The sequence below is a fragment of the Roseovarius azorensis genome, from assembly GCF_900109455.1.
Classification (GTDB): Bacteria; Pseudomonadota; Alphaproteobacteria; order Rhodobacterales; family Rhodobacteraceae; genus Roseovarius; species Roseovarius azorensis.
The window spans coordinates 53042-109026 of record NZ_FOAG01000002.1 but is presented as its reverse complement, the minus strand read 5'-3'; the positions used below and the strand labels follow the sequence as shown (position 1 = coordinate 109026).

The 55985-nt window shown below is 64.7% G+C and carries 52 protein-coding genes (1 of these 52 cut by a window edge); 33 read left to right on the top strand and 19 right to left on the bottom strand.

The features are described 5' to 3' along the window. Together recQ and BSG08_RS03770 are read right to left on the bottom strand one after the other, a co-directional pair. Positions 1-1807, bottom strand: the 5' portion of a protein-coding gene (recQ, locus tag BSG08_RS03775) for a DNA helicase RecQ (protein ID WP_093032312.1). Its footprint begins 230 nt before the window's first position; the window shows 1807 of its 2037 coding nt (coding positions 1-1807); its start codon is at positions 1805-1807; its stop codon lies beyond the left edge, outside the window. Between the two features lie 78 nt (positions 1808-1885). Further along, positions 1886-2173 carry a YggT family protein gene (locus BSG08_RS03770; RefSeq protein WP_093032309.1) on the bottom strand — a complete coding sequence of 96 codons (288 nt, stop codon included), beginning with the start codon at positions 2171-2173 and terminating at the stop codon, positions 1886-1888. A gap of 129 nt (positions 2174-2302) precedes the next feature. Here BSG08_RS03770 and BSG08_RS03765 point away from each other — a divergent pair, with 129 nt between their 5' ends. The 10 genes from BSG08_RS03765 (at position 2303) to BSG08_RS03720 (ending at position 11872) form a co-directional block, all read left to right on the top strand. After that, positions 2303-2839 carry an acyl-CoA thioesterase gene (locus BSG08_RS03765; RefSeq protein ID WP_093032306.1) on the top strand — a complete coding sequence of 179 codons (537 nt, stop codon included), beginning with the start codon at positions 2303-2305 and terminating at the stop codon, positions 2837-2839. 54 nt (positions 2840-2893) lie between these two features. Next, on the top strand, positions 2894-4276 hold the full coding sequence (locus tag BSG08_RS03760) for an MFS transporter (protein ID WP_093032304.1): 1383 nt from the start codon (positions 2894-2896) through the stop codon (positions 4274-4276). After that, a complete protein-coding gene (gene mepA, locus BSG08_RS03755) occupies positions 4258-5178 on the top strand; it encodes a penicillin-insensitive murein endopeptidase (RefSeq protein WP_093032301.1) in 921 nt (306 codons plus the stop codon). The genes BSG08_RS03760 and mepA overlap by 19 nt, the downstream gene beginning before the upstream one ends. Before the next feature lie 347 nt (positions 5179-5525). Further along, the gene (gene arfB, locus BSG08_RS03750; RefSeq protein WP_093032298.1) at positions 5526-5948 is read left to right on the top strand and encodes an alternative ribosome rescue aminoacyl-tRNA hydrolase ArfB; all 423 of its coding nucleotides are present in this window, start codon (positions 5526-5528) and stop codon (positions 5946-5948) included. A 111-nt stretch (positions 5949-6059) separates the two neighbouring features. Continuing rightward, on the top strand, positions 6060-8087 hold the full coding sequence (locus tag BSG08_RS03745) for an NADPH-dependent 2,4-dienoyl-CoA reductase (RefSeq protein WP_093032294.1): 2028 nt from the start codon (positions 6060-6062) through the stop codon (positions 8085-8087). Between the two features lie 240 nt (positions 8088-8327). Further along, on the top strand, positions 8328-9233 hold the full coding sequence (locus BSG08_RS03740; RefSeq protein WP_093032291.1) for a LysR family transcriptional regulator: 906 nt from the start codon (positions 8328-8330) through the stop codon (positions 9231-9233). Positions 9234-9407: 174 nt separating this feature from the next. Then, complete coding sequence (locus BSG08_RS03735; RefSeq protein WP_093032288.1) at positions 9408-9947, top strand: NADPH-dependent FMN reductase; 540 nt, start codon at positions 9408-9410, stop codon at positions 9945-9947. Positions 9948-10224: 277 nt separating this feature from the next. Next, entirely contained in the window at positions 10225-10677 is a 453-nt protein-coding gene (locus BSG08_RS03730) for a hypothetical protein (protein WP_093032285.1), read from the top strand. An 11-nt stretch (positions 10678-10688) separates the two neighbouring features. After that, entirely contained in the window at positions 10689-11261 is a 573-nt protein-coding gene (locus BSG08_RS03725) for a hypothetical protein (RefSeq protein WP_093032282.1), read from the top strand. Beyond that, the gene (locus BSG08_RS03720) at positions 11258-11872 is read left to right on the top strand and encodes an SCO family protein (protein WP_093032279.1); all 615 of its coding nucleotides are present in this window, start codon (positions 11258-11260) and stop codon (positions 11870-11872) included. The genes BSG08_RS03725 and BSG08_RS03720 overlap by 4 nt, the downstream gene beginning before the upstream one ends. 75 nt (positions 11873-11947) lie before the next feature. Here BSG08_RS03720 and BSG08_RS03715 read toward each other — a convergent pair whose 3' ends face one another. Next, positions 11948-13591: an ABC transporter substrate-binding protein gene (locus tag BSG08_RS03715; protein WP_093032276.1), complete on the bottom strand. Its 1644-nt coding sequence runs from the start codon at positions 13589-13591 to the stop codon at positions 11948-11950. Positions 13592-13857: 266 nt separating this feature from the next. Here BSG08_RS03715 and aroC point away from each other — a divergent pair, with 266 nt between their 5' ends. Continuing rightward, positions 13858-14961: a chorismate synthase gene (gene aroC / locus BSG08_RS03710; protein ID WP_093032273.1), complete on the top strand. Its 1104-nt coding sequence runs from the start codon at positions 13858-13860 to the stop codon at positions 14959-14961. Between the two features lie 63 nt (positions 14962-15024). Here the strand turns inward: aroC and BSG08_RS03705 are convergent, their stop codons facing one another. The 3 genes from BSG08_RS03705 to BSG08_RS03695 form a co-directional block, all read right to left on the bottom strand. Next, a complete protein-coding gene (locus tag BSG08_RS03705; protein ID WP_093032269.1) occupies positions 15025-15906 on the bottom strand; it encodes a DMT family transporter in 882 nt (293 codons plus the stop codon). Positions 15907-15978: 72 nt separating this feature from the next. Continuing rightward, on the bottom strand, positions 15979-16266 hold the full coding sequence (locus BSG08_RS03700) for an HU family DNA-binding protein (protein ID WP_093032266.1): 288 nt from the start codon (positions 16264-16266) through the stop codon (positions 15979-15981). Between the two features lie 130 nt (positions 16267-16396). Next, positions 16397-17881, bottom strand: a complete 1485-nt coding sequence (locus BSG08_RS03695) for an AMP nucleosidase (protein WP_093033274.1) — start codon at positions 17879-17881, stop codon at positions 16397-16399. Positions 17882-17963: 82 nt separating this feature from the next. Between BSG08_RS03695 and BSG08_RS03690 the strand changes: the two genes are divergently transcribed. Both BSG08_RS03690 and BSG08_RS03685 read left to right on the top strand, forming a co-directional pair. Next, a complete protein-coding gene (locus tag BSG08_RS03690) occupies positions 17964-18407 on the top strand; it encodes a VOC family protein (RefSeq protein ID WP_093033271.1) in 444 nt (147 codons plus the stop codon). Further along, positions 18404-19159, top strand: coding sequence for a class II aldolase and adducin N-terminal domain-containing protein (locus BSG08_RS03685; RefSeq protein WP_093032263.1), 756 nt, complete (start codon positions 18404-18406; stop codon positions 19157-19159). Before BSG08_RS03690 ends, BSG08_RS03685 begins: the two co-directional genes overlap by 4 nt. Here BSG08_RS03685 and BSG08_RS03680 read toward each other — a convergent pair. After that, the gene (locus BSG08_RS03680) at positions 19156-19641 is read right to left on the bottom strand and encodes a transglycosylase SLT domain-containing protein (protein ID WP_175544701.1); all 486 of its coding nucleotides are present in this window, start codon (positions 19639-19641) and stop codon (positions 19156-19158) included. The two genes, BSG08_RS03685 and BSG08_RS03680, sit on opposite strands and share 4 nt — an antisense overlap. Before the next feature lie 127 nt (positions 19642-19768). Between BSG08_RS03680 and BSG08_RS03675 the strand changes: the two genes are divergently transcribed. Continuing rightward, positions 19769-20623, top strand: a complete 855-nt coding sequence (locus BSG08_RS03675) for an SDR family oxidoreductase (RefSeq protein ID WP_093032261.1) — start codon at positions 19769-19771, stop codon at positions 20621-20623. 126 nt (positions 20624-20749) lie between these two features. Here BSG08_RS03675 and BSG08_RS03670 read toward each other — a convergent pair whose 3' ends face one another. Together BSG08_RS03670 and BSG08_RS03665 are read right to left on the bottom strand one after the other, a co-directional pair. Next, on the bottom strand, positions 20750-21463 hold the full coding sequence (locus tag BSG08_RS03670; protein ID WP_093032257.1) for a histidine utilization transcriptional repressor HutC: 714 nt from the start codon (positions 21461-21463) through the stop codon (positions 20750-20752). Continuing rightward, positions 21460-22824, bottom strand: coding sequence for a formimidoylglutamate deiminase (locus BSG08_RS03665; protein ID WP_093032254.1), 1365 nt, complete (start codon positions 22822-22824; stop codon positions 21460-21462). Before BSG08_RS03665 ends, BSG08_RS03670 begins: the two co-directional genes overlap by 4 nt. 79 nt (positions 22825-22903) lie before the next feature. On the opposite strand from BSG08_RS03665, the gene hutI reads away from it, so the two are divergent. The 12 genes from hutI to BSG08_RS03605 all read left to right on the top strand — a co-directional run bounded on the left by hutI (position 22904) and on the right by BSG08_RS03605 (position 37848). Beyond that, entirely contained in the window at positions 22904-24094 is a 1191-nt protein-coding gene (gene hutI, locus BSG08_RS03660) for an imidazolonepropionase (RefSeq protein WP_093032251.1), read from the top strand. Further along, entirely contained in the window at positions 24091-25632 is a 1542-nt protein-coding gene (hutH, locus tag BSG08_RS03655; protein WP_093032248.1) for a histidine ammonia-lyase, read from the top strand. The genes hutI and hutH overlap by 4 nt, the downstream gene beginning before the upstream one ends. A gap of 49 nt (positions 25633-25681) precedes the next feature. Next, complete coding sequence (hutG, locus tag BSG08_RS03650; protein WP_093032245.1) at positions 25682-26476, top strand: N-formylglutamate deformylase; 795 nt, start codon at positions 25682-25684, stop codon at positions 26474-26476. Beyond that, positions 26473-28140, top strand: a complete 1668-nt coding sequence (gene hutU / locus BSG08_RS03645; protein WP_093032242.1) for a urocanate hydratase — start codon at positions 26473-26475, stop codon at positions 28138-28140. Before hutG ends, hutU begins: the two co-directional genes overlap by 4 nt. Positions 28141-28207: 67 nt before the next feature. Then, on the top strand, positions 28208-29290 hold the full coding sequence (locus tag BSG08_RS03640) for a TRAP transporter substrate-binding protein (RefSeq protein ID WP_093032239.1): 1083 nt from the start codon (positions 28208-28210) through the stop codon (positions 29288-29290). A gap of 59 nt (positions 29291-29349) precedes the next feature. Continuing rightward, positions 29350-29853 (top strand): TRAP transporter small permease subunit, encoded by a 504-nt coding sequence (locus tag BSG08_RS03635; RefSeq protein ID WP_093032236.1) that lies wholly within the window; start codon positions 29350-29352, stop codon positions 29851-29853. Beyond that, a complete protein-coding gene (locus BSG08_RS03630; RefSeq protein ID WP_175544679.1) occupies positions 29853-31403 on the top strand; it encodes a TRAP transporter large permease in 1551 nt (516 codons plus the stop codon). Before BSG08_RS03635 ends, BSG08_RS03630 begins: the two co-directional genes overlap by 1 nt. A 78-nt stretch (positions 31404-31481) precedes the next feature. Continuing rightward, positions 31482-32318, top strand: a complete 837-nt coding sequence (locus BSG08_RS03625; protein ID WP_093033262.1) for an FAD binding domain-containing protein — start codon at positions 31482-31484, stop codon at positions 32316-32318. Further along, on the top strand, positions 32315-35005 hold the full coding sequence (locus BSG08_RS03620; protein ID WP_217649874.1) for a molybdopterin-dependent oxidoreductase: 2691 nt from the start codon (positions 32315-32317) through the stop codon (positions 35003-35005). Before BSG08_RS03625 ends, BSG08_RS03620 begins: the two co-directional genes overlap by 4 nt. Then, entirely contained in the window at positions 35002-36441 is a 1440-nt protein-coding gene (locus BSG08_RS03615; protein ID WP_093032230.1) for a 6-hydroxynicotinate reductase, read from the top strand. The genes BSG08_RS03620 and BSG08_RS03615 overlap by 4 nt, the downstream gene beginning before the upstream one ends. After that, positions 36438-37274, top strand: a complete 837-nt coding sequence (locus BSG08_RS03610) for a UPF0280 family protein (RefSeq protein ID WP_093032227.1) — start codon at positions 36438-36440, stop codon at positions 37272-37274. The genes BSG08_RS03615 and BSG08_RS03610 overlap by 4 nt, the downstream gene beginning before the upstream one ends. Then, positions 37267-37848: an amino acid synthesis family protein gene (locus BSG08_RS03605; protein WP_093032224.1), complete on the top strand. Its 582-nt coding sequence runs from the start codon at positions 37267-37269 to the stop codon at positions 37846-37848. The genes BSG08_RS03610 and BSG08_RS03605 overlap by 8 nt, the downstream gene beginning before the upstream one ends. Here BSG08_RS03605 and BSG08_RS03600 read toward each other — a convergent pair. From BSG08_RS03600 to BSG08_RS03590, 3 genes are all read right to left on the bottom strand, one after another. Beyond that, positions 37845-39629 (bottom strand): ABC transporter ATP-binding protein, encoded by a 1785-nt coding sequence (locus BSG08_RS03600; protein WP_093032221.1) that lies wholly within the window; start codon positions 39627-39629, stop codon positions 37845-37847. The two genes, BSG08_RS03605 and BSG08_RS03600, sit on opposite strands and share 4 nt — an antisense overlap. A 79-nt stretch (positions 39630-39708) precedes the next feature. Continuing rightward, a complete protein-coding gene (locus tag BSG08_RS03595; RefSeq protein WP_093033259.1) occupies positions 39709-40518 on the bottom strand; it encodes a CE1 family esterase in 810 nt (269 codons plus the stop codon). Between the two features lie 136 nt (positions 40519-40654). Next, positions 40655-41458 carry a cyclase family protein gene (locus BSG08_RS03590; RefSeq protein WP_093032218.1) on the bottom strand — a complete coding sequence of 268 codons (804 nt, stop codon included), beginning with the start codon at positions 41456-41458 and terminating at the stop codon, positions 40655-40657. A gap of 178 nt (positions 41459-41636) precedes the next feature. On the opposite strand from BSG08_RS03590, the gene BSG08_RS03585 reads away from it, so the two are divergent. Then, entirely contained in the window at positions 41637-41903 is a 267-nt protein-coding gene (locus BSG08_RS03585; RefSeq protein WP_093032215.1) for a hypothetical protein, read from the top strand. An 11-nt stretch (positions 41904-41914) separates the two neighbouring features. Beyond that, entirely contained in the window at positions 41915-42496 is a 582-nt protein-coding gene (locus tag BSG08_RS03580; protein WP_093032212.1) for a DUF1523 family protein, read from the top strand. A 10-nt stretch (positions 42497-42506) separates the two neighbouring features. On the opposite strand, the gene BSG08_RS03575 is transcribed toward BSG08_RS03580, so the two are convergent. The 7 genes from BSG08_RS03575 to BSG08_RS03545 form a co-directional block, all read right to left on the bottom strand. Continuing rightward, positions 42507-43379: a dimethyl sulfoxide reductase anchor subunit family protein gene (locus BSG08_RS03575; RefSeq protein WP_093032209.1), complete on the bottom strand. Its 873-nt coding sequence runs from the start codon at positions 43377-43379 to the stop codon at positions 42507-42509. Between the two features lies 1 nt (position 43380). Continuing rightward, the gene (locus BSG08_RS03570; protein ID WP_093032206.1) at positions 43381-44163 is read right to left on the bottom strand and encodes a 4Fe-4S dicluster domain-containing protein; all 783 of its coding nucleotides are present in this window, start codon (positions 44161-44163) and stop codon (positions 43381-43383) included. Positions 44164-44247: 84 nt separating this feature from the next. Beyond that, positions 44248-47067, bottom strand: a complete 2820-nt coding sequence (locus BSG08_RS03565) for a molybdopterin oxidoreductase family protein (protein WP_093032203.1) — start codon at positions 47065-47067, stop codon at positions 44248-44250. Positions 47068-47204: 137 nt separating this feature from the next. Further along, the gene (locus BSG08_RS03560) at positions 47205-48365 is read right to left on the bottom strand and encodes an acetate/propionate family kinase (RefSeq protein WP_093032200.1); all 1161 of its coding nucleotides are present in this window, start codon (positions 48363-48365) and stop codon (positions 47205-47207) included. Positions 48366-48368: 3 nt separating this feature from the next. Further along, on the bottom strand, positions 48369-50144 hold the full coding sequence (gene xsc, locus BSG08_RS03555) for a sulfoacetaldehyde acetyltransferase (protein WP_093032197.1): 1776 nt from the start codon (positions 50142-50144) through the stop codon (positions 48369-48371). Between the two features lie 241 nt (positions 50145-50385). Then, a complete protein-coding gene (gene pdxR / locus BSG08_RS03550; protein ID WP_093032194.1) occupies positions 50386-51861 on the bottom strand; it encodes a MocR-like pyridoxine biosynthesis transcription factor PdxR in 1476 nt (491 codons plus the stop codon). Positions 51862-51967: 106 nt separating this feature from the next. Beyond that, positions 51968-52651 (bottom strand): ArsR/SmtB family transcription factor, encoded by a 684-nt coding sequence (locus BSG08_RS03545; RefSeq protein WP_093032191.1) that lies wholly within the window; start codon positions 52649-52651, stop codon positions 51968-51970. Between the two features lie 81 nt (positions 52652-52732). Between BSG08_RS03545 and BSG08_RS03540 the strand changes: the two genes are divergently transcribed. The 5 genes from BSG08_RS03540 (at position 52733) to aroA (ending at position 55905) form a co-directional block, all read left to right on the top strand. After that, positions 52733-53071 (top strand): NIPSNAP family protein, encoded by a 339-nt coding sequence (locus BSG08_RS03540; protein WP_093032188.1) that lies wholly within the window; start codon positions 52733-52735, stop codon positions 53069-53071. After that, positions 53071-53418 (top strand): antibiotic biosynthesis monooxygenase family protein, encoded by a 348-nt coding sequence (locus BSG08_RS03535; protein WP_093032186.1) that lies wholly within the window; start codon positions 53071-53073, stop codon positions 53416-53418. Before BSG08_RS03540 ends, BSG08_RS03535 begins: the two co-directional genes overlap by 1 nt. 81 nt (positions 53419-53499) lie before the next feature. After that, a complete protein-coding gene (locus BSG08_RS03530) occupies positions 53500-53979 on the top strand; it encodes a hypothetical protein (protein WP_093032183.1) in 480 nt (159 codons plus the stop codon). A gap of 72 nt (positions 53980-54051) precedes the next feature. Beyond that, positions 54052-54402, top strand: a complete 351-nt coding sequence (locus BSG08_RS03525) for a RidA family protein (protein ID WP_093032180.1) — start codon at positions 54052-54054, stop codon at positions 54400-54402. Positions 54403-54546: 144 nt separating this feature from the next. Further along, the gene (gene aroA / locus BSG08_RS03520; RefSeq protein WP_093032177.1) at positions 54547-55905 is read left to right on the top strand and encodes a 3-phosphoshikimate 1-carboxyvinyltransferase; all 1359 of its coding nucleotides are present in this window, start codon (positions 54547-54549) and stop codon (positions 55903-55905) included. Positions 55906-55985: the final 80 nt, after the last annotated feature.

The following is a 55985-nucleotide window of genomic DNA, read 5'->3' as shown; positions in this document are numbered from 1 at the left end:
GTTTGCGGCGCGCGGGATGCACCGGCTCTGCCGCACCATTGATCACCTCTAGAAATGCCGCGCCATAGCGTTCCAGCTTGGTCGCGCCGACGCCGCCGATGCGCGCCATCTGATCCAAGGTGGCGGGCCGTGTCTCGGCCATCTCGATCAGCGTGCGGTCGTTGAAGACGATATAGGCGGGCACGCCCGCCGCCTCGGCCAGGGCTCGGCGTCTGGCCTTGAGCGCCGACAGAAGCGGCGCATCCTCGTCCGAGACGAGCGCGCGCACGGCGGGGCGGGGGGCGCTGGCCACCGTGTCGCGGCGCAGCGTGATGTCTTCTTCACCGCGCAGGATCGGGCGCGCCGCTTCTGTCATGACCAGTGCGCCGTGGCGTTCGGGATCGGGGCGGATCAGGTCGCGGCCCATGATCTGACGGAATATCCCCTGCCAGCCGCGCCGGTCTATATCGCGCCCGACGCCGAACGTGGGCAGGCTGTCGTGGCCGCGCGCGCGCAGCTTGTCAGTGGCATTTCCAGTCAGGATGTCGATGAGATGCCCCGCGCCGAACCGCTCGCCGGTGCGCAGGATCGCCGACAACGCCTTGCGCACGGCCTGGGTGGCGTCAAACGTCTCTGGCGGGGTGTCGCAGAGGTCGCAGTTGCCGCAAGGGGATGCCTGCTCGCCGAAATAGCGCAACAGTGTGGCGCGGCGGCAGGTCATCGCCTCTGCCAGACCGAGAAGCGCGTTGAGCCGCCCGTGATCGGCCATGCGCCGTTCGGGCGGGGCAAGCCCCTCGTCGATCTGTGCGCGGCGCAGGCGGATATCGTCGGGGCCAAAGAGGGTGAGGGTTTCGGCGGACGCGCCGTCCCGGCCTGCGCGGCCGATTTCCTGATAATAGCTTTCGATGGATTTGGGCAGGTCGGCATGTGCGACCCAACGGATATCCGGCTTGTCCACGCCCATGCCAAAGGCGACGGTGGCGACGACGATCAGACCGTCCTCGGAATTGAAGCGGTGTTCCACGTTGCGCCGCGCCTCTGCCTCCATGCCGCCGTGGTAGGCGCAGGCACTGTGTCCGGCGTTGCCAAGCGCCTGCGCGAGGCTCTCTGTCTTGGCGCGAGTGCCGCAATAGACTATACCCGACTGTCCCTTGCGCACGGCGGCGAATTCCATGATCTGACGGCGGGGCTGGTCCTTGGCGGCAAAGGCGAGGTGAATGTTGGGCCGGTCGAACCCGTGCAGAAAGACCTGCGGCTGCTGCCCGTCAAACAGCTTTTCTATGATCTCGGCCTGCGTTTCGGTGTCGGCGGTGGCGGTAAAGGCCGCAAGCGGCACGTTGAGCGCACGTCTGAGTTCCCCGATCCGCAGGTAATCAGGCCTGAAGTCATGGCCCCATTGACTGACGCAATGCGCTTCGTCCACGGCGATGAGACTGACGCCGATGCGCCGCAGCATGCCCAGAGAGGCCCCTGCCGCCAGCCGTTCGGGCGCTACATAGAGCAGTTTCAGTCGCCCCTCGTCGAGCGCCCGCCAGACCTCTGCCGTCTCTTCCTCGGTGTTGCCGGAGGTCAGTGCGCCCGCCTCGACGCCTGCCGCGCGCAGGGCGCGGACCTGATCGCGCATCAGCGCGATCAGGGGCGAGATGACCACCGTCACCCCGTCACGCATCAGCGCGGGAAGCTGGAAACACAGGGATTTGCCGCCGCCCGTGGGCATGATCGCCAGCGTGTTGCAGCCCGCGCTTACAGTGTGAATGATCTCTTCCTGACCGGGACGAAAGGCATCGAATCCGAATACATCGCGCAAAAGCGTGGCAGCACCGGGCATGGGAATTTCCTGTAGGATTTTATCTGTCTGCTCTTACAGGAAGTTTTCCATACTAAGATTCGGTGAACAAGCCCTCAATCAGAAAAACGCCGCCGCGTTGTTGATCAGCACGATCCGCAGCGCATAGACCGCGACCAGCACCACCAGCGGCGCCAGGTCGATCCCCGACATCGGCGGCAGGAAGCGGCGCACGCGGCCATAGATCGGCTCAAGCAGGCGGTTCAGCCCATGCCAGACCTGCGCCACGAACTGCTGGCGCAGGTTGAGAACCTGGAAATTGATCAACCAGGACATGATGACATGCGCGATGATCAGAAACCACAGGACATCGAGCAGCAGCATCAGGATCTGGAACAGCGATTGCATGGGCAGGGGATCCTCCGGTCCGAAACGCCTATGACCTATTCAAGCACGCGGCAAAGCGCAAGCCTTACGCGCGGTCGCGGTTGACGCGGTTGTTGGCCGGTATAAACGCGGCGCGCAAAGGAGACGCCGATGTATCCCGTTTTGCGCCTGATGTGGCAACTGTTCCTCTATCGCAGGTCCGCGCGCCTGCCTGTGACCGGCATCCATGTGTCGCATCATTACTGCCTGCCCTGGGATATTGATCTGTGGCGCGAGCTGAACAATGGCCGGACCCTGACACTCTATGATATGGGTCGCATTCCGCTTGCTGGGCGCGTCGGGCTGATCGAGGTGCTCAGGCGCAAAGGCTGGGGGCTGGCGATCGCCGGGGCAAGCGTGCGCTATCGCCGCCGGATCACCATGTTCGAGCGGATCGAGATGCGTTCAAGGGTGCTGACCTGGGACGCGCGTTTCGTCTATGTCGAGCAGTCCATGTGGAAATCGTCGGGCGAATGCGCCAACCATGTGTTGTATCGCACGGCGCTGACCGGGCGTGAGGGGATCATAACGCCGGACCGGATACTGGCGGAACTGGGTCATTTCGAGCCTGCACCCCCCGCGCCCGCCTGGGCGCGCGCCTGGATAGAGGCCGATGCGCAGCGCACCTGGCCGCCGATGCAGGAATAGCTTGCCTCTGGCCTGACGAGCCTGTCATATCGCCCTTGAGGCGAAGGGACAGGCATGGCGGAAATATCGCAGCGCAAGCGCATCTGGGGCTGGTTCTTCTTCGACTGGGCAAGCCAGCCGTATCACACGCTGCTGGTGACTTTCATTTTCGGGCCGTATTTCGCGTCTGTCGCCTCTGACCATTTCATGACCACGGGGCTGAGCGAAGAGATCGCCGATGCGCGCGCGCAGACGATTTGGTCCTGGTGCCTGACGGTAACGGGGCTGATCATCGGATTCGGCGCGCCAGTCATGGGCGCCTTCGCCGATACGACGGGGCGGCGGCTGCCTTGGATCGTCGTGTTTTCCATGATGTATGTTGTCGGCGCCACCGCGATCTGGTGGACAATGCCCGATGGGTCGACCCTGTGGTGGGGGTTGCTGGCCTTTGGTTTTGGTTTCATCGGCGCGGAATATGCGCTGATTTTCATCAACTCGCAACTGCCCTCTCTTGGCACGGCGGAAGAGGTTGGTAATCTCTCGGGGTCCGGGTTCGCCTTTGGCTATATCGGCGGGGTGCTGTCGCTGGCCGTCATGCTGCTACTTTTTGTCGAACAGCCAAGCGGCAAGACACTGGTCGGACTGGACCCGGCATTCGGGTTGGATGCCGGCGCGCGCGAGGGGACACGGTTTGTCGGACCATTCTCGGCGCTGTGGTTTGCGGTGTTCATGATCCCCTATTTCCTGTGGGTGCGCGATACCGGACCAGTGGGGCACGGTCGCGGTGTCAGGGTTGCCCTGGGCACATTGCTCAGGACGATCAAGGGGCTGCGCCACAGGCTGAGTCTGAGCACCTATCTGGGATCGTCGATGTTCTATCGCGATGCGCTGAACGGGCTCTACGGCTTTGGCGGCACCTATGCCATTCTGGTGCTCAACTGGTCGATCGTGTCGGTGGGCATTTTCGGCATCATCGGCGCGATCTCGGCGGCGCTGTTCAGCTGGGTGGGGGGCAAGGCGGACCGGCGGTTCGGACCGAAACCGGTGATCATCGCCGCGATCTGGGGCCTGATCGCGGTCTGTGTCACGGTGGTGGGCATGGATCGCAGCCAGATTTTCGGCATGCCGCTCGCGCCCGGCTCGACCCTGCCGGACGCGGTGTTTTTCGGCTGTGGCGTGCTGATTGGCGGCCTGGGCGGTACGCTTCAGGCGGCCAGCCGTTCACTGATGGTGCGTCATACGGATCCGGCGCTGCCTACTGAAAACTTTGGTCTTTACGGCTTGTCGGGACGTGCGACGGCGTTTCTTGCCCCGGCGCTGATCGGGCTAGTGACGGCATTGAGCGGCTCTGCGCGCATCGGCGTGTCGCCGGTGATTTTCCTTTTCCTGATCGGTCTTGTCCTGTTACGCTGGGTCAACGCGGAAGGGGACAGGGACAGATGGGCCGGAGCGTCGTAGCAATCGCGCTTGTGCTGGGGTTGACGAGCTGTAACCAGACCACACCCGAGCCGGAAAAGACCGGCATCCTGTCGAGCCAGAGCATCCCCGCCGCGATGCAAGGTGTTCACGCAAAACAGCTATTCGGGGTGCAAGGGCGCGGGTCGGAACATTCACCGGCGGTCTATGGCGGCTATGCCCGGGGGTGTCTGGCGGGTGGCGTTGCCCTGCCCGAGACGGGGCCGACATGGCAGGCAATGCGGCTGAGCCGCAACCGCAACTGGGGACACCCGCAAACCATTGATTTTGTGCAGAAGCTGTCGCACGTGGCGGCGCAACAACCGGGCTGGAACGGGCTTTATGTGGGCGATATCAGTCAACCGCGAGGCGGGCCGATGCTGACCGGCCATGCCAGCCATCAGTTGGGTCTGGATGTTGATATCTGGCTGAACCCGGCGGACAATCTGAAACTCAGCCGGGTAGAGCGGGAAAATATCTCTGCAATATCAATGCAGCGCGCGAATGGTGCCTATACCAACAGCCAATGGACGCGCGCCCATCATGAGATCGTCAAGGCCGCCGCAAAGGACCCGCGAACGGCGCGGATTTTCATCTTTGCCGGGGCCAAGGCGCAGATGTGCCGGGACGAAACCGGCGACCGGGCGTGGCTGCGCAAGGTTCGGCCATGGTGGGGGCATCATTACCATTTCCATGTCAGGCTGAATTGCCCTGATAATGCAACTGGTTGCGAACCGCAGGCCGCGCCGCCGCCGGGTGATGGCTGTGCCGAGGCAGAGCAATGGGTGCGCAACATCCTGAACCCGCCACCGCCCGATCCGACCGCACCCAAACCCAAGCCAAAGCGCGAGCTGACCATGGCCGACCTGCCGCGCCAATGCGTAGCGGTGTTGCAAGGCAACTGAATCATCATCCTGCGGGAAAATTTATCTGCACCACATCATTTTGTTTTGACAACGGCAGAATTTGTGGCAACCTGTGGATAAGTTCAACAAGCGAAAGGAGGTGGTCCAGTGTCTGCAGAGGTATTGGAGCGAGGTGTCGGAACAGTTCGGGAGGTCATCGCCTAGGGCAGCCCCGAGGCGGAAGCGAAACCCGAATTGGTGCGCCTAACCGGCCCACCTCCGTAACTTCCAGAGGGCCGTTCCGGGATCGGGGCGGCCCTTCTGATCTGTTATAATCCGTACGGTTCGGGCCGTGAACCGTACGGATCACCCCACCTGGCGCGCGACGCCCTAACCAAACCGGACAGATGCTGAGGATCAACGATCAGATCGCCATCGAGGACTGGGAACTGACGGAACAGTTCATCCGCGCCTCGGGTCCCGGCGGACAAAATGTGAACAAGGTGTCGAGCGCGGTCGAATTGCGGTTCGAGGCCGAACGCTCGCCCAACCTGCCCGCTCCGGTCAAGGTGCGGTTGCGCCGCCTGGCCGGGCGGCGCTGGACCAAGGAGGGGGCGGTCGTCCTGCAGTGTGACGAGACCCGCAGCCAGACCCGCAACCGCGAGATCGTGCGCGAACGGCTGGCCGATCTGATCCGGCAGGCCAGCGTTGCGCCCAAGCGGCGGGTGGCGACGAAACCGACGCTGGGATCGAAGAAGCGGCGGCTCAAGGCCAAGACGCTGCGCGGCGAGGTCAAGGCGCTGCGGGGAAAAGTGGAGGGGGAGGAGTAGGACGGCTGCGTGGCGGGGCGCACCCCGTGACGGCGCATAACGCAGCGTTGTGGGGTGACAATGGCACCCGCCTGCGGCATCAAAGCGGAAGCCAAGGGAGGTCCGTCAGCTATGTCCAACTATCCGCATCTTCTTGCGCCCCTCGATCTGGGTCATGTCACGCTGAAGAACCGCGTGCTGATGGGGTCGATGCATACGGGGCTGGAGGAGACGCGCGACTGGAACAGGGTGGCGGAGTTCTACGCGGCGCGGGCGCGGGGCGATGTGGCGCTGATGGTCACGGGCGGCATGGCGCCCAATCCCGAAGGCGGGGTGTTTCCGGGGGCGGCAGGGCTGTATACGCCCGAGGACATCGCAAATCACCGGGTGGTGACGGACCGTGTGCATGCGGCGGGCGGCCTCATCGCGATGCAGATCCTGCATGCGGGGCGCTATGCCTATGGCAAGGACTGTGTCAGCGCCTCGGCGATCAAGTCGCCGATTTCACCCTTTGCGCCCCGCGAGCTGGACGAGGAGGGGATCGAAAAGCAGATCGGAGATATCGTGACGGCGGCGGTGCGGGCGCGCGAGGCGGGTTATGACGGCGTCGAGATCATGGGCTCCGAGGGCTATTTCCTCAATCAGTTTCTTGTGACGCACACCAACAAGAGAACCGATCGCTGGGGCGGCTCCTATGAGAACCGGATGCGTCTGCCGATCGAGGTGGTGCGGCGCACGCGCGCGGCGGTGGGCAGCGATTTCATCATCATATACCGGCTGAGCATGATCGACCTCATCCCCGAGGGCAGCACGCATGACGAAGTGGTGCAACTGGCGCAGGAGATCGAGCGCGCGGGGGCGTCGATCCTGAACACCGGCATCGGCTGGCACGAGGCGCGGATCCCGACGATCGCGACCAGCGTGCCGCGTGCCGGATTCGCCTGGGTCACGCAAAAGCTGATGGGCAAGGTGGGGGTTCCCGTCATCACCTCGAACCGGATCAATACGCCCGAGGTGGCCGAAGAGGTGCTGGCCGGGGGCTGTGCCGATATGGTCAGCATGGCGCGGCCGTTTCTGGCGGATGCGGAGTTCGTCCGCAAGGCGGCGGAAGGGCGCGCGCGGACGATCGCGCCCTGCATCGCCTGCAATCAGGCCTGTCTGGATCACACCTTCAGCGGAAGGCTGACATCCTGTCTGGTCAATCCGCGGGCCTGCCATGAGACGGAACTGGTGATTGCGCCTGCGACAGGAATCAAGCGCGTGGCGGTGGTGGGCGCCGGACCTGCGGGTCTCTCGGCGGCGATCACGGCGGCGGGGCGGGGGCATCGGGTGACGCTGTTTGACCGTGCTTCAGAGATCGGCGGGCAGTTGAACATGGCGCGCGTGATCCCCGGTAAGGAGGAATTCCACGGGTTGGTGGAGTGGTTCGGCGTGATGGTGGCCGAGGCGGGAGTGTCGCTGCGGCTGGGGCAGGATGTGAGTGCCGCCGATCTGGAGGGTTTTGACGAGGTGATCGTCGCCACCGGCGTCATCCCGCGCGATCCGGGCATTCCGGGGCAGGACGGACCCAATGTGCTGAGCTATGTCGACGTGCTCCGCGGGGGGGCCGCGGTGGGCAAGCGGGTCGCTGTCGTGGGTGCGGGCGGTATCGGGTTCGATGTATCCGAATTTCTTGTGCATCAGGGAGTTAGCCCGACTGAGGATGTGGCGCTGTGGCGGGCCGAATGGGGCGTGGGTGATCCCGCCGAGGCGCGCGGCGGGCTGGCCCCGCAGGGACCGCGGCCCGAGCCGCCCGCGCGATCCGTCACGCTGTTGCAGCGCAAGGCCGAGCGGCCCGGCAAGCGGCTGGGCAAGACGACAGGCTGGATCCACCGTGCGGCACTGCGCATGAAGGGGGTCGAGATGATCGGTGGCGTGAATTACGAGCGGATTGATGCAGAGGGCCTGCACGTCAGTTTTGGCGAGGCGCGCGAGCGGCCGACGCTGATTGCGGCGGATACGGTCGTGCTCTGCGCCGGGCAATTGAGCGAGCGCGGGCTGGCCGATGCGTTGCGGGCGCAGGGCGTCAGCGCGCATGTGATCGGCGGGGCAGATGTGGCGGCCGAACTGGACGCCAAGCGCGCGATAGATCAGGGTACGCGGCTGGCGGCGGCGCTCTGATGTCGCCGCAAAAGTGGTGACGACCCGGGCAAAGATGGATTTTCATGATGCGTCCGCTCTGGGCGTTTTCGGGAAAAATGGCGCGTGCAGACGGCTTTGATCGCTCGTATTGTGGTTGTCCGCGCGTTTCCCCTTGGGGAACGATCCAGACAAAACCCAGATATTGTCGGGCATGTGCCCCAGTTGTGCCTGAATTTGCGGCCAGAAAGGCCCTCAAGACGTAATTCAGAGGTATCGCGTATGGATCGCCTGACGGAAATGGAGGCCTTTGCCACGGTGGTAGACCAGGGCGGGTTCACCGATGCGGCACGCAAGATGGGCATTTCGAAATCGGCCGTTTCAAAACATGTTTCCTCGCTGGAGGCACGTCTGGGAGCGCGGCTGTTGAACCGCACCACGCGGCGTGTGAGCCCGACCGAGATCGGTCTGGCCTATTACGACCGTGCGCTCAAGGTGCTCAATGACGCGGGCGAGGCGGATGCGCTGGTGAGCTCGATGCAGTCCGATCCCTCGGGGCTGTTGCGCATCTCGGTGGCGACCGATTTCGGGGTCAATCACCTGAGTCCGGTGCTGGGCCAGTTCCTCGAGGAATTCCCCGACATCACTGTGAACATGGTACTCAACAACCGCTATGTAGAGCTGATTTCCGAAGGCTTTGACATGGCGGTCCGGATTGGCGATCTGGAAGACAGCACGCTGCGCGCCCGCAAGCTGACCGAAACTACAAGGCGGATCATCGCCAGTCCGGCCTATCTGAAGAAATACGGGCGGCCGCAGAAGATCGACGATCTGAACGCGCACAAGCTCTTGCATTATTCCAGCCAGGCGGGCGGCGCGGTCTGGAAGCTGACCGCGCCCTCGGGCGAGAAACGGCAGGTGCGCACGGCGGGGGGGCTGAGCGTGAATGACGGGCAATCGCTGCTCAATGCCGCGATTTCGGGGCTGGGGATCGCCTATCTGCCATCGTTCCTCTATGCTCGCGCGATGGCGGAAGGGCTGGTCGAGGATGCGATGCCCGATTTGCCGATGGAGACGCAGGGCATCTTTGCGGTCTATCCGCCGGGCCGGTTCACCCAGCCCAAGGTGCGGGCATTCATTGATTTTCTGGTGCATCAGTTTGCCGACAAGGGACCGTTGGCCTGGTAGCGGAACCGCGTCGCCGGTCATGGTGGCCCTCGCCCCGGTCGCAGCAGTGCGAGCCGGGGTTTTCTGTTCAGCAACGTCGCCGCACAGCCGCTGTGCAGCCAGCCGCAGTTGCCAAGCGGGCAGGTCCGCCCCAGTTTGCAGCCCAACAACGATTTGCACTGGAGAGGATGACACATGGTAAACCCCAAGCTGCTGACGATTTCGGGATCACTCCGCAAGGGATCGTATAACCGGATGCTGCTGCGCGAGGCGGTCGAGGCATTCGGCCCGGCCGAGGTGAGCGAGGCCGACCTGCATCTGCCGCTCTACGATGGCGATCTGGAAGAGGCCGAGGGCGTGCCTGAGAAGGTGCAGCATCTGGCCCGGCAGATCAGCGAGGCGGATGCGGTGGTGATCGCCGCTCCGGAATACAACAAGGGGATCACCGGCGTTCTGAAGAACGCGCTCGACTGGGTGAGCCGGGTGCCGGGCGCGGCGTTCCGCAACAAGCCGGTCGTGGTGATCTCGGCCTCTGCCGGGCGCACCGGGGGAGAGACGGCGCAGTTCATGACGCTGTCGTGCCTGACGCAGTTGCAGGCGCGTCTGCTGCCCGGCACGGCGGTGCTGATCGCCGGGGCGGGGGATGCGTTCGACGAGGCGGGGCGGCTGAAGGACGCGACCTCGCGCAAGTTCCTGGCCGCGCGTATGGAGGCACTGCGGGCCGAAGTGGTCTGAGACGGGGGGAGCCGTCAGCGGTCGGGTCAGGCCGGCCGGGCGTTTGTCGTGATCCGGCCTGAAGGGGGCGTTGCATTCGCCACCCGTGCGGAACAAGGCGCGACCCCCCGCCGGGATGCCGGATGGCCGCTCTAGATCAATAGGCGAGCCACTTGTTCAACAGCACTGACGTTCCCTCTTTCCGCAGGCTCACGAACAAAAAAGTCATTTTACCGTGTGGTCTCAGGTATGGTTAATCTTGAACGGGCGAACCCCGATTTTCAGGAGGTATAATATCATGCGAATGAGATTACTTATGGCGGCAATCCTGCTGCCATTGCCTGGGGCCGTGCAGGCGGCAGAGGGCGAACGTGTCCAGATCAGGGGCGAGATCATCGACACCTGGTGCTATTATTCCGGTGTTATGGGCGGCCCCGACGCTGTTACTGGCACGGCACATCACACCTGTGCGCTATGGTGTTCGGCAGGGGGGATACCAGTGGGTCTTCTGGGCGAGGATGGCCAGGTTTACATGGTGCTCAGGATCGAGGGGGACGACGGTTCTGCCGGGGGCGACATGCAACTGCGCCTTGCCAGTCACGAGATCACGGCGGATGGCCTGCTCTATCATCGCGACGGGCTGAATTATCTGGTGGTCGAAAAGGTTGTGACCGATCACGGGATCACCAAGCTCAACCACGAGGATTACGGACCTGTTCCGCCCTTCGCCATTCCAGAGCCGAAAGAGTGAGGGGGCGTGAGATGAGACATTTTCTGATGACGCTTGTATCTGCCGGAATGGCGCTGCCTGCCATGGCGCAGGATTTCTCGGAGGGGTCGGAGGCGAAGCCGTGGAACCTCTATGCAGAGCAACCGGCGCGGTTTGAGGCCAGGGTGGTGGATATCCTGTGCGAGTTGACCGGCGATTGTCCGGCAGATTGCGGTGGCGGGGTGCGTCAGCTGGGCCTGCTGCGCGGCGTTGACGACGTGCTGGTCTATCCCAACAAGAACGCGCAGGCCGCGTTCACCGGGGCGGTGGTTGAACTGTTGCCGTTCTGCGGCAGGCAGGTCGAGGTCGATGGTCTGCTGATCGAGGATCCTGATCTGGGGGCGGTGAATATCTATCTGGTGCAGAAGGTCCGCGCCGTGGGTGATGCCGAATGGACCGCCGCGAACCGCTGGACAAAGGAATGGGCCAAGACCAATCCCGAGGCGGATGGCAAGGGGCCGTGGTTCCGGCGCGATCCGCGCGTCAATGCCGAAATCGCCGCGCATGGCTATACCGGCATCGGCGTGGAAGAGGAGAAGCCGTTTCTCAAGGAGTTGTTCGAATGAACTGGCGGAGTCTGGTCCTGAGTGCCGCGATCTGTGGCCTGGCAAGCGGAGGCCTGGCGCATGGCGCCGAGCGGCACACCGATCCAACCACGCCGCCCCTGACAGATGCGGTGACGCCCCTGCCGTGGAAGATTGGCGGCGCATTCGAACTGATCGACCATACCGGCGCGGCGCGCAGTCAGGTCGAGCCGGACGGGCGCATGCAGCTGGTTTTTTTCGGCTATGCCAATTGCCCCGGCATTTGCAGTGCTGCCCTGCCGATGATGGCGGATGCGGCGGACATCCTTGAGACCCGGGGAATCGCGGTTACCCCGGTCATGATCACGATTGACCCGGTGCTGGACACGGTCGGAACGATGGGGCCGGCGCTGGCGAAAATTTCGCCGGATCTGGTCGGGCTGACGGGCAGCCCCGAAGCACTGGCAGAGGTCCATGCTGCGTTTCAGATCAGTTTCGAAAAGATCATGAATGACCCGCAGCACGGCCCGATCTATGCGCATGGCAGCCATATCTATCTGCTCGACGCCACCGGCAGGGTGCTGACCCTGATGCCGCCGGTCCTGCCGGCGGACCATGTCGCTGATATCGTGACAAAATACGCCAAAATCTGAGATCAGCCCGGCGCTGCAAATGCAAAGGCGGCACATGACGTGCCGCCTTTCAGGTTCAGATGTCCGCGACAGGGATCAGGCGTCGAGCCAGACCTTTTCATAGTGCATTTCGCGGAACTGGTGCGCCTGCACGTTCTTGACCCTGTCGGTATGGTGCAGCGCCTGGTTGCGCCAGAACGGCTGGATGATCACACCGCTGTCCTGAAGCATCGTCTGGAGCTTGGCCGAATATTCACGGCGCCGGTCGGCGTCGAAAATGCCGAGCGCCTCGTCGAGCAGGGCGTCGAACTCAGGGTTCGCGTGCCCGGATTCGTTCCACGCCTCGCCGGATTTATAGGCCAGCGCCAGCACCTGAACCCCGAGCGGACGCGGACCCCAGTTGGTGGTGGAGAATGGGTATTTGGTCCAGTCGTTCCAGAACGAGGAACCGGGGATCACCGTGCGCTTGACCTTGAAGCCCGCGTCGCGCAACTGTGCGCCGATGGCATCGGTGGTGGTGGTGCGCCAGTCGCCGTCAATCGAGATGATCTCGATCTCGGTGTCGCCGTGGCCCGCCGCGCGCGCCATTTCGATGGCCTTGGCCGGATCGGGCGCGATGGCGGGCAATTCGGCATATTCCGGATGGAACGGGGCGACATGGTGGTTTTCTGCCGGAATGCCCTCGCCGTTGATCGAGATGGCAAGCAGCACCGCATTGTCACAGGCCAACTGGATCGCGTTGCGCAGTTCCTTGCTGTCATAGGGGGCGGTGTCGGCGCGCATCCGGGCGACGATGGTGTTGGCAGTGGGCTTGGATTGCTTGATCAGGCCGAGCGCGTCGTAGGATTCGATGAAATCGGCGGTGGATTCGTCATTGATGTCGATTTCGTCCCCGTCAAAGGCTGCAACGATCGAGGCGTTGTCCTCGCCAAAGTCGATGAAGCGGATACCGTCAAGATAGACATCGCCACCCCACCAATTGCCATTCTCGCGGCGCTTGTACTCTGCCGCGACACCAATTTCGATCGAGACAAGCTCGAACGGACCGGTGCCGATGGGCGCCTGCGCCAGATTGCCATCCTCGCCAAAACTGCGGTGAACGCAAAGCGCGGGATAATCCGACATGCCGGCGATGATGGTGATATCCGGGCGCGGCAGGTTGAGGCGCACGGTATAGTCGTCGACGCGCTCGATGGCACCCTCGATGGCCTTGTTGGTGTCGGGATCAATCAGCGTACCCATGCGAGAGGCCATGGAATTTCCCTCAACGGCCTTGTCGCACCAGCGGTTGAGGTTGTGGATCACGTCATCGGCGTTGAACGTATCACCATTGTTCCAGGTGGCGCCTTGGCGAACCCTGAGCGTGTAGGTTCTGGCGTCGTCGCTCACCTCCCAGCCTTCCAGCAGCATCGGCTGAAAGGTGAAATCGGGGGCCCAGCGGACCAGTGGTTCGCAGAACTGGCGGGCAAGGTTGCCTGGCTCTGTCCAAGAATACTTGCGCGGATCGGTGATGTCCATCACGCGCGAGGCCACGCGCAGCACGCCACCTTTCTTGCCCTCTTGCGCCTGCGCTGCGGTGGGCGCGGCAAGGCCGAGAAGGCCGTAGGCGGCTGCCGACGAGGCGCCGAAGGTTGAGGCGAGGGCCATGAATTCGCGGCGGCTCATCTTGCCGGCGCGCGTGTCTTCGGCCAGTTTCCGGACGATCGGGCGCACGCTATCTTGCGATCGGTCATGTGTCATGTCTTCCTCCGTGTTGGTTGTTCGTTGTTCCGGGGGCTTGTCGTTTTCCGGCAAGTCTGTCGCTAGTGTTATCATGGCGCAGTCGTCGCGCCAGTATTTTCTGAGTGTGCCGGTCATTGCGGTTTTACTTCGCCTCCGGATCCGGCCCGGTCTGGAGAGTATCGCGATTCCAGCGCCGGGATAGCCTGTTTGCGACAAATGCCCGCCAAAATGGCTTGAGGTGGCGGCAAGGCGGGGCTAGAGCAGCGGCAAAGGAGTGTTGCGCCATGAGCCTCAATACATTCGGTCATCTCTTTCGGTTCACGACCTGGGGCGAGAGTCATGGGCCGGCTCTGGGGGCCACGGTGGATGGCTGTCCGCCCGGCGTGACGATCGACGAGGCGATGCTGCAGCAGTGGCTGGACAAGCGCAGGCCGGGACAGAACCGGAATACCACGCAGCGGCAGGAGCCGGACGCGGTGCGGATCCTGTCGGGCGTCTACGAGGGTCAGACCACCGGTACGCCCATTCAGTTGATGATCGAGAATACCGATCAGCGCTCACGCGATTACGGCGAGATTGCTCGGACGTTTCGCCCCGGCCATGCGGATATCACCTATCACCTCAAATACGGTCTGCGCGATCCGCGCGGCGGCGGGCGGTCCTCGGCGCGCGAGACGGCGGCGCGGGTGGCGGCGGGCGGCGTGGCGCGGGCCGTGCTGGGCGCTCTGGTGCCGGGGCTTGAGATCAAGGGCTACATGGTCGCGATGGGCGAGATGGAACTGGACCGCGCGCGGTTCGACTGGGACGCGATCGACCGTAACGATTTCTGGCTGCCGGATGCCGCCGCCGCGCCCGCCTGGGAGGATTATCTGCAATCCCTGCGCAAGGCGCACGATTCGGTCGGCGCGGTGGTCGAGGTGGTGGCGCGTGGCGTGCCCGCGGGACTGGGCGCGCCGGTCTATGGCAAGCTCGACACCGATCTGGCCGCCGCGATGATGTCGATCAACGCCGTCAAGGGCGTCGAGATCGGCGAGGGGATGGCGGCGGCGCGGCTGACCGGCAGTGCCAATGCCGACGAGATCTTCATGGGCGAAAACGGTCCGGAATACGGTTCCAACCACGCGGGCGGCATCCTGGGCGGGATTTCCACCGGGCAGGATGTCGTGGTGCGGTTCGCGGTCAAGCCCACCTCGTCGATCCTGACCCCGCGCCGGTCGATCACCATCGACGGCCAGCCCATCGAGGTGGTGACCAAGGGGCGACATGACCCCTGCGTCGGCATTCGCGCCGTGCCGGTGGCCGAGGCGATGATGGCCTGCGTTATCCTGGATCACCTGCTGTTGCATCGTGGGCAGGTGGGGGATGGCCCGCGCGGGCGGATTGGCTGACCGGCCCTCGTTCACCTGGCCGGAAATACCTCGGGGGTTCGGGGGCTGGCCCCCGATCCGCGCCTACGGCAGGGGCGACTGTCGCGGCTGCCGCGACAGCTGCACCGCCAGGATGCCCCCCATGATCACCAGCACGCCGATCAGATCGCCAAGGCGCAGCGCCTCGCTGAGCAGGATCGCGGCGATGGCGACGCCGAAGAACGGGTTGAGGAAGTGGAACGTGGCGGCGCGGGTGGCGCCGATGCGCTCGACCAACAGGAACCAGACCAGCGTGGCGGCGAGGCCGGGGATGAGCGTGGTATAGGCAAAGGCGGCGATGAGCAGCCAGCTCCAGTCGACAAGCAGCGGTTCGGTGGCAATACCGATGGTCCCCGTAAGCACCGCGCCAACCATCATCTGCAACCCCACCACCATCAGGAAGTTTCCGCCCGATGCCGCGCCGCGCACCGCGAGCGTGGCGAAGGCCAGCGCAAAGACCGCGATGATGCAGAGCGCGACACCGTATAGGTCCATGCCGCCCTGCAATCGGGCTCCCATGATGATGGTGACGCCGATCAGGCCCGCAAACAGCCCCGCGATGCCAATCCGACCCAGCTGTTCGCCCAGGAACATCCAGCTGAAGAACCCCACCAGCAATGGCATGGTCGAGGCGATGATCGCGGCCAGCGAGGCCTCGATGGTCTGCATGGCGACGAAGTTGAGCCCGAGATAGAGCGCGTTCTGGCAGATCCCGAAGACGATCGTGGCGCGCCATTGCAGGCGGGTCAGGCGCCAGCTCTGGCCAAGCATCAGGGCGATGGCGATGCCGATCACGCCGGAGATCAGAAACCGCAGCCCAAGCGCGGTGAGCGGGGGTGCGGCGGCGACGATGATGCGCGCCGAGGTAAAGGCCGAGGACCACATGAGGGCAAAGGCGAGGCCCATGACGATCGCCCGAATGTCCATTCTCTGTCTCCGCAACTGGAAAGGGTCGCCTCTCGCGGGCGACCCTTTCCGAAACGTGTGGGAATTGCAAGGTCAGCCGTTGACGCTGTCCTTGAGCGCCTTGGCAATGGTCATCTTGACCACCTTGTCGGCCTCTTTCTTCATCTGCTCGCCGGTGGCGGGGTTGCGCACCATGCGCTCGGGGCGCTCGCGGCAGTAGATCTTGCCGATGCCGGGCAAGGTTACTGCACCGCCGGCGGATACTTCTCTGGTGATGATTGCGATCACCGCATCAAGCGCGCCGTTCGCGGTCTTCTTGTCACTGCCCATTTCATCGGCCAAGGCAGCGACGAGTTGGGTTTTGGTCATGGGTTTTGCCATTTTTGGTCTCCTTCAACTGCCCGTGTCTTGGGCCTCATGCGCGTGATTAAACGCTATGATGTGGCTAAACACAACGTCTGGTGGGCAAAAGCAAGCAATTTTGGCGGATTTTGTGCAGATTTTCGTGAAGTCAGAGGAAGGCTGTCTCTTCAAAGCTGCGCAATTTGCGGCTGTGGATGCGTTCGAGCGGCATTTTGCGCAGTGATTCCATCGCGCGAATCCCGATCATCAGGTGCCGGGAAACCTGTGATTTGTAGAAATCAGAGGCCATTCCGGGCAGTTTCAGCTCGCCCTGGAGCGGCTTGTCGGAGACGCACAGCAGCGTGCCATAGGGCACCCGGAAGCGGAATCCGTTGGCGGCGATGGTGGCGCTTTCCATGTCCAGTGCCACGGCGCGGGACTGGCTGAGGCGTTGCACCGGACCGGACTGGTCGCGCAGTTCCCAGTTGCGGTTGTCGACGCTGGCCACGGTGCCGGTGCGCATCACCCGCTTGAGGTCGAAGCCGTCGAGTTGGGTTTCGGCGGCGACCGCCTCTTGCAAGGCGATCTGGATCTCAGCCAGCGCCGGGATCGGCACCCAGGCGGGCAGGTCGGCGTCGAGCACGCGGTCCTCGCGCAGATAGGCGTGCGCCAGCACGAAATCGCCGAGCGATTGCGAATTGCGCAGGCCCGCGCAGTGGCCGACCATGATCCATGCATGCGGACGCAGGACGGCGATATGGTCGGTGGCTGTTTTGGCGTTCGACGGACCGACACCGATATTGACCAGGCTGATGCCCGAGCCGTTGGCGCGTTCGAGGTGATAGGCGGGCATCTGCGGCAGGCGGTCGGGGATCGGCAGCGGCGTATCGGGTGCGATGATCCGGGCATTGCCGGTGCTGACAAAGGCGGTATAGCCGCTGGCCGGGTCCGCGAGCATCCGGCGGGCGAAGGTCTCGAATTCCGAGACGTAGAACTGATAGTTGGTGAAGAGCACGTAATTCTGGAAATGGCAGGGATCGGTGGCGGTGTAATGCGCAAGGCGCGCCAGCGAATAATCCACGCGCTGCGCGGTGAACGGCGCGAGGGGGGCCGCGCCCTGGGCATCCTGCGCCCATGTGCCGTTGACGATGTGGTCGTTGGTGGTCGAGAGATCCGGCACGTCGAACACATCGCGCAGGGTGAAATCGGCAGCGCCTTCCTGCGGAACGGTGAGACCCTCGTCGCCCGCGACCGCGAAATGCACCGGTATCGGCGTGTCGGAGGCGCGGATCGAGACCGGCACGCCGTGGTTTTCCAGCAGCAGGCCGATCTGCTGTTCGAGGTAGTTGCGAAAGAGGTCGGGCCTGGTGATCGTGGTGGCATAGGTGCCCGGTCCCGAGACATGGCCAAAACTGAGGCGGCTGTCGACCTTGGAGTAGGTTGTCGTGGTCAGGCGGATCTCGGGGTAGAAAGCGCGCACGCGGGTGGACGGGACATCGCCGGCAAGCGCGCGGGTGAATTCGGCGCAGAGAAACCGGGTCGCCGCATCATGCAGCAGGCAGAGACGGTCCACGGCGGCGCGGGCCTCGGTAAAGTCCTGCGGGCCGGGTATGTCGGGTGTGGTGGTCGTCCCTGTCTGATCTCGCAATTGCATCTGGCCCTGGCTGTGTGGTTGATGGTGCAGGTTGACACGGGCCGGGGCCGACATCAAGCTGCGACCGAAAGGGGCAGGCGGCATGGATTACGAGACAGTCAGCCCGACGGATTTCGGCGCGTCGCTGCGCGGGCTGGGCTTGAACCTGCTGGTGCGGGATGTGTTGGGAGAGGCGGCGTTTCTAACAGAGGTCTTTGGCATGTCCGCCCACCGGCTGAGCGCGGATTTCGCGATCATGGTCTATCACGGGCAGGTCATGCAACTGCATGCGGATCACACCTATGGCAGTCATCCGCTGCTGGGGCTGGTGCCGGAAAGCCCGCCACGGGGCGCCGGCGCATCGATCCATCTGTTTCAGAGCGATCCCGACCAGGCGGCGGCAAGGGCCGGGGTGGCGGGAGGTATGATCCTGCAGCCACCCGTGAACAAGCCGCACGGGTTGCGCGAATGCTGCATCCTGTGTGCGGATGGTTATGCCTGGATCGCCTCGCGCCCGCTCACGCTCGAAGAAAGGAAAGCATTATGACCGTGACCAATCTCAAGCCAAACATGGAGCACTGGCAGGAGCGGGTCGATCTCGCCGCGGCCTTCCGCTGGACCGTGCGGCTGGACATGCACGAGGCGGTGGCCAATCATTTCAGCCTTGCGATCAACGAGGATGGCACGCGGTTCTTGATGAATCCCAACCAGATGCATTTCACCCGCATTCGGGCGAGCGATCTGATCGAGGTCGATGCCAATGATCCGGCGACGCTGGAGGGACCGGACGCGCCGGACCCAACCGCCTGGGGCCTGCATGGCGGGCTGCACCGGCATTGCCGCCATGCCCGCTGCGCGATGCATGTGCATTCGATTCACGCCACTGTTCTGGCCTCTCTGGCCGACAGTCGCCTGCCGCCCATCGACCAGAACTGTGCCACCTTCTATAACCGTCATGTGGTTGACGAGGGGTATGGCGGGCTGGCGTTCGAGGATGAGGGGGAGCGCTGTGCGCGACTGCTGAGCGATCCGAAGCACAAGGTTCTGATCATGGGCAATCATGGCGTGATGGTGATCGGCGACACGGTGGCGGACACGTTCAACCGGCTCTATTATTTCGAGCGCGCCGCTGAGACCTATATCCGGGCGCTGCAGACCGGGCGGCCGCTGCGGGTGCTGTCGGACGCGGTGGCGGAAAAGACCGCGCGGGAGCTGGAGGATTATCCTGACCAGGCCGAGCGGCATATGGCGGAGTTGAAGGCAATTCTGGACAGCGAAGGGTCAGACTACGCCTGTTAGGCAGAGCGCAGACCCGTTTCCACCAGCAAACCTTTGCGCTTGGCCTCGTAGTAGTATCCGCGCGCGTACCACATGATCGCGGCATCCGGGTCGCCATCCGCCACGATATAGGCACCGCGCAGGTATTTGACCGCGTATTTCAGGTTGGTTTCGGCATCGAGCAGATCGTTTGGCTGTCCGCGGAACCCCATGCTGCGGGCCGTTTGCGGCAGGATTTGCAGCAGGCCGTAATAGGGGCCGTTGCGTGCGCCGGGGCGGTGCCTGCTTTCGCGTATGGCGAGGCGGTGGACGAGCGAACGGGGCACCTCGTAGTGATCGGCGTATTGGTTGATCAGGCGGCGCAGTTCCGGTGTCTCGTTGGGATAGAACTGCGGCTCGAACGGCGCGTTGCGGCTCGAGAGATCGGGATCAGGTTTGGCACAGGCGGCGAGGGGTGCGACGGCGATCAGCGCGATAGCGTGACGACGGGACAGATAGGGCATGGCGGCTCCGGGCACGGTTTCGCGTGCACACTGCCCGCAGATTGCGATTTGCGCCAGAGGCTTTGCCGCGCACCGGCGAAAGACCGCCACCTTGCCAAAGCGCGCGGGCCGGGTCATGTAGGGGGTCATGGGCAAAACTCTGCTTTCCTTTGGTCACGGCTACAGCGCACGCGCGCTGGCGGCGAAGTTCTTGCCGCAGGGCTGGCGGATCTATGGCACGACGCGCAGCGCGCAGAAGGCGGCGATGTTGGCGCGCGAGGGTGTGACGCCGGTGCTGTGGCCGGAGGGCGATCTGACGGAGTCCCTTGAGAACGCCACGCATATCCTGGTTTCGGTTGCGCCGGAGGCCGGGGGCGATCCGGTTCTGGCGCTGCACCGGGATGCAATCGCGCGGATTGCGTCCCGGCTGGATTGGGTCGGCTATCTGTCGACGACCGGGGTTTATGGCGATCATCAGGGCGGTTGGGTGGATGAGTCGACACCGCTCACCCCCTCGACCCGGCGCGGGCAGATGCGGGTGGCAGCAGAGGCCGAGTGGCGGGCCATCCCCGGCCTGCCACTGCATGTCTTCCGCCTGGCGGGCATTTATGGCCCGGGGCGCGGCCCGTTCGAGAAGGTGCGTCAGGGCACGGCGCGGCGGATCGTCAAACCGGGACAGGTATTCAGCCGCATCCATGTGGAGGACATCGCGCAGGTGCTGGAGGCGTCGATCCGCCGGCCCGATCCGGGGGCGGTCTACAACCTGTGCGATGACGATCCGGCCCCGCCGCAGGACGTGATCGGATATGCCGCGGAACTTCTGGGCCTGCCGCTGCCCGAGGAGGTGGCCCATGACGACGCCGAGATGACACCGATGGCCCGCTCGTTCTATGCCGAGTCAAAGCGGGTTTGTAACCGGCGAATCAAGGAAGAGTTGGGTGTGAGACTTATCTATCCCGATTACCGCGTCGGGTTGCGGGCGCTGCTGGAGGGGGAAAAGTAGGGGGCGCTGCCCCCGTCTCGGATTTCATCCGGGACTCCCCCGGGGTATTGAGACCAAGAAGAAATCGGGAGATCGGGGTTTCTTCTTGGTCCAAATACCCATCTGCAGGCGCGGCATGCGGACCGTTCAGCTGGGCGTACCGATACCGGTGGTGATGCTGTAGCCGGGGGCGTAGTTGAGCCGCACGGTGGTGATGGCGCGGGTATGATCCCATGTCGTGCGTTCGACCACAAAGATCGGCGCACCGGGGCTGGTGCCAAGCAGTTCGGCGATGGACTCGGGGGCCACCTCGGCGGAAAAGCGGATATCGCCATGGGTGTAGGGAATGGTCGAGATGAGCCATTCATTCGCGCTCAGCGTCTCGAAGCCCTGCGCGGCGGCGGCGGGGGCGGTGGTGAGGCTGATCCAGCGGTCCTCAAAGACAAAGGGCGCGTCCGAGGCGAGGTGCAGCGCGGTGACATGCAGGCCCTCGCAGGGCGTCCCGGCACAGAGCGTTGCGGCCACGTCGCGTGGCGGGCTGGCGATACGGCGACTGAGGTGGCGATAGGCATAGACCAGGCCGCGCGCGGTGATTTCCTGGCGGATCAGGGGAATATCCACGGTGGCGCGGCTGACCGGGTGGAGCGCCACGCGCGTGCCCGCCTTGCGGCGGCGTTCGAGGATGCCCGCATCGGCCAGCGCGCGCAGGGCGCGGTTGACGGTGGCGCGCGCGCAGCCGAAGTCCTGCGCGAGATCGGCTTCGTTCGGGATCACGGTGCCGGGGGGCCATTCGCGCGCATGGATGCGGCGCAGCACCTCGTCCTGGATTGATTGCCAACTGTTGAATTGCGGGGGTGTCATAGCGCGTCCCGGAGTGGTTTCATGGCCGCAGCATAGCGGTGAGTGATCGCGTCTCGGGCGATGTGGCGGCCACCCTGCACCATATGGCGACCCGCCGCCCAGACATCGCGGACCATACGGTCGTCGCCCGCGAAGATCCAGATATCGAGGGCGGTGTCGCCGGGTCGGTCCGCAAGGTCGATATGGCTGTCGTCGAGCGCCATGAGATCGGCAAGGAATCCCCGCGCGATCTGCCCGGTGTTGCGCCCGGCGGCCTGTGCGCCGCCTGCGGTGGCGGCATCCATCAGGCGGCGGCCGGTGGAGTGCGCGGGCGTGGCCAGCGCGGCGCGGGAATGATCGCGCAGGCGCTGCGAGTAGTCGAGCGTGCGGATTTCCTCCGACAGGGCGATGCGGATATTGGAATCCGATCCGATGGCGATGCGCCCACCAGCCTCCATCCAGCGCAGCCCTTCGAAAATGCCGTCGCCGAGGCTTGATTCGGTGATCGGGCAGAGGCCCGCGACGGCACCCGTGCGGGCGAGCGCCTTGGTCTCATGCGGCTGCATCTGGGTGCAGTGGATGAGGCACCATTGCGGTGTGATTTCCGTATGACCCAAGAGCCAGTCCACGGGGCGCGCGCCATAGGCGGCCTCGACTTCGGTGACTTCGGCCAGTTGTTCGGCGAGGTGCATGTGGATGGGGCTGCCTTGGGCGAGGGCCGCAGCGTTGCGGATCGCTTCTGGCGTCACGGCGCGGAGGCTATGGGGGGCCACGCCGATACGTGCATCGGGCGGCAGGGGGGTGAGGGCCGCGCGGCTGGCGTCCATCAGTCGGGCAAACTGATCCGGGGTGTTTCCGAAACGGATCTGGCCGGGGCCAAGCGGGCGGCGGTCGACGCCGCCGAATTCGTATTGCACCGGCAGCAGCGTCAGGCCGATGCCAGTTTCCTGTGCCGCGGCGACGATGCGATGCACAATTTCCGCGCTGTCGTCATAAGGCAGGCCGCCCGGCTGATGGTGCAGGTAGTGGAATTCGACATTGGTGGCATAGCCGGATTCGAGCATTTCCATCTGCACCAGCGCCGCGATGGCCTGCACCTGATCCGGGGTCAGCCGGTCGAGAAAGCGATACATCAACTGCCGCCATGTCCAGAACGTGTCGCGCGGATCGGGGCCGCGCGTTTCGGTCAGGCCCGCCATGGCGCGCTGGAATGCGTGGGAATGGGCGTTGGCGGGCGCGGGCAGCAGGAGGCCGGTGCGGTGACCCGCAGGTGGCGCGCCGGGTGTCACGCGGACGATATGGCCGGTCTCGTCGATCTCTACCGATACGTCGGGCGCCCAGCCGGAGGGCAGGAGCGCCTGAGAGGCCCAGATTTGTGTCATTGCGTGATCCTGTCTTGACAGATTAATATGTATAGACATAATTGCATCAAACGACTCGGAAATCAAGAAGGTCTTGGCCATGTTGTTCAGGAATGCGCGGATTGCGACGATGGCGGGGGATGAAGCCTATGGGTTGATCGCGCGCGGCGCGCTGCTGGTCGAGGGCGGGCGGATTGCATGGGTCGGGCAGGAGACGGATCTGCCGGGCGGATATGATGGGCCGCAAGAGGATCTGGGCGGGCGACTTGTGACCCCGGCGTTGATCGATTGCCACACCCATATCGTGCATGGCGGCAACCGCGCGGGCGAGTTCGAGATGCGCCTGAACGGGGCAAGCTATGAAGAGGTGGCGCGCGCGGGTGGCGGGATCGTTTCGACCGTCAGGGCGACGCGCGAGGCGTCGGAAGAGGCGTTGCTGGCGGGAGCCTTGCGGTTCGCCGATGCGTTGATCGCCGAGGGGGTTGCGGTCATCGAGGTGAAATCCGGCTATGGGCTGGATATCGCTACCGAGTTGAAAATGCTGCGTGTGGCGCGCGCGATCGAGGGCGCGCGCCCGGTGCGGGTGAAAACCTCTTTCCTTGGGGCGCATGCGGTGCCGGTGGAGTACAAGAACCGTTCGAAGGCGTATGTTTCCGAGATCTGCCTGCCCGCGCTGGAGGCGGCGCATGACGCGGGGCTGGTGGATGCGGTGGACGGGTTCTGCGAGGGTATCGCCTTTTCGCCCGAGGAAATCGCGGTGGTGTTCGACCGGGCGCGGGAACTGGGCCTGCCGGTCAAGCTGCATGCTGAGCAACTGAGTCATCTGGGCGGCACGCAGCTGGCGGCGCGCTATGGCGCGCTGTCGGCGGATCATGTGGAATATGCCGACGATGCGGATGCGCGGGCGCTGGCGCGGGCGAGCAGCGTGGCGGTGATCCTGCCCGGCGCGTTTTATACCCTGCGCGAGACGCAGGCGCCGCCGATCGACATCTTTCGCAGGCATGGCGTGCCGATGGCGCTGGCCACGGACTGCAATCCGGGATCGTCGCCGATGGCGTCATTGCTACTGGCGATGAACATGGGTTGCACGCTGTTTCGCATGACTCCCGAAGAAGCGCTGGCCGGGGTGACGCGGTATGCGGCGCGGGCGCTGGGATTGGGCGACTGCGGCGTGATCGCGGCGGGCCGACGCGCCGATCTGGCGCTCTGGGACGTGGAGCAGCCCGCGGAACTGGCATATCGCATTGGATACAACCCGCTCTGGCGGCGGATTTTTGGGGGTGAGGGATGACGGAAGTCTTGATGCCGGGACAGGTGCGGCTGGCGGTGCTGGAGGCGATCTGGCGCGGCGGGCTGACGGCGGAACTGGACCGCAACGTAAGACCCTCAGTCGAGGCCGCCTTTGCGCTGGTGGCGCGGGCGGCGGCTGGACGTACGGCTGTGTATGGTGTCAATACCGGCTTTGGCAAGCTGGCGAGCGTCAAGATCGCGCCGGAGAAGACCGCGGATCTGCAGCGCAATCTCATCCTGTCGCATTGCTGTGGTGTGGGCGAGACGCTGGACGTAGCCACCACGCGGCTGATGATGGTGCTCAAGCTGATGAGCCTGGGGCGCGGTGCCTCGGGCGTGGCGTGGGCTACGATCGAACTGATCGAGGGGATGCTGGCGCGGGATGTGACGCCGGTGGTGCCCGATCAGGGATCGGTCGGTGCGTCGGGCGATCTGGCTCCGCTGGCGCATATGGCGGCGGTGATGATCGGTGCGGGCGAGGCGTGGCATGATGGGACGCGGCTGCCCGGCTCAGAGGCGCTGTCGCGTGCGGGTCTTGCCCCTATCGTGCTGGGCCCCAAGGAAGGTCTGGCGCTGATCAACGGCACGCAGTTTTCCACCGCCTGTGCGCTGACCGGGCTGTGGGGGGCCTGGCGCAACGCGCAGAATTGCGTGGTGACGGCGGCGCTGTCCACGGATGCAATCATGGGATCGACGGCGCCGCTGGTGGCGGCGATCCACAGCCTGCGCGGCCATGCCGGGCAGATCGAGGTGGCCCGGGCGCAGGCGGCGCTGATGGAGGGCAGCGAGATCCGCGAGAGCCACCGCGAGGGCGACACTCGCGTTCAGGATCCCTATTGCATCCGCTGTCAGGCACAGGTTTCGGGGGCGGCGGTCGATCTGTTGCGGCGGGCGGGCGCGGTGCTGGAGATCGAGGCCAACGCGGTGACCGACAACCCGCTCGTGCTGGTGGACGACAACCACCCCGAGGGAGGCATGATCGTCTCGGGCGGGAATTTTCATGCCGAGCCGGTGGGCTTCGCCGCCGATCAGATCGCCATGGCCATCTCGGAAATCGGGGCGATTGCACAACGGCGCGTCGCGCTGATGGTGGATCCGACGCTGAGTTTCGATCTGCCGCCGTTCCTGACGCCCGAACCGGGGCTGAATTCGGGGATGATGATCGCCGAGGTCACCACCGCTGCGCTGATGAGCGAGAACAAGCATATGGCCAATCCCTGCACGACGGATTCCACACCCACCTCTGCCAATCAGGAGGATCACGTCAGCATGGCGGCGCATGCGGCACGGCGGCTGAAGCGGATGAATGACAACCTGTCGGTCATTCTGGGGGTCGAGGCGATCTGCGGCGCGCAGGGCATCGGGTTCCGTGCGCGCCTGCAGACGAGCACGCCGCTAAGGTCGGTCATCGCGCGGCTGCGCGAGGTGGTGCCGGTTCTGGCAGCCGACCGTTATCTGGCGCCCGATCTGGCGGCCGCGTCGGAAATGGTGCGCGCGGGCGATCTGGTCAACGCATCCGGGCTGGAGTTGGTTCTGTGAGGCGGGGCCCGAGATTTGAGTATTTCCGGAACAGTGAAAGGGGTGCGGCATGATCCCGGTCGAGGTGGTGCGGGGGGATGGCCCGGTCATTCTGGGACTGCCGCATACTGGTACGTATGTTCCGGCGGACGTCCGGGCACGGCTGAATGATCTGGGACGCGGGCTGGCCGATACAGACTGGAACATTCACAAGCTCTACGAGGGGTTGCTGCCCGGCGTGACCACGGTGCGCGCGACATTCCATCGCTATGTCATCGACGCCAATCGCGATCCTTCGGGGGCGAGCCTCTATCCGGGGCAAAATACCACCGGACTGGTGCCGCTGACGGATTTCGACGGTCACGACATCTGGCAGGTGCCGCCCTCGGGCGGCGAGGTGGAGTATCGGCGCGAGACGTTCCATGTGCCCTATCATGCGGCGCTGGAGGCAGAGATGGCGCGGGTGCGCGCGCAGCACGGGGTGGCGGTGCTTTACGATTGCCATTCCATACGGTCACGTATTCCATTTCTTTTCGACGGCGTGCTGCCGGATTTCAACATCGGCACCAATGATGGCGCGACCTGCGCGCCGGCGATCGTCGGGGCGGTCGAGTCAGTCTGCCGGGCGGCAGAGGGCTATAGCTGTGTCACCAACGGCCGGTTCCGGGGCGGCTGGACCACCCGCCATTACGGGCGGCCCGAAGAGGGCTGGCACGCGATCCAGATGGAGCTGGCCCAGTCGACCTATATGGAAGAGGCGGCGCCCTGGCCCTATCTGCACGACCGCGCTGAGCGGCTGCGCCCGCATCTGGCGGAGATACTAAAACAACTGGAAACGCTTGCGCGCACAGGAGATCTGACATGACCGATCCGCGTCACAACACCCGCGACATCTATCCCGACACCGGCGCTGAGATCAGCGCCAAGAGCTGGCTGACCGAGGCGCCGATGCGGATGCTGATGAACAACCTGCATCCCGACGTGGCCGAGAACCCGCATGAACTGGTCGTCTATGGCGGCATCGGGCGTGCGGCCCGCACATGGGAGGATTTCGACCGGATCGTGGGAGCCCTGAAGGGACTGGAGGCGGATGAAACCCTGCTGGTGCAGTCGGGCAAGCCGGTGGGCGTGTTCCGCACCCACAAGGACGCGCCGCGGGTGCTGATCGCCAACAGCAACCTCGTGCCGCATTGGGCGACCTGGGATCACTTCAGCGAACTGGATCGCAAGGGCCTGATGATGTATGGCCAGATGACCGCCGGTTCGTGGATCTATATCGGCTCTCAGGGCATCGTTCAGGGCACCTATGAGACTTTTGTCGAGGCCGGGCGGCAGCATTACGGTGGCAACCTCGGGGGTCGGTGGATCCTGACCGGGGGTCTGGGCGGCATGGGCGGCGCGCAGCCGCTGGCGGCGGTGATGGCGGGGGCCTGCTGTCTGGCCGTGGAATGCGACGAGACGCGCGCAGAATTCCGCAAGCGGACCCGCTATGTCGATGAGATCACGCATTCGCTTGACGAGGCGCTGACGATGATCGACCGCTGGACAGCGGCGGGCGAGGCGAAGAGCGTGGCGCTGATCGGCAATGCGGCGGATGTGTTCCCGGAACTGGTCCGCCGGGGTGTCAGGCCCGATATCGTGACCGATCAGACCAGCGCGCATGATCCGGTGCATGGCTATCTGCCGCAGGGCTGGACGGTTGCCGAGTGGCGCGCGAAACAGGAGAGCGATCCCAAGGCGGTCGAACGCGCGGCGCGCGCCAGCATGCGCGTGCATGTGCAGGCAATGGTGGATTTCTGGAATGCGGGCGTGCCGACGCTAGACTATGGCAACAACATCCGGCAGGTGGCGCTGGATGAGGGGCTGAAGGACGCATTTGCCTTTCCAGGCTTTGTGCCCGCCTATATCCGGCCGCTGTTCTGCCGCGGGATCGGGCCGTTTCGCTGGTGCGCGCTGTCGGGCGATCCCGAGGATATCTACAAGACCGATGCCAAGGTCAGGGAACTGGTGGATGATCCGCATCTGCACAACTGGCTGGACATGGCGCGCGAGCGGATCGCGTTTCAGGGCCTGCCCGCGCGCATCTGCTGGGTTGGACTGGGCGTGCGGCACAAGCTGGGGCTGGCGTTCAACGAGATGGTGCGCACTGGAGAGTTGAGCGCGCCGGTGGTGATTGGCCGCGATCATCTGGATTCGGGGTCTGTTGCCAGCCCGAACCGGGAAACCGAGGGGATGAAGGACGGCTCCGACGCGGTCAGCGACTGGCCGCTGCTGAATGCGCTGCTGAATTGTGCATCGGGGGCCACATGGGTCAGCCTGCATCACGGCGGTGGTGTCGGCATGGGGTTCAGCCAGCATTCAGGCATGGTGATCTGCTGTGACGGCACCGAGGATGCGGATCGGCGCATTGCCAATGTCCTGTGGAACGATCCCGCGACCGGCGTGATGCGCCATGCCGATGCGGGATATGAGATCGCGCTGGACTGCGCGCGCGAACACGGGCTCAATCTGCCGGGTATATTGAAGTGATGCCGGATCTCTTCCGGCCAGGGAACTGATACATAACCGATTGAATTTGCAACAAGGAGGACCAAAGATGAAAAGACGTGAATTTATCCGCGCCGGGGCCATCGGCGGCGCGGCGGCGCTGGCCGCTCCGGCCGTCGCGCAGGACCGGCGGCAGTGGACGCTTGTGTCGGCCTGGCCCAAGAACCTTCCGGGGCCGGGCGTGGCGGCGCAGACGCTGGCCGACCGGATCACCACGCTGTCGGGCGGGCGGCTGGAGGTAAACCTGTTTGCCGCCGGCGAGATCGTGCCGGGGCCGGGGGTGTTCGACGCGGTGTCCGAGGGCACGGCGCAGATCTATCACGCGGTGCCCGCCTATTGGGGGTCGAAATCCAAGGGCATCCTGCTGTTTGGCTCACAGCCCTTTGGCCTGCGCGCTGACGAGCAGGTGGGCTGGATGGTGCATGGCGGCGGTCAGGCGCTCTATGACGAGATGTATGGCCGTTTCGGGATCAAGCCGTTCCTGTGTGGCAATTCCGGCCCGCAATGGTTTGGCTGGTTCCGCAACGAGATCAATTCGACCGACGATCTCAGGGGGATGAAATACCGCTCGACCGGGCTTGCCTCGGAGATGTGCGCCGAGATCGGCATGGCGGTGCAGGCGATGTCCGGTCCGGCGATGTTCCAGGCGCTGCAATCGGGCGCGCTGGACGCGGGCGAATTCATCGGACCCTGGACCGACAGCGCGCTGGGCTATCATCAGGTGGCCAAGAATTACTATTGGCCCGGCGTGGGCGAGCCCTCATCTGCCGAGGAATGCGGTGTCAACATGGCGGCCTGGAACGATCTGCCCGACGACCTGAAGGCCGTGGTGCAACTGGCGGCGTCGAGCCTCTACAACGATGTCTGGACCGAGTACGAGACAAAGCATGCACTGGCGCTCAGGCAGCTTGTCGAGAGCGAGGGCGTGATCCTGCGGCAATTGCCAGATGCCATTGTCGACGACATGGGCAAGGCCGCCGGGACGGTGATCACCCGCCTGCGTGAGGACAGCGACGAGCTGGTGCGGCGGATCGCCGAGAGCTTTGTCGACTATCGCGATTCGGTGGGGGCCTATATGACCTATGCCGATAACGGTCAGATGAACGCGCGGGCGCGGGTTCTGGGATACTGACTGACATGGCGGCCCGGCGCGGACCTGCGCCGGGCCCCTTGCCAAGGATCGGAGGGGGCATGGAACGGATCGCGAGCGGGCTGGATCAGGTCAACCGTCAGGTGGGTCGTGTCGTGCGCTGGCTGGCGATCCTCATGGTGCTGGTGCAATTCGGCGTGGTGCTGCTGCGCTATGTCTTTGGCATCAGTTCCATCGCGGTGAACGAAAGCGTGCTTTACATGCATGCCTCGCTGTTCATGCTGGGCGCGGGGTATACGCTGTTGGTCGATGATCACGTCCGCGTCGATATCTTTCAGGCGAAGGCAAGTGCGCGCGGCAAGGCGCTGATTGATGTGGCGGGGCATCTGGTGCTGCTTCTCCCGTCGATGCTGGCGCTCTTGTGGTGGTCATGGCCGTCGGTGCGCAATGCCTGGGCGATCCGAGAGGGGGCGATTTCGGTGGGTGGAATTCCGGCCGTCTTTCTGCTCAAGTCGCTGATCCCGGCCTTCTGCGTGCTGCTGATCGTTCAGTCGCTGGCCTGTCTTCTGCGCAATCTGATGCGGCTGGGCGGGGGGCGCGCGTGATGCTGGAATACCTTGATCTTCTGATGTTCGCGGCCCTCATGGTGGCGATCATGTCCGGCTTTCCGGTCAGTTTCGCCATCGCGGGCACGGCAATCGGTTTTGCCTACCTGGGATGGGTGGCGGGAGTGATGCCGCTTGGTCTGCTGGGCGCGCTCGGGCAGCGGGTGTTCGGCGTGCTGACCAACGAGGTGCTGATCGCCATTCCGCTTTTCGTCACCATGGGCGTGGTGCTGGAGCGGGCGCGCATCGCCGAGGATCTGCTGGATACGATGGGCCGTCTCTTTGGCCAACTGCGCGGGGGTCTTGGCGTGTCGGTGATCCTGGTGGGGGCGTTGCTGGCGGCTTCGACCGGGATCGTGGGTGCGACAGTCATCGCCATGGGGATGATCGCCCTGCCCACGATGCTGCGCACCGGGTATGATCCGCGGCTTGCCTCGGGGCTGGTCTGCACCGCCGGAACGCTTGGGCAGATCATCCCGCCCTCGACGCTGCTGATCATTCTCAGCGATGTGATGTCGAGCGCCTATCAGCAGGCACAGTATGAGCAGGGCAGGTTTTCGGTCGAGACGATTTCGGTGGGCCAGATTTTCGCCGGTGCGCTGGTGCCGGGGCTGACTCTGGTGGGGATCTATATCGCCTATGTGCTGTTGCGCGGTTTGATCCGGCCGCAGGATGTGCCGCCCGCGCCCACGCCCGGGGGACGCCCCGGCGCGACGGAGGTGGCGCGCGCGATCGCGCCGCCGGTGATGCTGATCGTGGCGGTGCTGGGCGCGATCCTGAGCGGCATCGCCACGCCGACCGAGGCGGCCTCGGTCGGGGCGGTCGGTGCGATCCTGATGGCGGGCGCGCGGCAGGGGGTGAGCCCACGCCTGATCGGGGCCGGGGTTGCGGCGTTGCTGATCCTTGCGGTGGCGGCGGGGCTGGCCCCGGTGCGGCTGCAGCGCAGCGATACGGGGCTGGCGACATGGGCGCTGGGGGCGGTCTACGGCATGCTGGCACTGATCGGGGTGGCGGCGGTGCTGGCCTCTTTGCGCCGCCTTTACGCGCGTGATGTGCTGGGCGGGGTGGTGACCACCACGATGACGGTCAGCGCGATGATCTTTGCCACGATCCTGATGGCGAGCGTTTTCTCTCTGGTTTTCGTAGGGCTGGGCGGCGAGGACCGCGTGGCGCATATCCTGCAATCCATGCCGGGAGGGGCGACCGGGGCGCTGATCTTTGCCATGGTGCTGATCTTCGTGCTGGGTTTCTTTCTCGATTTCGTCGAGATCACGGTGATCCTGTTGCCGCTGCTGGCCCCGGTTCTGATCCTGATGGGGCATGATCCGGTCTGGCTGGCGATCCTGATCGCGATCAATCTGCAGACCTCGTTCCTGACGCCGCCTTTTGGCTTTTCGCTGTTCTACCTGCGTGGGGCGGCCCCGCCCGAGATCACCACGGGGCAGATCTATGCCGGTGTCGCACCGTTCATCCTGTTGCAGATCGTCGGTGTGGCGGTCATCTGGGCGCTGCCGCAGCTGGCGACATGGCTGCCGGGTCTGGTGTTCTGAGCGCGATTGCCGTGTTGACACGGGCGTGAGGGCTGCCGCACCATCCGATCGGGCCATGTCGGCCCAATGGATGCGCGGATGCAGGCCTATCACCGTCCCAGGACATTGCAGGACGCACTGGGCGCACTGGCGGGTGGGGCCGCGCGCGTGGCCGCAGGCTGTACCGATCTCTTTCCGGCGACGGGTGCGCGGGAACTGACCGGACCGGTGGTGGATATCACGCGCGTCGAGGAACTGCGCGGGGTGACGCAGGGGCCGGATGGCTGGCGGTTCGGGGCGGCGACCACATGGGCGGATGTGATCCGTGCCGATCTGCCGCCCGCTTTCGACATGCTGAAAGAGGCGGCGCGCGAGGTGGGATCGGTGCAGATTCAGACCGCCGGAACGCTGGCCGGGAATATCTGCAACGCTTCGCCCGCCGCCGATGGGGTGCCTTGCCTGCTGGCGCTGGAGGCGGAGGTCGAGATCGGTTCCGTCGCGGGCACGCGGCGGGTGCCGCTGGCCGGGTTCATTACCGGGGTCCGGCGGACGGTCCTGCGCCCCGGCGAAATGGTGCTGGCGCTGCATGTGCCCGATGCGGCGGCACACGGGCGCTCGCGGTTCCTGAAGCTGGGGGCGCGGCGCTATCTGGTGATTTCGATTGCCATGGTGGCGGTGCGGCTGCTGGTTGAGGAGGGGCGCGTGTCGCAGGCGGCGGTGGCGGTGGGTGCGTGCAGCGCCGTCGCTCGGCGGCTGGCGCGGCTGGAGGGGGCGCTGGTCGGCGCGCGGGCAGATGAAACGGTGGGCCGGGTTGAAGCGGGGCTGGTTCTGCAGGACCTTGCGCCCATCGACGATATCCGCGCCGATGCCGCCTATCGCGGCACGGCGGCGGTGGAACTGATCCGTCGAGCGATTGGCGATCTGGTGCGCGCATGAACAGGATGTTCGAAAGTCTGAGATTCAAGGTCAATGGCGCGGCGGTCGATCTGCCGGTCAGCCCCGGACGAAGGCTGTCCGAGGTGCTGCGCGAGGATCTGGGGTTGCGCGGCACCAAGGTGGGCTGTGACGCGGGCGATTGCGGGGCCTGCACGGTGCTGATCGACGGCGCACCGGTCTGTGCCTGCCTGACGCCCGTAGCGCAGGTGGCGGGGCGCGCGGTCACCACGGTCGAAGGGCTGGACATGGGGCCGCTGCAGCAGGCGTTTCTGCGCCATGGCGCTGCGCAATGCGGGATTTGCACGCCGGGGATGCTGATGGCGGCGCGGGCGCTTCTGGACCGGGTGGCGCAACCCACCCGCGCCGAGGTGGAGGAGGCGCTGGGCGGTGTGCTGTGCCGTTGCACCGGCTATGCGCGGATCATCGCGGCGGTCATGGATACCGTGCCGGAGGGCGGGGCGGACTGTCCGCCCGCCGGGGCGGCGGTCGGCGCGGCGGTCGAGCGGCTGGACGGTCTGGCCAAGGTGGCAGGGACAGAGGTTTACGGCGCGGATCACCTGCCCGAGGGCGCGCTCTTGGTGCGGGCGGTGCGCGCGCCGGATGCACCGATGGGGTTTGCGTTTGGCGATATCGCGGCATGGCGCGCGGCGCAGGTGGGCGAGGTGCATGTGTTCACCGCCGCCGATGTGCCGGGGGTCAATGTGTTTGGCGTGCTGCCTGCCTTTGCCGATCAGCCGGTTCTGGCCGAGCGCCACGTACGGATGCGCGGCGAGGCGGTGGCGCTGGTGGCGGGCGAGGCATCGGTGATCGAGGCGTTGGATCTGGAGCGGTTCCCGGTCGTGTGGGAGCCGCGGGGACCGGGCCTTGTGCATGAGGGGCGCGAGGGCGATCTGTTGATTCTCGGGTTGGTGCAGCGTGGCGATCTGGCGGAAGGGTTCGCGCAGGCGGCGCATCTGGCGGAACTGGAGGTGACGACGCCCTATATCGAACATGCCTATATCGAGCCCGAGGCCGGTGTGGCCTGGATGGAGGGCGGACGGCTGGTGATTCAGGCCTGCACTCAGACACCGGTGATGGATCGGGACGAGACGGCGAAGGTGCTTGGCCTCGCCCCCGATCAGGTGCGGGTCATTCCGGCGGTGGCGGGCGGCGGGTTCGGGGCCAAGCTCGATCTCAGTGTGCAGCCGTTGATCGGGTTGGTGACGCTGAAGACCGGGCGGGCGGCGCGGATGGTCTGGGGGCGGGCCGAATCAATGGCCGCCTCGACCAAACGGCACCCGTCTTCCATGCGAGGGCGTATGGGGTGCGGTGCGGATGGTCGGATCACCGCGATGGAATTTGACGGCGAGTTCAACACCGGGGCCTATGCAAGCTGGGGGCCCACGGTGGCGGGGCGCGTGCCGGTGCATGCTTCAGGCCCCTATTTCACCCCCGCCTATCGCGCCGAGGCGCGGGCGCGGCACACGTTCAGCGCAATATCGGGGGCGTTTCGCGGCTTTGGCGTGCCGCAGGCGACGATCCTGCAGGAAATGCTGTATGATGATCTGGCGGCTCGGGCGGGGATCGACCGGCTGGAGTTCCGCCGGGTGAATGCGTTGCGCGACGGGCAGGCGACAGTTTGCGGACAGGTCTTGCAGGGCGTGGGCATCGGCGCCTGCCTGGAGGCGCTGGTAGAACCGTGGCAGGCGGCGCTGGCGCGGGCGGCGGGGGCCAATGCGGGCGGCGGGCATATCCGGCAAGGCGTGGGCATCGCGGCGTGCTGGTATGGTTGCGGCAACACGGGTCTTGCCAATCCCTCGACCATCCGGTTGGGGATCAGCGCCGGGGGCCGGCTGGTGCTGCATCAGGGGGCGACGGATATAGGACAGGGGGCCAACACCGTCATCGCGCAGATCTGCGCCGACGCGGTGGGGCTGTCACTGAATGATCTTGATCTGATCGGTGCCGATACCGATCTCACGCCCGACTGCGGCAAGACATCGGCCTCGCGCCAGACCTTTGTCACCGGCAAGGCGGCGATGCTCGCGGGGCAGGCGTTGCGGGAGAAGGTGCTGGCGCTGAGCAACATGGGGCCGGAGGCGGCGCTGCGGCTGTCGGGTGCCGTTCTGATCGTGAGTGACGGGCAGGCAGAGCGGCGCATTGATCTGCACGCGCTGGAACGGGATGCGCGGGGTTATGTGCTGAGCGCCGAGGAAACCTATGATCCGCCGACCACGCCGCTGGATGCCAACGGGCAGGGCGCACCCTATGCGGTTTACGGCTATGGCGCGCAGGTGGCGGAGGTGGCGGTGGATACCTGTCTTGGCACGGTCAGGGTCACGCGGATCACCGCCGCGCATGACCTGGGACGGGTCATAAACCCGCTTCTGGCGCGGGGGCAGGTCGAGGGCGGCATCGCGCAGGGGCTGGGTATGGCGCTGATGGAGGAGTTCATTCCGGGGCGGACAGAGAACCTGCATGACTACCTGATCCCCACCACGGGTGACATGCCGCAGATCGAGACGATTTTTGTCGAGGTGCCCGATCCCGAGGGGCCGATGGGGGCAAAGGGGTTGGGCGAGCATGTGCTGATCCCGACCGCACCTGCGATTATCAATGCGATCCGGGATGCGACGGGCGCGCGTGTCACGCGCCTGCCCGCGCTGCCGCACCGGGTACTTGCGGCGATCCGGGAGGCAGGGACATGAGCCGCCCGCGCGAAGAAAAGATCCGCTGCGATGCCTGCCCGGTCATGTGCTATATCGCGCCGGGCAAGGTGGGGGCCTGCGACCGTTATGCCAATGAGGATGGGCGCATCGTGCGCTGCGATCCGATTACCATACTGGACCGCAGGGTTCAGGTGGGCGGCGAGATACGGCCCTTTCTGAAAACCCATTGGGAGGGTGATGTGATCGGCTCGGGCGATCTGACGGTCAGCGGCGTGGGCGCGGGCACCACCTATCCCGATTACAAACCCGCCCCCTTCATCGTCAGCCGCGAGGTGGAGGGCGCGGATTTCGTCACCGTCGTGACCGAGGCGATCTATTCCTATTGCGGCGTCAAGGTAAAGATCGACACCGATCGGCATCTGGGCGAGGAGCGCGCCATCGTCCGCGCGGGTGGCGAGGTGGTGGGGCATGTGACCACGTCGGAATATGGCAGCCGGATGCTGTCACTGGGCGGGGTTGAGCATCTGACCGGCGGCAGCAAGGCCGAGGGGCGGGTGACCTGCGATACGCTGCTGCGCCTGTGTAGCCGCGAGGCGGTGGAACTCGAGATTGAGGGCGGCGCATCCGTCGTGGTGCAGGCGGGGCAGGCGCCGGTGGTGGATGGCGTGCGCGAAGAGCGGATGCGCGTGGGCTGTGGATCGGCCACCATCGGGATGTTTGCAAGTCAATGGCAGGGACTGGTGGATGAGGTGGTTGTGGTCGACGACCATATCACCGGGGTCGTCAGCGAGCATCAGGCGGGCAAGGTGCTGGGCTGGCCCGATACCGGAATCCGGATCAAGGGGCACAGATCCACGCCGGGACGGTATTTCAAGGTGGCCCGGCCCGGCAAGGGCTGGGGCGGGACCAATATCGACGATCCGCTGACCATTCTCAACCCGTGGTGGGAAAAGAAGGGCGCGCGGCCCGGTCTGAGCCTGCTGATGGTATCCACGACCGGAGAGCATTCGGGGTATTACGTGCTGGATGAGGCGTTGCAGCCGCAGCCTGCCGGGATGCCGGAGGCGTTGCGCGCCTCGGTCGATCTGATCGCCGAGAATTGCGAACCTGCACTCTGCACGGTGATGTTTCAGGCGGGTGCGGGCGGATCGTTGCGTTCCGGCGTGACGCGCAATCCGGTGCGGCTGACGCGGGCGGTACAGGCGGGGCGGGCGCGGGTGACGTGCGGCGGTGCACCGGCGTGGGTCTGGCCCGGCGGCGGGATCACGATCATGGTGCATGTGCTGGCAATGCCCGAGGGCAGTTTCGGCTATGTGCCGACGCCTGCGCTGGTGGCGCCGCTGGAATTCACCCTGCCGCGCGCGGATTACGTGGAACTGGGCGGGCATGAGGCGGCAATCCGTACGGTAGCGGACGTTCTGGAGCGCGGCGGCGACTATGGCGCGGCGTTCCGTGCGGTGGGGCCAAGGGAATGAGCGGGGTGCAGGCGGCATGGCTGTCCGGCGGGCGGTTGCATCTGCATCACGGGCCGATCGACATGATCGTGGGCGCAGAGGGGCCGGGGCGCGAGGCCGGGCTGGCGCGCGCGGCGGGTGCGTTCGGGGGGGTGTTGCAGGGATTGGTGGAAGAATTGCCGCGATTGCGCGCGGATGCCGGGCCGATGCCGCGGGGCGCAGTGGCGCGGCGGATGGTGGCGGCGGTTGCACCGTTTGCGCCCGAGTTCATCACGCCAATGGCGGCGGTTGCGGGCGCGGGGGCCGAGGCAGTACTGGCGGCGCTCTGCAACGGGCCGGGTATCGGGCGGGCCTATGTCAACAACGGCGGCGATGTGGCGTTTCATCTGGGCACGGGGCAGGAGATGCGCGCGGCGGGGGTGGCAGGGCTGGTACGGATCGGGACAGACGATCCGTGGCGCGGTGTGGCAACCTCTGGTCAGGGCGGGCGCAGCCTGTCGCTGGGCATCGCCGAAAGCGTGACGGTGCTGGCGCGCGGCGCGGCGCTGGCGGATGCGGCGGCGACGATGATCGCCAACCGCGTCGATCTGCCGGGGCATGCAGCGATCCTGCGCGTGCCGGCCTGCGAGGTCGCGCCCGACAGCGATCTGGGGGCACGATTGGTGGTGCGGCATGTCGGGCCGCTGACGCCGGACGAGGTGGCGCAGGCGCTGGACCGGGGCACGGATTATGCGCAGGGTTTGCGGATGCGAGGGCTAATTGGCGGCGCGATGCTTGCCCTGCGCGGTCAGATGCGGATCGTGGGCGACCTGCCGCTTGTCACGAGTCAAGAAAAGGAGGCAGTGAATGCCTGAATTCATCCTGCGCAAGACGGCGATTTTCATCGAGGATATTCACCATGACGGGGGTTCTGCCCCGGCCTTGCCGCGCAGGCGGGCGGCGATTGCGGCGCTGGTCGGCAACCCCTTTGCCGGGGGATATGTGGAGGAACTGCAATCCGCGATGGAGGATCTCAAGCCGCTGGGCCTGATGATGACCGACCGGCTGATCGAGGCGATGGATGGCCCCGAGGGGATCGACGGCTATGGCAAGGCGGCGATGGCGGGTGAGCGGGGCGAACTCGAGCATACCGCGCTCTGGCATGTGCCGGGCGGTTATGCGATGCGCGCGCGGTTGGGCCAGGCGCGGGCGATCGTGCCCTCGGCGATGAAACAGGGCGGACCGGGCAGCCGGATCGACGTGCCGCTGGGCCACATCAACGCCGCCTATGTGCGCAGCCATTTCGATGCGATGGAGGTGGGGCTGGCCGATGGGCCAAGGGCCGATGAAATCCTGTTCATTCTCGCCATGGCGCGCGGCGGACGTGTGCATGACCGGATGGGCGGGCTGAGCGTGGCCGAGGTCCGGGGCGAGGACGGGTTGCGTTAACCATCGGAGTCGCCCTGTTTCTGCGCCTGATAAAGCTGAGCGTAATAGCCGCTTTTCGCCAGAAGTTCGGCATGTCCGCCCTGTTCGACCAGTTGCCCCGCTTCGAGCACAAAGATGGTATCGGCGTCGGCGATAGAGGACAGGCGGTGCGCCACGACAATTGTCGTGCGCCCCTTTGTCAGGCGCGTCAGCGCGGATTTGATCCGCGCCTCGGTGCCCTGATCGAGTGCGCTCGTCGCCTCGTCAAGCAGCAGAATCGGCGCATTGACCAGGAAGGCGCGGGCGATGGCGATGCGCTGTTTCTGCCCGCCCGAGAGTTGCGCACCCTTGGGGCCCACGGGGGTGTCGCCACGGGCGCGGATCAGTTCCGCGATCTCGGCGTTTTCGGCGGCGGTCCATATCTGTGCGTCGGTCGCGTCGGGGTTCACATAGCGGATATTGTCCCAGATCGAGCTGTTGAAGATCACGATGTCCTGCGCCACCACCGAAAAAGCGCTGCGCAGGGTGCGCACGCGCAGCCGGTCGATGGGTGTGCCGCCGATGGTGATCTGTCCGTCCTGTACATCATAAAGTCGCGACAGAAGCGACAGGATCGTCGTCTTGCCCGAGCCGGTGGCCCCGACGATGGCCGAGACCTGGCCACCACGAAAGGTCATTGTGAGGCCGTCAAAGAGCGGCTGATCGGGGCTATAGGAGAAACGCACACGGTCGAGAACGATATCGCCGCCGGTGTCGAATTCAGTCAGCGCTTCGGGGGCATCGACGATCGTGGGGGTTTCGAAATAGAGGCCACGCACCCGGTCGAGAAGGACGAGATGAGTTTGCACGATGCCCAGATACTGCGCGAGCATACGCGCCGGATCCGAGACCAGCACCATGCCCAAAAGAAAGGTGATGATGCCGGCCCCGTCGATGTCGAAATGGGGATTGAGCACCATGTAGCCGCCGCCGCCGATGACCAGCACATAGACAAAGGCCGACGAAAGATCGACCGATGGCACGACCAGTGCCTGCGTGCGCTGGACCCTGAGCGAGAGATCGCGCAGCCTGGCGGTCTCCTTTTCCAGGCGCGCGATTTCCATATCCTCCTGGCTTGCGATCTTGACGGTTCGCATGCCCGTCACGGTCTCTTCGATCCCGCTCATATACTGTCCGAGCGCGGTTTCCGCCTCGCCCTGTACGCGCTTGACCTTGGCAGCGACAAAATTCATTACCCAGATGATAAAGGGCAGCACCAGAATTGCGGCGGTGAAGAGCAGCGGGTTCTTCCAGATCAGATAGCCCGAGATGATCACGAGCGTTACGAGGTCGCGCACCGCGTTGGCTGTGGCAAGGCCGATGAAATGACCAAGCGCCTGGGTCTGGCTGACAAGGCGCTGGATGATCTCGCCGGATTTGGTGCGTTCGAAATAGGCCAGGTCGAGACCCATCATATGCGTGGTCAGGTCGCGCCGAATCTCGAAGATCGCGCTGTTGGAGACCCACACCGAAACACGCGGTACGAGATAGGCCATCAGCCCGCGCACCGTGAAGAGAAAGAACACCACCACGCAGATCAGCAGCAGTTCGCGCATCATGCCCTTTTCAAAGATCACCCGCAGGCCGTTTTCGGTGATCGACAGGAATTGCTGATAGACCACGCCCTGCACCAGGATCATGCCCAGCACCAGTCCCAGCCAGGGCGCGCGCCGTTTCATGTAGTGCCGCCAGAACCAGCGCAGGTTGTCGCGATCCCGTGCAGAGAAAAGCGGGGTTTTGGCAGAGCGGGCGGGTTTGGGCATGCGGTTGGGACCGATTGATCAGGATATGTTGTCCCGCCTCATAAAGGGTTCCGCGCCCGAGGTCATCCCATTAAGCGCCCTATGGTTCAGAGGGTGGCAGGCCAAGCAGGTCGTCGAGTTGCCGGGCGATCCAGCCGCGCGGAATGAAATGCCCGCGTCCGTGCACGTCCAGCGTGACCTGCCCCGCCTCGCAATCGGACCAGGTGGTTCGGGTGAAGGTGTCATGCTGCGTGACGCTCCAGTCGCCCATGTCCTCGCCCGGCCCGGCACAGCCCAGCCGGTCGCGCCACAGCCGCACCGGAAAGGTGGTGTCGCCCCCCGGACCGAAGGGGAATGCCATCACGGTGTCCCTTGTGCCATGCACATGGCGGACCTCTTGCGGGGCCTGCGGGCAGTTGGTGAACTGATCCAGCGTACCCGAGACCGCGAGCAGCGCCGCGACGTCGTCGCCGTTTTCGCAGACATAGCGCCAGGCCATGGCGGAACCGTAGGAATAGCCGGAAACAAAGATGCGGTTGCGGTCGATGGGATAGCGTCTGGCGGCGTCCTCGATCACGGCGGCGGCAAAATCGACATCATCGGTGTGCCGCGTCCAGAAATCCCAGGTGCGCCCCGTGCCGTTCGGGGCCAGCAGAAGCACCCCGCGCGTGCGGGTCGCGCCGGAGATGCGGCCATGTTTGACGATCAGCGTGCCCTGCCGCATCCAGCCGTGAAAATGCAGAAGAACGGGTAGCGGGCTGATGCCGTCCCAGCCGTCGGGTTCCTTGACGTGATAGGAGCGCTCGTCGAGCGGGCAGGGCACCGCGTCGTGGCAGGGGGCGATCTCAGCACCTGTTGCAAATGCGGTAACGGGCCAGATAAGGGCAAGGGCAAGCAAAAAGGGACGCATAAGGATTCCGTCGTTGGGCATATTGCCCCAAGGTAGCCAGCACCGGCGAAATGTCATGTCACAAGCCTGTCAGGCAGGCGTGGCCGAAAAATTCGTCGAATCCTCCGGCGCTTTTCTCGGGTCAGGGCAACCGGTCTCAGATCAGCGCAAGGATACGCGCCGGTCCGCCGGTGCCGCCGCGATGCTTGGGCGCGCCGATGACGATGGTCGCTCCCGCTGCTGGGACCTTGTCGAGATTGGCCAGACATTCGATGCCAAAGCGCCCTGCGGGCAGCCAGGCATAGTGGGTGGCGAAATCGGCCGAAGGTCCATGATCGAGGGAGAGCGTGTCAGAGGCGATCGAGCGCGCGCCGGTTTCCAGCAGCATCTGTGCCGCTTCGACGTGAAAGCCGGGGTAGTGCTGTTTCTCGCCGTCAAATCCGCGAAAATCGTCCGTACCGGTCTTGGCCCCCCAGCCGGAATAGAGCGCGACGCAGGCGCCGTCGGGAATCGGACCATTGGTGGCGATCCAGGCGTTCAGGTCATCGGGGGTGAGCAGGGCATCGGCATCCCCGGCGGCGCGGGCGGCGATATCGACCACGCAGAGCGGCGCCACGAGATCGCCCACCGGGATCGCATCCACCGACGCGCCATCGGCAGAGAAATGCAGCGGCGCGTCGATATGGGTGCCGGTATGCTCGTTGACCGTCAGCGTCATCAGGTTGAAGCCGTGTTCGGCAAAGTTGAAATTCTGTTCGGTCGAGATGCCAGGCGTGCCGAAATAGGTTGGAAAATCCGTGTCATAGGCATGGGTCAGATCTTCGACCGCGCCATGCCCCATCGCCAGCGCGGGTGGTGCGCCCAGAGGGGCAAGTGTGGCTGCTCCGGCGGTGGCGGCAAGGAACGCGCGGCGCGACAGCATCCTGTCCCTGACCGCGTTGATGATACAGGCGTCACACATGGTTGTCTCTCCTCTGCTGGTTGGCGAGTAGGCGGTGTCCTTGACAAAACCCTACGCCGGTGCGGGGTTTTTTCAAGGATTGATCCCCGGATACTGGACATCTGCGGGTTCCGGGCGGCACAATGACCCCCGCCGGTCGTGGACCGTGACGGCCCGGCGGTGTCAAAGAGGAGGCGCGATGATTGCCCTGATGCGATTGCTGATCTTCGGCTTTATCCTGCTGACGGGGATCTATCTGGGCCTGTCGTGGTATTCACGCTCTGTGCGGCGACGCAAGATGACGGCGGATTGGGAAGACGCGGGCAGGCCCGGCGACCGCGACGCCTATATAGAGACGGGGATGGCGCAATATGAGCGCTCCCTGCGGCGTCGACTGATCTGGCTGGTCTATGTGGTGCCGGTGACGGCGGTGGCAGTCATCATTTATGTGACGAATTTCAGATGAGGGGGCCGGGAATGGTCTATGTCAAATGGGTGTTGCGGGGGCTGTTCTGGATCGCGCTGATTGTGTTCCTGCATTACACGCTGCCGCAGCATGACGTGGTGCGGATCACCGATACCTACGAAAAGCGGGTCAATCCGGGAGACAACGCGCTGTTCTGGTCGAATGCCGATACCGGCGAACGGACCGATGTGGTCGAGCGGGATGTATTCTTCATCCAGACGTTCCGCTCCAATGACAAGCCGATGATCTACCGCAACGAGGATACCGGATGGGGCTGGCCACCCTATTTCAAGTTCAATACGTCGAATTTGCAGGCGCAGGCATCTGATCTGATCTCGAAGAAGAGCGCGGAAACCGCGCAATGGGTTGTCGTGCGCCATTATGGCTGGCGCAACGAGTTTTTCTCGATCTACCCCAATGCGGTCAGCATACGGGCGGCTGAGGGGCCCGATGCGCGGGTCATTCCGTGGTTCAACATCGTGCTGCTGACGCTGCTGGCGGCGATATTCTGGGCCATTCGTGTGCGCTGGAACCGGTTTTGGCAGGCGCGGGGAGAGCAGGCGGACGATGAGTGGAGCGAGGGCATGGGCTGAAAAGCCCGATCTATCGCCTGCCGTAATAGAGGCCGACGACATGTTCGGCCTCGGCAAAAAAGAGCCAGCGCGAGGCAAGGATGCCTGCGACATGGCTGATCACGGCCACAAGCGCGAGGGCATGCGAAAACGGCGCCAGCAGCAGCGCCACCGGCAGCGCATAGCCGAGCGCAAGGGCGATGACGCGCAGTTTGCGCGCGTGTTTGCGTCCTACCTGATAGGCCATCTCGCGCAGCAGGTAGTTGGTGCCGGTATGCGGCGGCTCGAACGCGCGGACCGTGCCGATATCGCCCAGCCCGGTTGCCGTGGCGAGGGTCGTTCCGCTGACCGCAAAGGCACTGTCGCCACGCGCCCACCACAGGACCTGAAGCACGGCGGCGATGGGAATGAGGATCAGCACGGCGCTGATCTGTCCCGCGAGCAGCGCGCCACCGGCGAGGGAAATCGCGATCAGCAGCGCGGGCGTCAGCGGCGTTTTCCAGCGCGGCACGGTGTTCATCTGCGCATAGATCATCGAGGTGGTGAACACCGTGGCCAGCGACAGCGCCGCGCCGATCCATCCAAGCATCGCGATTCGGGCGTCGAAGAACACCAGCCCCGCGCCATAGGCCGCCATGACGACCAGCGCCGCGACCGCGCAGATGCCCTCGCGCGACAGCCAGCTTGAGCGCCACTGGCTGAACGCCTTGATCGCGCGCTCGGGGTGGCCAAGGTGAAAGGTCGAGGCCATGAGCCCGCCCACGGCAAGGGCGTAGGCAATTGCGAAAAAGGTGAAGGCCACCCAGCCGGTCACGGCAGGCAGGCCGATCCCGAGCCAGAACAGCAGCCCGAAGCCCAACCCCGAAAGCGTTGTGAAGGTGATGACGGAAGGGGCGGGATGCATGTCAGATCCTTTCCAATGCGCGGTCGAGCCAGCCGAGGAAGCCTGCGGGTTCTTCCATCACCGGGGTGAGGAAGGGGGCGAGGATGTCGATCTCTCCGTCAGGTTTCGGTTGATCGAGCCGATCCTTGGGCCGGGGCGGGAGGTATTTGTTGACTGGCCCTGTCCCTTGTTCGGGCATGAGATCCATACCGCCGCGCTCGGCGGTGAGACGGCTTACAGTGCTGTCGGGATCGGCAAAATCGCCGAAATGCCGCGCGCCGGCCGGGCAGGTGCGTACGCAGGCGGGCACACGGTCGATCTCGGGGAGGTTCTCGTTATAGATGCGATCGACGCAGAGGGTACATTTCTTCATCACGCCCTCGGCCTGATCCATCTCGCGCGCGCCGTAGGGGCAGGCCCAGGCGCAGAGACCGCAGCCGATGCAGTCGCTCTCGTTGACCAGAACGATGCCGTCCTCGACCCGCTTGTAGCTGGCGCCGGTGGGGCAGACGGTGACGCAGGGCGCATCCTGGCAGTGCAGGCAGGATTTGGGGAAGTGGATCAGCTGCGCTGCCGGGTGAGGCATGGCGGAGGTCGCCAGCGGTTGTACCTCGTAGCTGTGAACCCGGTTGAGGAAGGTGCCGGAGGGGTCCGCGCCATAGGGGTTCTGATCCGACAAAGGCGCGCCGTAATTTTCGGTGTTCCAGCCCTTGCAGGACACGACGCAGGCATGACAGCCGACGCAGGTATCCAGGTCGATGACGAGGCCAAGTTTGCGGGTGGTGGATTTGGGCAGTGTGGTCATCTTGTCAGCCCTCGTTCGGGTGGACTGGGCAGGACTGGGGCGCTGCCCCAGACCCCGGGGTATTGCAGCCAAGAAGAAACAGGGTCATTTGCCCACCTTCCATTCCAGATGATCCGGGCCCTGACCCACGGGAGACTTGAACGGCGCAAAGGTCGGTTGCGACTCTTTCGGCGCCGGGGCCTTTTCGATCCTGACACGCAGGTCGAACCATGCGGCCTGCCCGGTGACCGGGTCGGAATTGGACCAGCGTAGGCCGTCGCCCCTGGGCGGCAGCAGTTCGTGGATGAGGTGATTGAGCAGGAAACCGCGTGTCACCTCGGGGGCGTCGTTGCTGAGCGCCCAGGCGCCCTTGCGCTTGCCGATGGCGTTCCATGTCCAGACGGTGTTCTCGTTCAGCGCCGCCATATGGGCCACGGGCACCGTGATCTCGCCATGCGCCGAGGTCACGCGCGCCCAATCTCCTTCGGCAAAGCCGTGCTGCCGCCAGAGTTTCGTGGGCAGATAGAGTGGGTTCTGCCCGTGGATCTGCCGCAGCCAGGCGTTTTGCGTGCCCCAGGAGTGATACATCGCCATGGGCCGCTGGGTGAGGGCATGAACCGGGAATTCATCGGTGTCGATGCTGTCGTCCTCGAACGGCGGATACCAGATCGGCAGGGGATCAAGCGTGCGCCTGATCCGGTCGCGCAGGTGATCGGGCGGCTGGCGTTCGCCATGACCCTCGGCTGCAAGCTGAAAGCGGCGCATCGGTTCGACATAGAGATCGAAGACATAGGGCTGCGGCGCGTCATAGATGCCCATGCCCACGGCCCAGTCCTGATAGGCCGTGTTCCAGGGTTTGTAATATTGCGCGGCATCGGGAATATGGCTGACGAAAAAGCCGCCGTTCTCAATGTAGCGGTCGAGTTGTCCGGGGTTGGGTTCGCCGCGCCCCACCTCGCTGCCGTCGCCGCGAAAGCCCGCGAGCGGGCCGATGCCGGGTTTGCGCTCGTGGTTGACGATGTAATCGGCGTAATCGATGTATTTCGCGCCGCCGTCCGCATCGGTAAAGCCGGGCAGTTTCAGCTTGTTGGCAAGCTGGATCAGCACGGTCTGAAATCCGCGCACGTCGCGGTCGGGTTCGATCACCGGCCAGCGGATCGCATCCGCCGCCGCCTCGGCCTCGCAGATCGGCCGGTCGAGCAGCGAGATGCAGTCATGTCGTTCGAGATAGGTGGTGTCAGGAAGGATGAGATCGGCATAGGCGACCATTTCCGAGCTGTAGGCATCCGAATAGATGATGCGCGGGATAACATAGTCGCCGTTCTGATCGGTGTCGGTCAGCATCTCGATCACGCCGCGCGTGTTCATCGAAGAGTTCCACGACATGTTGGCCATATAGAGAAACAGCGTGTCGATCCTGTAGGGATCGCCCGCATGGGCGTTGGAGATCACCATGTGCATAAGCCCATGCGACGACATCGGGTTTTCCCAGGTAAATGCCTTGTCGATGCGCGCCGGGCTGCCATCCTCGCGCAGGGCCAGATCCTCGGGACCACGCACAAAGCCCAGGTGCGGGCCGTCGAGCGGGCTGTCGGGTCTGGAGTGGCAATGCGGGGTGGGATGGGCATGTGCGGGTTTCGGATAGGGTGGCTTGAACCGAAAGCCGCCGGGAACCTCGACCGTGCCCAGAAGGATTTGCAGCACATGTAGCGCGCGGCAGGTCTGAAAGCCGTTGGAATGGGCCGAAATGCCGCGCATGGCGTGAAAGCTGACGGGGCGGCCCGTCATGGTCTTGTGCGTCTCGCCGCGGAAATCGGTCCATTCGCGATCGAGCGTGATCGCCTCGTCAAAGGCGACGCGGGCGATCTCGGCGGCGATGCGGCGGATCTTGTCAGGCGTGATGCCGCAGCGCCCGGCCACCGCCTCGGGAGCGTATTGCGGGTCAAGATAGCGCTCTGCCATCAGGTGCATGACCGGGCGGTGCGTGATGCCATCGGCCTCGTGCGTGGCGTTCAGATCGGGGCGCACGCCGGGTTTGTCAAAGGCGGTTGGTCGGCCCGTGTTGCGGTCGATGACCAGCGGCTTGCCCTCTGTATCACGCAGGAAGAGGCCGTGTTCGGACGAGGCAGAATCGGCATTCACCAGCACCGGCGCGTTGGTGTAGCGGGCGAGGTAATCGAGGTCGATCTTGCCCGCGCGCATCAGTTCGTGGATGAGCGACAGGATGAACAGCCCGTCGGTACCGGGCGTGATGCCGACCCAATCGTCAGCCACGGCGTTATAGCCGGAGCGGATCGGGTTGACGCCGATCACCCGCGCGCCGCGCGCCTTGATCCGGCCAATGCCCATCTTGATCGGGTTGCTGTCATGATCCTCGGCCACGCCGAAGAGCATGAAGAGCTTGGTATGCTCCCAATCCGGCTGGCCGAATTCCCAGAACGCACCGCCCATCGTGTAGATGCCCGCCGCCGCCATGTTGACCGAACAGAATCCGCCGTGCGCGGCATAGTTGGGCGTGCCGAAATTCTGCGCCCAGAAGCTGGTGAAGGACTGCGACTGATCACGCCCGGTGAAGAAGGCGAGTTTCGACGGATCGTTCCTGCGGATCGGGGCCAGCCAGTCGGTCGCGATCTGCAGTGCCTCGTCCCACGAGATTTCCTCGAACTCGCCCGAGCCACGGGGGCCGACACGTTTCAGGGGCGCGCGCAGGCGCGAGGGGGCGTTGACCTGCATGATGCCCGCCGAACCCTTGGCGCAGAGCACGCCCCTGTTCACCGGATGGTCGCGGTTGCCCTCGATGTAGGCGACCTTGCCGTCCTTGATATGGACGTTGATGCCGCAGCGGCAGGCACACATGTAACAGGTGGTCTTGCGCACCTCGTCCGAAACATGCGGTGAGGTGTCGATGCGTGGTTGATGTGTCATGTCAGGCCCTTGTCCTCTGTCGGCGTCACGTTAGGGCAGACTGGGCGTGCCTGCGACCGTTTTCTCATTTGTTTGGATTTTCCGAACATATGTCTTGGGTATTCCGAAAATGCAGATGAATTTCCCGATCTGCCGGATCATGGCGAACCGAGGAGGCAGAGCGCGTCGGCGGCGATCCTGCGTTCTTCCTGCGCGGGAATGGTCCAGCAGGCGACGGTGGATGCGCCGGAATGCAGGCGGGGTCTTCCGGCCTCGTTGGCTGCCGCATCAAGCCGCGCCCCGAGCCAGCCGAGGCCCTCGACGATGCGGCTGCGGATGAGGGCGGCGTTTTCTCCGATACCGCCGGTAAAGGCAATGGCATCCAGCCCCTCCATCGCCGCGATGAGCGATCCGGCATGGCGGATCGCCCAGTAGCAGAAATGGTCGATGGCAAAGCGCGCCTCGGGGGTGTCCGCCTGCATCAGTGCGCGCATGTCCGAAAGACCGCCCGACAGGCCCCTGAGGCCGCTTTCATGGTTCAGCAGGTGATGGGTGGCCGTGATCCCGTCTTCCTCCGCCAGCCGCAGCACGGCATTGCCGTCAATCTCGCCGGTGCGGGTGCCCATGGTCAGGCCGTCGAGTGGAGAATAGCCCATTGTGCTGGCGACCGATTGCCCGTCACGGATGGCACAGATCGACGCACCGTTGCCGAGATGAAAGGCCAGCAGTCGCGCGGGAAGAGGGTGCCCGGTCCTGTCGGGGAACCCGTCAACCAGCGACGCATAGGAAATGCCGTGAAAGCCATAGCGCCGGATGCCGCGCGCCGCGATGGCGGGCGGGACCGCGTAGCGGGTGGCGACCTCGGGGTTGGTGGCGTGAAACGCGGTGTCGAAACAGGCGCATTGCGGCAGGTCGGGGGCGAGGTGCGCAAGCGTCTCGATTGCGGCGAGGTTGTGCGGGTTGTGCAGAGGGGCCAGCGGGACGCAAGCCTTGATCGCCGCCAGAACATCGGGAGTGATCCGCACGGGCCGGGTCAGACCTGCACCGCCATGCACGACACGATGCCCGGCGGCCCGAAACCGCGTGATCGGAAAGCCTTGATCCTCAAGCGCTTTCAGCAGGGCGTGCAGGGCAGTTGCGTGATCCGGCACATCCTGGGCGGATTTCATGCCGTCCAGTCTGAGCGTGCCGGGGCCGCCAATGCCATCGGCGATCCCGCTGAGGATTTGGTTTAGGGCGCTGTCAAAGATCGCGAGTTTGATCGAGGACGACCCGGCATTCAGAACCAGAACAAGATCTCCGTCGCCGGGTCCGGTCATGGATCAGACCACCTGTTCCCGCATGTCGGCGGGGTCGATGCCGGCGACGGCGACGGGTTTCTTCATCGCGTCGCGACGGAAGGGTTCGCCGAGTTCCTGGTTTATCATCGCTTCGATCAGGGTGGTCTTGTTGTTTTCCATCTGGTCCCGGATTGCCTGATCAAGGGCGGCGGTCAGTTCCTGCATGGTGCGGGCCACAACGCCCTTGAGGCCGCAGGCCTTGGCGATGCCGGCATAGCTGACCTGCTGATCCAGTTCGGTGCCGACGAAATTGTCGTCGAACCACAGGGTCGAGTTGCGTTTTTCCGCGCCCCACTGGTAGTTGCGGAACACGATCTGCGTCACGGCGGGCCATTCGGAGCGGCCGATGGCAGTCAGTTCGTTGACCGCGATACCAAAGGCGCCGTCGCCTGCAAAGCCGACCACGGGCGCGTCGGGACAGCCGATCTTGGCGCCCACGATGGAGGGCAGGCCATAGCCGCAGGGGCCAAAGAGGCCGGGGGCGAGGTATTTGCGGCCCTCTTCAAAGGCAGGGTAGGCGTTGCCGATGGCGCAGTTGTTGCCGATGTCCGAGGAAATAATCGCCTCGCGCGGCAGCGCGCTCTGGATCGCACGCCATGCCATGCGAGGGCTCATCCAGTCGGGTTTGTCGGCGCGGGCGCGTTCGTTCCAGGTGGTGCCGGGGTCGTCCTCTTCGTGATCCATCGAGGAAAGCTGCTGCGCCCAGGTGGATTTGGTCTTGGCGATCAGTTGCTTGCGCTCTGTACGGCCTGCATCGCCTGCGCTGTCGCCGAGTTTCGTTAGAATCGAGGTGGCGACCTTTCCGGCATCGCCCACGATGCCCACGGCCACCTTCTTGGTCAGGCCGATGCGGTCGGGGTTGATGTCGACCTGAATGATTTTCGCGTCGCGGGGCCAGTAGTCGATGCCATATCCCGGCAGGGTCGAGAACGGGTTGAGGCGGGTACCGAGGCAGAGCACGACATCCGCGCGGGAAATCAGCTCCATCCCCGCCTTGGAGCCGTTATAGCCCAGAGGCCCGGCAAAGAGCGGGTGCGAACCGGGAAAGGCATCATTGTGCTGATAGCCCACACAGACCGGCGCATCCAGCCGCTCGGCCAGTTGCCGCGAGGCATCTATGGCCCCCGCGAGCACCACACCCGCGCCGTTGAGGATCACCGGGAATTTTGCCTCCGTCAGCAGCCGTGCGGCTTGGGAGATGGCGTTTTCGCCGCCTGAAGGGCGTTCGAACTCGACGATGGCGGGCAGGTCGATGTCGATCACCTGTGTCCAGAAATCGCGCGGGATGTTGATCTGGGCAGGTCCCGATGCGCGCCTGGCCTGAAGGATAACGCGATTGAGGGTTTCGGCGATCCGGGTGGGATCGCGGACCTCTTCCTGGTAAGCGACGCAATCGGCAAAGAGGTTCATCTGCTCCATTTCCTGAAAACCGCCCTGACCGATGGTCTTGTTGGCGGCCTGCGGGGTGACGAGCAGGAGTGGCGTGTGGTTCCAGTAGGCGGTTTTCACGGCAGTCACGAAATTGGTGATGCCTGGGCCGTTCTGGGCGATCATCATCGACATCTTGCCGGTGGCGCGGGTATAGCCATCCGCCATCATTCCGGCGCTGCCCTCATGGGCGCAGTCCCAGAAGGTGATTCCCGCCTTGGGAAATATATCCGAGATCGGCATCATGGCCGAGCCGATGATGCCGAAAGCATGTTGAATTCCATGCATTTGCAGGGTTTTGACAAAGGCTTCTTCGGTGGTCATTTTCATCGGTTCAATCCTTTGGAATCGGAGGCGCGAATGGTCTGCGCGAGGCAATCTGGGGTGAACCTACCCCCGGCGAACCAGAGCTTCTAGGGCCAGACTTGGATGGTGGATATGTCCAGAAATCATTATTATTGAGAATTACAGTATCAATAATAGAAATAAAGTCAATGGTTGTGCTCTGAGGTCGCCGGAGCGTTTTCAGCGCAACCATTTGGAATAAATGGTAAACAATCCAACTGAACGATCAGGCGGTGTTTTCCGCGCTCAGGGCCAATTCGCCGGCCAGCCGCTCGATGCCGGCGGCGATCCGGGCCGAGGAAATCGAGGAGTAGGCCAGGCGATAGAAATTGCGGGGCCGGTTTTCGCCGTGAAAGAACGGGTGACCCGGTTCGACCAGCACGCCCTTTGCGCGCAGCCGCGCATCCATACGACCCATGTCCACATGTTCCGGCGCCTGCATCCAGATCGACGAGCCGCCGAACACGCCGCGTCCGGCGACGTCCAGCCCGTGCTCGGCCAGCGCCGCCTCCATCGCGCTGCGGCGGCGGGCAAAGACCTGACCCATCCGGCGCACGAGGCTGTCGTAGTGACCAAGGCTGAGAAAATAAGCCGCCGTGCGCTGGATATGGCCCGGCGGATGGCGCAGGACAGAGGCGCGCAGCGCGCGGCATTCGCGGATGAACGATCTGGATCCCACCAGATAGCCAAGCCGCAAACCGGGGAAGATCGACTTGGAGAAGGAGCCGACATAGATCACCCGTCCTTCGGTATCGAGGGACTTGAGCGCAGGCAGGGGCGGACGCAGAAAGGAGATTTCGAATTCGTAATCGTCTTCGACGATCAATGCCTCCATCTCGGCGGCCCGCGCCAGCAACGCCCGACGGCGGGCGAGCGGCATGGTGGCATTGGTTGGCGCCTGATGGCTGGGCGTGGTAAAGATCACGTCGGCGGCATCGGGCAGCGCCTCGGGGGGCAGGCCGTCGCGGTCCACATTCACCGGGGCCAGATGGCAGCGCGATTGCATCAGGATGTCGCGCAATGCGTGGTAGCAGGGGTTCTCGATCACCGCCGTGCGGCGCTGTGTGAGCAACACCTGCGCGGTCAGCCAGAGCGCGTTCTGTGCGCCCATTGTGACAAGGATTTCAACGGGTTGCGCGATTATGCCACGGCGGGGCAGGGTATGGCGGGCGATGAATTCGATCAGCTTGGGATCGTCCCGATCGTAGTAATCGGCGGTCAGCGACTGAAAGTCCTTTTGCCCCAGCGCCTGCAACGCGCAATGCCGCCAGTTGGCGTGGTCGAACAGCGCCGGATCGGTCTGGCCATAGATGAAGGGATAGGGATAGCGCGCCCAGTCCTGCGGTTTCTCGGGCGTGTCGCCGCCGGTAAAGCGGCGACCGAGCGCGCGCGCCCAGTCGATCGTGTCGCTGCGCGGCGAGGGCGCGGCAAAAGCCGGGGGTTCCGGTGCGTTTTCAGATACATAATAGCCGGATCGGTCACGGCTTTCGAGATAGTCATTAGCCTGCAACTCGGTCAATGCAAGAGTGACGGTGATCCGGCTCACACCCAAGTGCGCGGCCAGTTTGCGGGAAGAGGGCAGTTTCTCGCCCTTGCGGAAACGCCCCGACAGGATGCCCTGCGCGATCATCTGCTGGATCTGCGCCTGAAGCGTGCCCTCCGCCTCGGGGGCGAGAAAGAATGTCTCTACCGGAATCGCCATGAGGTCCAGATTAGTCTGGACTTATGAGTTTCGCAATCTGGCATGGTCGTGGGGATGGAGGCTGTGTGCATCGGGTACATCGCGTGCGCGGGTTGTGTACGCGCGATCAGGCGGCGGGAAAGAACCGGTCAAAGGCGGCCTCTCCAGCCGCGGTAAAACGGACGATCCGGGTGTCGGAGACGCGGCGGACCCAACCCAGCCCCTCGATATGAGAGAGCAGTCCGCGACCCAGGCGACCGGCGAGATGCGCCCGGCGTTCGGACCAGTCGAGACAGTCGCGGCACATCGCGGTGCGGGGCGAGGGGAGGGAGGCCAGATCGAGCCCGAGGCCGGTGACAAAATCGCGCCCGGCGTCGGAGAGCAGGAGCGCCGCGCCGTCGCGCCGCAGAAAGCCGCGCGCCAGCAGGCTGTCATACATGCGGGTGCCCATGTCGCCGGCGAGGTGGTTGTAGCAGACCCTTGCGCGGCGCAGGTCCGGGTCGCGGGGGCCGGGGCGGCTGCGCAGGTGGCCGGAACCCGCGGCAAGCCCCATCAGGGTTTCGAGCAGATGCGCGACATCCTCGGAGGCGAGGCGGAAGTATTTGTGCCGCCCGGCGCGCCGGAGGGTGATGAGCCCCCCTGTTTCAAGCCTGGCGAGGTGCGTGGAGGCGGTTTGCAGGGTCACGCCCGCCTCGCCCGCCAGTTCGGTGGCGGTCAGGGCCTTGCCGCTCATCAGGGCGGTCAGGATGTTGGCGCGGGCCGGGTCACCGATGAGGGCGGCGATGCGCGAGATGTCGGGGCCTGTTTTCATGGTTCGATGTTAACCGAAGCATTAACGTGGGGCAATCGGTTAGATCGCAGACCGCAACCATTTGGAAAGGAGTCCCGTGCCATGCTGACTTGTGTGATTCGCTATCGTATCGACCCGACGAAAAAGGAGGAGTTTGTTCATTATGCCCGCAACTGGGGTGAGGCGATCCCGCGCTGTGGGGCGGAGTTGATCGGGTATTACGCCCCGCATGAGGGCAGCAGCACGCTGGCCTATGGCATTTATAACATTCCCTCCCTGGCGGAATATGAGGCCTATCGTGCCCGCTTGGCCGCTGATCCTCTGGGGCGTGAGAACTATGAGTTTGCGCAGCGCGAGCGGTTCCTGTTGCGGGAGGACCGGGTTTTCCTGCAACGTGTCGGCGGGGCTGAAACGGGCCGGCGGATGCAGGAGGGTGTGTGATGATTGCGGTGATATTCGAGGTGATCCCCGGCGAAGGGCAGAAAGCGCCCTATCTGGACATGGCCGCGAAGATGCGGCCCCTGGCCGAGGCGATCCCCGGTTTCATCAGCGTCGAGCGGTTCGAGAGTCTGACACAGCCCGGCAAGCTGTTGTCGCTGTCGTTCTGGGAGGATGAGGCGGCGGTCATCCGCTGGCGGCAACTGGCCGAGCATCGCGGCGCGCAGCGGGCAGGGCGCGAGGTGATGTTCGACGATTACCGCCTGCGCGTCGTCAGCGTGATCCGGGACTATGGCAAGTTCGAGCGCGACGAGGCCCCCGAGGACAGCCGCGCGGCGCATGGCGGCTGACATGGCACTCGCCAAGCTGTGATTTGATCGGGGGATATTCCGGCGCTAGCCAAGAGGCATCTCGAACAGAGGCCTTTTGGCATGGTATTGAACGAAAAAATCATTCTCTCGCCGCAGGATCGGCTGGACGGGTTGGCGCTGCTCATCCTGCGGCTGGGGCTGGCGTGGTTCATATTCCTGTGGGCGGCGCACAAGATCATCACGCCCGCGCAATACCAGAGCCTTGCGCGCGCGGTCGACGGGGTAGAGGTGAGCCTGGCGCAGGTCTATCTGGCGGGGGGCGTGCAGATCGCGCTGTGTCTGCTGGTGGTGTTGGGGGTGTTTCGCTATTTCTCTTACGCCAGCCTGCTGGCGATGCATTTTTTCACCGTGCTGCGGCGGCTTGACGGGTTTCTCGATCCATTCGCGGTGAATGCGCGGGGTTTTCCGGTCAACCGCAATCAGGTTATCGACCTGGCGGTTCTGGCGGCGTTTATCGCGCTGGTGCTGCTGATCCGGCGGGATCATTTCAGCGTCGGCGGCTGGCTGGCGCGGCACGACCGACCGAAGTGGTGGATGTAGCGATTGGGTCTGGTGCGGCGGCGGCACGCTGCCTAGAAAGGAGGACAATCGAAAACGAAAGGATCCCGAACAATGCCGAGCATCACCCGTCATCACACCGGCCCCCGGATGAGCCAGATCGTCATCCATAACGGCACTGTCTATCTGGCGGGGCAGGTGGGCAATCCCGGCGACAACGTGACCGAGCAGACGAAAACCTGTCTGGCGCAGGTCGACGCCCTGCTGGCAGAGGCGGGCAGCGACAAGACCCGCATCCTGCAAACCATCGTCTGGCTGGCCGACATGAAGGATTTTGCCGAGATGAACGCGGTCTGGGATGCCTGGGTGCCGCAGGGTCATACCCCCGCCCGTGCCGCGGGAGAGGCGAAGCTGGCGACGCCCGACTACCTGGTCGAATTCATCGTGACCGCCGCGCAGGGCTGAGCGTCTGCGCCTTATTCCCGGTGCAGATACCCCCGCCGCAGGCGTCCCCGCGGCGGGGCGGAGTGTGGGCCTTTCATGGGTCATGGACGGCCCCGACCGCTTGCGCTATCAGGCGGCGAGACGCAATTTCCATGAGGCGCTGACATGTCTGCCCACGGCACTCCGATTCCGATGACCTCGCATAAATGCAGCCCGCTGACGGGCCGCGCGGATGTGCCCGGCGACAAGTCGATCTCGCATCGCTCGCTCATTCTGGGCGCGCTTTGTGTGGGCGAGACGGTGATTACCGGGTTGCTTGAGGGCGAGGATGTGCTGGATACGGCCAGGGCGATGCGCGCCTTTGGCGCCGAGGTGACGCGCGACGACGACGGCACATGGCATGTGCATGGCGTGGGCGTGGGCGGCTTTGCCGAGCCTGCCAATGTGATCGACTGCGGCAATTCGGGAACGGGCGTGCGGCTGATCATGGGGGCGATGGCGACCTCGCCCGTCACGGCGACGTTTACCGGCGATGCCAGTCTCAACAAGCGGCCGATGGCGCGGGTGACCGATCCGCTGGCGCTGTTCGGCGCGCAGGCGGTGGGGCGGTCCGGCGGGCGTCTGCCGATGACCATCGTGGGGGCCACCGATCCGATGCCGGTGCGCTACGAGGTGCCGGTGCCCTCGGCGCAGGTGAAATCCGCGGTGCTGCTGGCCGGGCTGAACGCGCCGGGGCAGACCGTGGTGATCGAGCGCGAGGCGACGCGCGATCATACCGAGCGGATGCTGGCCGGGTTCGGCGCCGAGATCGTGACGGAGGTGACCGAAGAGGGCCGGGTCATCACCCTGACCGGGCGACCCGAGCTGAAGCCGCAGAGCATCGTGGTGCCGCGCGATCCGTCGAGTGCCGCGTTTCCGGTCTGTGCGGCGCTGATCGTGCCGGGATCGGATGTGCTGGTGCCGAATATCGGTCTCAATCCGACGCGCGCGGGCCTGTTCACCACGCTGCGCGAGATGGGGGCCGATCTGGAGTATGAGAACCTGCGCGAAGAGGGGGGCGAGCCGGTGGCCGATCTGCGTGCGCGGTTCTCGCCCGATCTGAGGGGCATCGAGGTACCGCCCGAGCGCGCAGCGAGCATGATCGACGAATACCCGGTTCTGTCGGTGGTGGCCGGGTTTGCCAAGGGCGCGACCGTGATGCGCGGGGTCAAAGAGCTGCGGGTCAAGGAAAGCGACCGGATCGCCGCCATGGCGGCGGGGCTGCGCGCGGGTGGGGTCGAGGTCGAGGACGGCCCCGACTGGTGGATCGTGCATGGTCGCGGGCATGGCAATGTGCCGGGCGGGCAGGTCTGCGCCAGCCATCTCGATCACCGGATCGCCATGTCGTTCATGGTGATGGGCATGGCCGCCGAGGCCCCGGTCGGGGTCGATGACGGCAGCCCGATCGCCACCTCCTTTCCGATCTTCGAGGGGCTGATGGCGGGTCTCGGGGCCGATATCCGGCGCGGACAGGCACCTGCCTGACGCTTTGCCCGGGGGGCGCAAAAGACTGTGATCGCTGTGTGAGCCCCATTGTTAACCGGCGGAAATACGCCATAGATTCG

What these genes read in the sequence shown, in the direction of transcription:
- BSG08_RS03695 (WP_093033274.1), bottom strand. Translation starts at nt 17,881, where the DNA reads ATGCAATTGCGAGATCAGACAGGGACGACCACCACACCCGACATACCC.
- BSG08_RS03625 (WP_093033262.1), top strand. Translation starts at nt 31,482, where the DNA reads ATGCAGGCCTATCACCGTCCCAGGACATTGCAGGACGCACTGGGCGCA.
- BSG08_RS03530 (WP_093032183.1), top strand. Translation starts at nt 53,500, where the DNA reads ATGGTATTGAACGAAAAAATCATTCTCTCGCCGCAGGATCGGCTGGAC.
- BSG08_RS03580 (WP_093032212.1), top strand. Translation starts at nt 41,915, where the DNA reads ATGGTCTATGTCAAATGGGTGTTGCGGGGGCTGTTCTGGATCGCGCTG.
- hutU (WP_093032242.1), top strand. Translation starts at nt 26,473, where the DNA reads ATGACCGATCCGCGTCACAACACCCGCGACATCTATCCCGACACCGGC.
- BSG08_RS03640 (WP_093032239.1), top strand. Translation starts at nt 28,208, where the DNA reads ATGAAAAGACGTGAATTTATCCGCGCCGGGGCCATCGGCGGCGCGGCG.
- BSG08_RS03670 (WP_093032257.1), bottom strand. Translation starts at nt 21,463, where the DNA reads ATGACACCCCCGCAATTCAACAGTTGGCAATCAATCCAGGACGAGGTG.
- BSG08_RS03600 (WP_093032221.1), bottom strand. Translation starts at nt 39,629, where the DNA reads ATGCCCAAACCCGCCCGCTCTGCCAAAACCCCGCTTTTCTCTGCACGG.
- BSG08_RS03540 (WP_093032188.1), top strand. Translation starts at nt 52,733, where the DNA reads ATGCTGACTTGTGTGATTCGCTATCGTATCGACCCGACGAAAAAGGAG.
- BSG08_RS03570 (WP_093032206.1), bottom strand. Translation starts at nt 44,163, where the DNA reads ATGACCACACTGCCCAAATCCACCACCCGCAAACTTGGCCTCGTCATC.
- BSG08_RS03610 (WP_093032227.1), top strand. Translation starts at nt 36,438, where the DNA reads ATGAGCGGGGTGCAGGCGGCATGGCTGTCCGGCGGGCGGTTGCATCTG.
- BSG08_RS03590 (WP_093032218.1), bottom strand. Translation starts at nt 41,458, where the DNA reads ATGTGTGACGCCTGTATCATCAACGCGGTCAGGGACAGGATGCTGTCG.
- BSG08_RS03735 (WP_093032288.1), top strand. Translation starts at nt 9,408, where the DNA reads ATGGTAAACCCCAAGCTGCTGACGATTTCGGGATCACTCCGCAAGGGA.
- mepA (WP_093032301.1), top strand. Translation starts at nt 4,258, where the DNA reads ATGGGCCGGAGCGTCGTAGCAATCGCGCTTGTGCTGGGGTTGACGAGC.
- hutG (WP_093032245.1), top strand. Translation starts at nt 25,682, where the DNA reads ATGATCCCGGTCGAGGTGGTGCGGGGGGATGGCCCGGTCATTCTGGGA.
- BSG08_RS03680 (WP_175544701.1), bottom strand. Translation starts at nt 19,641, where the DNA reads ATGCCCTATCTGTCCCGTCGTCACGCTATCGCGCTGATCGCCGTCGCA.
- BSG08_RS03730 (WP_093032285.1), top strand. Translation starts at nt 10,225, where the DNA reads ATGCGAATGAGATTACTTATGGCGGCAATCCTGCTGCCATTGCCTGGG.
- BSG08_RS03705 (WP_093032269.1), bottom strand. Translation starts at nt 15,906, where the DNA reads ATGGACATTCGGGCGATCGTCATGGGCCTCGCCTTTGCCCTCATGTGG.
- BSG08_RS03605 (WP_093032224.1), top strand. Translation starts at nt 37,267, where the DNA reads ATGCCTGAATTCATCCTGCGCAAGACGGCGATTTTCATCGAGGATATT.
- BSG08_RS03770 (WP_093032309.1), bottom strand. Translation starts at nt 2,173, where the DNA reads ATGCAATCGCTGTTCCAGATCCTGATGCTGCTGCTCGATGTCCTGTGG.
- BSG08_RS03565 (WP_093032203.1), bottom strand. Translation starts at nt 47,067, where the DNA reads ATGACACATCAACCACGCATCGACACCTCACCGCATGTTTCGGACGAG.
- BSG08_RS03665 (WP_093032254.1), bottom strand. Translation starts at nt 22,824, where the DNA reads ATGACACAAATCTGGGCCTCTCAGGCGCTCCTGCCCTCCGGCTGGGCG.
- BSG08_RS03720 (WP_093032279.1), top strand. Translation starts at nt 11,258, where the DNA reads ATGAACTGGCGGAGTCTGGTCCTGAGTGCCGCGATCTGTGGCCTGGCA.
- aroA (WP_093032177.1), top strand. Translation starts at nt 54,547, where the DNA reads ATGTCTGCCCACGGCACTCCGATTCCGATGACCTCGCATAAATGCAGC.
- aroC (WP_093032273.1), top strand. Translation starts at nt 13,858, where the DNA reads ATGAGCCTCAATACATTCGGTCATCTCTTTCGGTTCACGACCTGGGGC.
- BSG08_RS03635 (WP_093032236.1), top strand. Translation starts at nt 29,350, where the DNA reads ATGGAACGGATCGCGAGCGGGCTGGATCAGGTCAACCGTCAGGTGGGT.
- xsc (WP_093032197.1), bottom strand. Translation starts at nt 50,144, where the DNA reads ATGAAAATGACCACCGAAGAAGCCTTTGTCAAAACCCTGCAAATGCAT.
- BSG08_RS03725 (WP_093032282.1), top strand. Translation starts at nt 10,689, where the DNA reads ATGAGACATTTTCTGATGACGCTTGTATCTGCCGGAATGGCGCTGCCT.
- BSG08_RS03700 (WP_093032266.1), bottom strand. Translation starts at nt 16,266, where the DNA reads ATGGCAAAACCCATGACCAAAACCCAACTCGTCGCTGCCTTGGCCGAT.
- BSG08_RS03685 (WP_093032263.1), top strand. Translation starts at nt 18,404, where the DNA reads ATGACCGTGACCAATCTCAAGCCAAACATGGAGCACTGGCAGGAGCGG.
- BSG08_RS03560 (WP_093032200.1), bottom strand. Translation starts at nt 48,365, where the DNA reads ATGACCGGACCCGGCGACGGAGATCTTGTTCTGGTTCTGAATGCCGGG.
- BSG08_RS03595 (WP_093033259.1), bottom strand. Translation starts at nt 40,518, where the DNA reads ATGCGTCCCTTTTTGCTTGCCCTTGCCCTTATCTGGCCCGTTACCGCA.
- BSG08_RS03740 (WP_093032291.1), top strand. Translation starts at nt 8,328, where the DNA reads ATGGATCGCCTGACGGAAATGGAGGCCTTTGCCACGGTGGTAGACCAG.
- hutH (WP_093032248.1), top strand. Translation starts at nt 24,091, where the DNA reads ATGACGGAAGTCTTGATGCCGGGACAGGTGCGGCTGGCGGTGCTGGAG.
- BSG08_RS03585 (WP_093032215.1), top strand. Translation starts at nt 41,637, where the DNA reads ATGATTGCCCTGATGCGATTGCTGATCTTCGGCTTTATCCTGCTGACG.
- BSG08_RS03575 (WP_093032209.1), bottom strand. Translation starts at nt 43,379, where the DNA reads ATGCATCCCGCCCCTTCCGTCATCACCTTCACAACGCTTTCGGGGTTG.
- BSG08_RS03745 (WP_093032294.1), top strand. Translation starts at nt 6,060, where the DNA reads ATGTCCAACTATCCGCATCTTCTTGCGCCCCTCGATCTGGGTCATGTC.
- BSG08_RS03630 (WP_175544679.1), top strand. Translation starts at nt 29,853, where the DNA reads ATGCTGGAATACCTTGATCTTCTGATGTTCGCGGCCCTCATGGTGGCG.
- BSG08_RS03690 (WP_093033271.1), top strand. Translation starts at nt 17,964, where the DNA reads ATGGATTACGAGACAGTCAGCCCGACGGATTTCGGCGCGTCGCTGCGC.
- pdxR (WP_093032194.1), bottom strand. Translation starts at nt 51,861, where the DNA reads ATGGCGATTCCGGTAGAGACATTCTTTCTCGCCCCCGAGGCGGAGGGC.
- BSG08_RS03760 (WP_093032304.1), top strand. Translation starts at nt 2,894, where the DNA reads ATGGCGGAAATATCGCAGCGCAAGCGCATCTGGGGCTGGTTCTTCTTC.
- BSG08_RS03765 (WP_093032306.1), top strand. Translation starts at nt 2,303, where the DNA reads ATGTATCCCGTTTTGCGCCTGATGTGGCAACTGTTCCTCTATCGCAGG.
- BSG08_RS03675 (WP_093032261.1), top strand. Translation starts at nt 19,769, where the DNA reads ATGGGCAAAACTCTGCTTTCCTTTGGTCACGGCTACAGCGCACGCGCG.
- BSG08_RS03545 (WP_093032191.1), bottom strand. Translation starts at nt 52,651, where the DNA reads ATGAAAACAGGCCCCGACATCTCGCGCATCGCCGCCCTCATCGGTGAC.
- BSG08_RS03525 (WP_093032180.1), top strand. Translation starts at nt 54,052, where the DNA reads ATGCCGAGCATCACCCGTCATCACACCGGCCCCCGGATGAGCCAGATC.
- hutI (WP_093032251.1), top strand. Translation starts at nt 22,904, where the DNA reads ATGTTGTTCAGGAATGCGCGGATTGCGACGATGGCGGGGGATGAAGCC.
- BSG08_RS03615 (WP_093032230.1), top strand. Translation starts at nt 35,002, where the DNA reads ATGAGCCGCCCGCGCGAAGAAAAGATCCGCTGCGATGCCTGCCCGGTC.
- BSG08_RS03715 (WP_093032276.1), bottom strand. Translation starts at nt 13,591, where the DNA reads ATGACACATGACCGATCGCAAGATAGCGTGCGCCCGATCGTCCGGAAA.
- arfB (WP_093032298.1), top strand. Translation starts at nt 5,526, where the DNA reads ATGCTGAGGATCAACGATCAGATCGCCATCGAGGACTGGGAACTGACG.
- BSG08_RS03620 (WP_217649874.1), top strand. Translation starts at nt 32,315, where the DNA reads ATGAACAGGATGTTCGAAAGTCTGAGATTCAAGGTCAATGGCGCGGCG.
- BSG08_RS03535 (WP_093032186.1), top strand. Translation starts at nt 53,071, where the DNA reads ATGATTGCGGTGATATTCGAGGTGATCCCCGGCGAAGGGCAGAAAGCG.